The organism is Enterobacter sp. RIT637 (genome assembly GCF_019718755.1).
Taxonomy (GTDB): Bacteria; Pseudomonadota; Gammaproteobacteria; order Enterobacterales; family Enterobacteriaceae; genus Enterobacter.
In genome coordinates, this window is sequence record NZ_JAIHAZ010000004.1 from 1 (window position 1) to 57,671 (window position 57,671).

General features: G+C 56.0%; 57 protein-coding genes (1 of these 57 running past the window's edge). 12 read left to right on the top strand and 45 right to left on the bottom strand.

The window, feature by feature from the left end; translation table 11 throughout:
* The coding region (locus K5E19_RS24230; protein WP_240516136.1) for a hypothetical protein at nt 1-67 on the top strand (67 nt) is incomplete at its 5' end.
* Between the two features lie 115 nt (nt 68-182).
* On the opposite strand, the gene nuoN is transcribed toward K5E19_RS24230, so the two are convergent.
* The 14 genes from nuoN to lrhA form a co-directional block, all read right to left on the bottom strand.
* Nucleotides 183-1,640, bottom strand: coding sequence for an NADH-quinone oxidoreductase subunit NuoN (nuoN, locus tag K5E19_RS08680; protein ID WP_126544372.1), 1,458 nt, complete (start codon nt 1,638-1,640; stop codon nt 183-185).
* A 6-nt stretch (nt 1,641-1,646) separates the two neighbouring features.
* The gene (gene nuoM, locus K5E19_RS08685; protein ID WP_089597916.1) at nt 1,647-3,176 is read right to left on the bottom strand and encodes an NADH-quinone oxidoreductase subunit M; all 1,530 of its coding nucleotides are present in this window, start codon (nt 3,174-3,176) and stop codon (nt 1,647-1,649) included.
* A 76-nt stretch (nt 3,177-3,252) separates the two neighbouring features.
* The gene (gene nuoL, locus K5E19_RS08690; RefSeq protein ID WP_221550858.1) at nt 3,253-5,094 is read right to left on the bottom strand and encodes an NADH-quinone oxidoreductase subunit L; all 1,842 of its coding nucleotides are present in this window, start codon (nt 5,092-5,094) and stop codon (nt 3,253-3,255) included.
* A complete protein-coding gene (gene nuoK / locus K5E19_RS08695; protein ID WP_006176506.1) occupies nt 5,091-5,393 on the bottom strand; it encodes an NADH-quinone oxidoreductase subunit NuoK in 303 nt (100 codons plus the stop codon). Before nuoK ends, nuoL begins: the two co-directional genes overlap by 4 nt.
* On the bottom strand, nt 5,390-5,944 hold the full coding sequence (gene nuoJ / locus K5E19_RS08700) for an NADH-quinone oxidoreductase subunit J (RefSeq protein WP_126544369.1): 555 nt from the start codon (nt 5,942-5,944) through the stop codon (nt 5,390-5,392). Before nuoJ ends, nuoK begins: the two co-directional genes overlap by 4 nt.
* Nucleotides 5,945-5,954: 10 nt before the next feature.
* The gene (gene nuoI, locus K5E19_RS08705) at nt 5,955-6,497 is read right to left on the bottom strand and encodes an NADH-quinone oxidoreductase subunit NuoI (RefSeq protein WP_010433353.1); all 543 of its coding nucleotides are present in this window, start codon (nt 6,495-6,497) and stop codon (nt 5,955-5,957) included.
* A 13-nt stretch (nt 6,498-6,510) separates the two neighbouring features.
* Nucleotides 6,511-7,488, bottom strand: coding sequence for an NADH-quinone oxidoreductase subunit NuoH (gene nuoH / locus K5E19_RS08710; protein WP_010433351.1), 978 nt, complete (start codon nt 7,486-7,488; stop codon nt 6,511-6,513).
* The gene (gene nuoG, locus K5E19_RS08715; RefSeq protein WP_221550859.1) at nt 7,485-10,208 is read right to left on the bottom strand and encodes an NADH-quinone oxidoreductase subunit NuoG; all 2,724 of its coding nucleotides are present in this window, start codon (nt 10,206-10,208) and stop codon (nt 7,485-7,487) included. Before nuoG ends, nuoH begins: the two co-directional genes overlap by 4 nt.
* Nucleotides 10,209-10,262: 54 nt before the next feature.
* Entirely contained in the window at nt 10,263-11,600 is a 1,338-nt protein-coding gene (gene nuoF, locus K5E19_RS08720; protein ID WP_221550860.1) for an NADH-quinone oxidoreductase subunit NuoF, read from the bottom strand.
* Nucleotides 11,597-12,097 carry an NADH-quinone oxidoreductase subunit NuoE gene (gene nuoE / locus K5E19_RS08725; RefSeq protein ID WP_119937089.1) on the bottom strand — a complete coding sequence of 167 codons (501 nt, stop codon included), beginning with the start codon at nt 12,095-12,097 and terminating at the stop codon, nt 11,597-11,599. Before nuoE ends, nuoF begins: the two co-directional genes overlap by 4 nt.
* A 2-nt stretch (nt 12,098-12,099) precedes the next feature.
* Nucleotides 12,100-13,902 (bottom strand): NADH-quinone oxidoreductase subunit C/D, encoded by a 1,803-nt coding sequence (gene nuoC, locus K5E19_RS08730; protein WP_089597912.1) that lies wholly within the window; start codon nt 13,900-13,902, stop codon nt 12,100-12,102.
* An 89-nt stretch (nt 13,903-13,991) separates the two neighbouring features.
* Complete coding sequence (gene nuoB / locus K5E19_RS08735) at nt 13,992-14,666, bottom strand: NADH-quinone oxidoreductase subunit NuoB (protein ID WP_003861482.1); 675 nt, start codon at nt 14,664-14,666, stop codon at nt 13,992-13,994.
* 15 nt (nt 14,667-14,681) lie between these two features.
* Nucleotides 14,682-15,122 carry an NADH-quinone oxidoreductase subunit NuoA gene (gene nuoA / locus K5E19_RS08740; RefSeq protein WP_010433335.1) on the bottom strand — a complete coding sequence of 147 codons (441 nt, stop codon included), beginning with the start codon at nt 15,120-15,122 and terminating at the stop codon, nt 14,682-14,684.
* 631 nt (nt 15,123-15,753) lie between these two features.
* Nucleotides 15,754-16,692: a transcriptional regulator LrhA gene (gene lrhA, locus K5E19_RS08745; RefSeq protein ID WP_221550861.1), complete on the bottom strand. Its 939-nt coding sequence runs from the start codon at nt 16,690-16,692 to the stop codon at nt 15,754-15,756.
* A gap of 938 nt (nt 16,693-17,630) precedes the next feature.
* Between lrhA and alaA the strand changes: the two genes are divergently transcribed.
* On the top strand, nt 17,631-18,845 hold the full coding sequence (gene alaA, locus K5E19_RS08750) for an alanine transaminase AlaA (protein WP_008500204.1): 1,215 nt from the start codon (nt 17,631-17,633) through the stop codon (nt 18,843-18,845).
* A 118-nt stretch (nt 18,846-18,963) separates the two neighbouring features.
* Nucleotides 18,964-19,563 (top strand): 5'-deoxynucleotidase, encoded by a 600-nt coding sequence (gene yfbR, locus K5E19_RS08755; protein ID WP_023312539.1) that lies wholly within the window; start codon nt 18,964-18,966, stop codon nt 19,561-19,563.
* Between the two features lie 79 nt (nt 19,564-19,642).
* On the opposite strand, the gene K5E19_RS08760 is transcribed toward yfbR, so the two are convergent.
* From K5E19_RS08760 to yfbV, 4 genes are all read right to left on the bottom strand, one after another.
* Nucleotides 19,643-21,475: an SLC13 family permease gene (locus K5E19_RS08760; RefSeq protein ID WP_221550862.1), complete on the bottom strand. Its 1,833-nt coding sequence runs from the start codon at nt 21,473-21,475 to the stop codon at nt 19,643-19,645.
* A gap of 75 nt (nt 21,476-21,550) precedes the next feature.
* Complete coding sequence (locus tag K5E19_RS08765) at nt 21,551-22,210, bottom strand: sugar phosphatase (RefSeq protein WP_221550863.1); 660 nt, start codon at nt 22,208-22,210, stop codon at nt 21,551-21,553.
* An 11-nt stretch (nt 22,211-22,221) separates the two neighbouring features.
* A complete protein-coding gene (locus K5E19_RS08770) occupies nt 22,222-22,716 on the bottom strand; it encodes a YfbU family protein (protein WP_221550864.1) in 495 nt (164 codons plus the stop codon).
* Between the two features lie 93 nt (nt 22,717-22,809).
* Entirely contained in the window at nt 22,810-23,265 is a 456-nt protein-coding gene (gene yfbV / locus K5E19_RS08775; RefSeq protein ID WP_221550865.1) for a terminus macrodomain insulation protein YfbV, read from the bottom strand.
* Nucleotides 23,266-23,602: 337 nt separating this feature from the next.
* Between yfbV and ackA the strand changes: the two genes are divergently transcribed.
* Together ackA and pta are read left to right on the top strand one after the other, a co-directional pair.
* Entirely contained in the window at nt 23,603-24,805 is a 1,203-nt protein-coding gene (gene ackA, locus K5E19_RS08780; RefSeq protein WP_221550866.1) for an acetate kinase, read from the top strand.
* Between the two features lie 76 nt (nt 24,806-24,881).
* Entirely contained in the window at nt 24,882-27,023 is a 2,142-nt protein-coding gene (pta, locus tag K5E19_RS08785; RefSeq protein WP_121931907.1) for a phosphate acetyltransferase, read from the top strand.
* A gap of 115 nt (nt 27,024-27,138) precedes the next feature.
* Here the strand turns inward: pta and K5E19_RS08790 are convergent, their stop codons facing one another.
* From K5E19_RS08790 to K5E19_RS08810, 5 genes are all read right to left on the bottom strand, one after another.
* Entirely contained in the window at nt 27,139-28,092 is a 954-nt protein-coding gene (locus K5E19_RS08790) for a transketolase family protein (RefSeq protein WP_221550868.1), read from the bottom strand.
* On the bottom strand, nt 28,085-28,915 hold the full coding sequence (locus K5E19_RS08795) for a transketolase (RefSeq protein ID WP_221550870.1): 831 nt from the start codon (nt 28,913-28,915) through the stop codon (nt 28,085-28,087). The genes K5E19_RS08790 and K5E19_RS08795 overlap by 8 nt, the downstream gene beginning before the upstream one ends.
* The gene (locus tag K5E19_RS08800) at nt 28,912-30,303 is read right to left on the bottom strand and encodes a PTS ascorbate transporter subunit IIC (RefSeq protein WP_221550871.1); all 1,392 of its coding nucleotides are present in this window, start codon (nt 30,301-30,303) and stop codon (nt 28,912-28,914) included. Before K5E19_RS08800 ends, K5E19_RS08795 begins: the two co-directional genes overlap by 4 nt.
* Before the next feature lie 21 nt (nt 30,304-30,324).
* Nucleotides 30,325-30,597 (bottom strand): PTS sugar transporter subunit IIB, encoded by a 273-nt coding sequence (locus K5E19_RS08805; protein ID WP_003861447.1) that lies wholly within the window; start codon nt 30,595-30,597, stop codon nt 30,325-30,327.
* 80 nt (nt 30,598-30,677) lie between these two features.
* Nucleotides 30,678-31,121 (bottom strand): PTS sugar transporter subunit IIA, encoded by a 444-nt coding sequence (locus K5E19_RS08810; RefSeq protein WP_221550872.1) that lies wholly within the window; start codon nt 31,119-31,121, stop codon nt 30,678-30,680.
* A 236-nt stretch (nt 31,122-31,357) separates the two neighbouring features.
* Between K5E19_RS08810 and K5E19_RS08815 the strand changes: the two genes are divergently transcribed.
* Nucleotides 31,358-32,377, top strand: a complete 1,020-nt coding sequence (locus K5E19_RS08815) for a LacI family DNA-binding transcriptional regulator (RefSeq protein WP_221550873.1) — start codon at nt 31,358-31,360, stop codon at nt 32,375-32,377.
* 3 nt (nt 32,378-32,380) lie between these two features.
* Here K5E19_RS08815 and yfcD read toward each other — a convergent pair whose 3' ends face one another.
* From yfcD to yfcF, 3 genes are read right to left on the bottom strand one after another with little or no spacing between them, the layout of a single operon-like run.
* Nucleotides 32,381-32,947: an NUDIX hydrolase YfcD gene (gene yfcD / locus K5E19_RS08820; RefSeq protein ID WP_010433290.1), complete on the bottom strand. Its 567-nt coding sequence runs from the start codon at nt 32,945-32,947 to the stop codon at nt 32,381-32,383.
* A gap of 55 nt (nt 32,948-33,002) precedes the next feature.
* Nucleotides 33,003-33,554 (bottom strand): phosphodiesterase, encoded by a 552-nt coding sequence (yfcE, locus tag K5E19_RS08825; protein ID WP_221550874.1) that lies wholly within the window; start codon nt 33,552-33,554, stop codon nt 33,003-33,005.
* A gap of 56 nt (nt 33,555-33,610) precedes the next feature.
* Nucleotides 33,611-34,255, bottom strand: coding sequence for a glutathione transferase (gene yfcF, locus K5E19_RS08830; protein ID WP_221550875.1), 645 nt, complete (start codon nt 34,253-34,255; stop codon nt 33,611-33,613).
* Nucleotides 34,256-34,394: 139 nt separating this feature from the next.
* Here yfcF and yfcG point away from each other — a divergent pair, with 139 nt between their 5' ends.
* The 4 genes from yfcG to K5E19_RS08850 all read left to right on the top strand — a co-directional run bounded on the left by yfcG (nt 34,395) and on the right by K5E19_RS08850 (nt 36,932).
* Nucleotides 34,395-35,024 (top strand): GSH-dependent disulfide bond oxidoreductase, encoded by a 630-nt coding sequence (gene yfcG, locus K5E19_RS08835; RefSeq protein ID WP_100165823.1) that lies wholly within the window; start codon nt 34,395-34,397, stop codon nt 35,022-35,024.
* A gap of 75 nt (nt 35,025-35,099) precedes the next feature.
* Complete coding sequence (folX, locus tag K5E19_RS08840; RefSeq protein ID WP_010433280.1) at nt 35,100-35,468, top strand: dihydroneopterin triphosphate 2'-epimerase; 369 nt, start codon at nt 35,100-35,102, stop codon at nt 35,466-35,468.
* A gap of 13 nt (nt 35,469-35,481) precedes the next feature.
* Nucleotides 35,482-36,375, top strand: coding sequence for a TIGR01777 family oxidoreductase (locus K5E19_RS08845; RefSeq protein ID WP_221550876.1), 894 nt, complete (start codon nt 35,482-35,484; stop codon nt 36,373-36,375).
* A 44-nt stretch (nt 36,376-36,419) separates the two neighbouring features.
* Complete coding sequence (locus K5E19_RS08850; protein ID WP_221550877.1) at nt 36,420-36,932, top strand: GNAT family N-acetyltransferase; 513 nt, start codon at nt 36,420-36,422, stop codon at nt 36,930-36,932.
* A gap of 106 nt (nt 36,933-37,038) precedes the next feature.
* Here the strand turns inward: K5E19_RS08850 and hisP are convergent, their stop codons facing one another.
* The 15 genes from hisP to pdxB form a co-directional block, all read right to left on the bottom strand.
* Nucleotides 37,039-37,812 carry a histidine ABC transporter ATP-binding protein HisP gene (gene hisP / locus K5E19_RS08855; protein ID WP_010433274.1) on the bottom strand — a complete coding sequence of 258 codons (774 nt, stop codon included), beginning with the start codon at nt 37,810-37,812 and terminating at the stop codon, nt 37,039-37,041.
* A gap of 8 nt (nt 37,813-37,820) precedes the next feature.
* Nucleotides 37,821-38,534, bottom strand: coding sequence for an ABC transporter permease (locus K5E19_RS08860; RefSeq protein WP_010433272.1), 714 nt, complete (start codon nt 38,532-38,534; stop codon nt 37,821-37,823).
* Nucleotides 38,531-39,217 (bottom strand): histidine ABC transporter permease HisQ, encoded by a 687-nt coding sequence (locus K5E19_RS08865; protein ID WP_089597903.1) that lies wholly within the window; start codon nt 39,215-39,217, stop codon nt 38,531-38,533. Before K5E19_RS08865 ends, K5E19_RS08860 begins: the two co-directional genes overlap by 4 nt.
* A gap of 88 nt (nt 39,218-39,305) precedes the next feature.
* Complete coding sequence (gene hisJ / locus K5E19_RS08870) at nt 39,306-40,088, bottom strand: histidine ABC transporter substrate-binding protein HisJ (RefSeq protein WP_010433264.1); 783 nt, start codon at nt 40,086-40,088, stop codon at nt 39,306-39,308.
* A 225-nt stretch (nt 40,089-40,313) separates the two neighbouring features.
* Nucleotides 40,314-41,096 (bottom strand): lysine/arginine/ornithine ABC transporter substrate-binding protein ArgT, encoded by a 783-nt coding sequence (gene argT, locus K5E19_RS08875; RefSeq protein ID WP_221550878.1) that lies wholly within the window; start codon nt 41,094-41,096, stop codon nt 40,314-40,316.
* Nucleotides 41,097-41,386: 290 nt separating this feature from the next.
* Entirely contained in the window at nt 41,387-41,956 is a 570-nt protein-coding gene (locus tag K5E19_RS08880) for a UbiX family flavin prenyltransferase (protein ID WP_221550880.1), read from the bottom strand.
* 88 nt (nt 41,957-42,044) lie between these two features.
* Nucleotides 42,045-43,562: an amidophosphoribosyltransferase gene (gene purF / locus K5E19_RS08885; protein WP_010433256.1), complete on the bottom strand. Its 1,518-nt coding sequence runs from the start codon at nt 43,560-43,562 to the stop codon at nt 42,045-42,047.
* A 33-nt stretch (nt 43,563-43,595) separates the two neighbouring features.
* Nucleotides 43,596-44,084 (bottom strand): colicin V production protein, encoded by a 489-nt coding sequence (cvpA, locus tag K5E19_RS08890; protein ID WP_221550881.1) that lies wholly within the window; start codon nt 44,082-44,084, stop codon nt 43,596-43,598.
* 208 nt (nt 44,085-44,292) lie between these two features.
* On the bottom strand, nt 44,293-44,985 hold the full coding sequence (gene dedD, locus K5E19_RS08895) for a cell division protein DedD (RefSeq protein ID WP_221550882.1): 693 nt from the start codon (nt 44,983-44,985) through the stop codon (nt 44,293-44,295).
* A complete protein-coding gene (gene folC, locus K5E19_RS08900; RefSeq protein ID WP_221550883.1) occupies nt 44,975-46,243 on the bottom strand; it encodes a bifunctional tetrahydrofolate synthase/dihydrofolate synthase in 1,269 nt (422 codons plus the stop codon). Before folC ends, dedD begins: the two co-directional genes overlap by 11 nt.
* 70 nt (nt 46,244-46,313) lie before the next feature.
* Nucleotides 46,314-47,219 (bottom strand): acetyl-CoA carboxylase, carboxyltransferase subunit beta, encoded by a 906-nt coding sequence (accD, locus tag K5E19_RS08905; RefSeq protein ID WP_010433245.1) that lies wholly within the window; start codon nt 47,217-47,219, stop codon nt 46,314-46,316.
* A gap of 154 nt (nt 47,220-47,373) precedes the next feature.
* Nucleotides 47,374-48,033: a DedA family protein gene (locus K5E19_RS08910; RefSeq protein WP_221550884.1), complete on the bottom strand. Its 660-nt coding sequence runs from the start codon at nt 48,031-48,033 to the stop codon at nt 47,374-47,376.
* A gap of 28 nt (nt 48,034-48,061) precedes the next feature.
* Nucleotides 48,062-48,874 (bottom strand): tRNA pseudouridine(38-40) synthase TruA, encoded by an 813-nt coding sequence (truA, locus tag K5E19_RS08915; protein WP_042716992.1) that lies wholly within the window; start codon nt 48,872-48,874, stop codon nt 48,062-48,064.
* A complete protein-coding gene (locus K5E19_RS08920; RefSeq protein WP_221550885.1) occupies nt 48,874-49,887 on the bottom strand; it encodes an aspartate-semialdehyde dehydrogenase in 1,014 nt (337 codons plus the stop codon). Before K5E19_RS08920 ends, truA begins: the two co-directional genes overlap by 1 nt.
* A gap of 67 nt (nt 49,888-49,954) precedes the next feature.
* Entirely contained in the window at nt 49,955-51,091 is a 1,137-nt protein-coding gene (gene pdxB, locus K5E19_RS08925) for a 4-phosphoerythronate dehydrogenase PdxB (RefSeq protein WP_221550886.1), read from the bottom strand.
* A 112-nt stretch (nt 51,092-51,203) separates the two neighbouring features.
* On the opposite strand from pdxB, the gene flk reads away from it, so the two are divergent.
* Nucleotides 51,204-52,211 (top strand): flagella biosynthesis regulator Flk, encoded by a 1,008-nt coding sequence (gene flk / locus K5E19_RS08930; protein WP_221550887.1) that lies wholly within the window; start codon nt 51,204-51,206, stop codon nt 52,209-52,211.
* Between the two features lie 90 nt (nt 52,212-52,301).
* Here the strand turns inward: flk and K5E19_RS08935 are convergent, their stop codons facing one another.
* Complete coding sequence (locus tag K5E19_RS08935) at nt 52,302-53,480, bottom strand: MFS transporter (RefSeq protein WP_221550889.1); 1,179 nt, start codon at nt 53,478-53,480, stop codon at nt 52,302-52,304.
* 68 nt (nt 53,481-53,548) lie between these two features.
* A complete protein-coding gene (gene fabB, locus K5E19_RS08940; RefSeq protein ID WP_221550891.1) occupies nt 53,549-54,766 on the bottom strand; it encodes a beta-ketoacyl-ACP synthase I in 1,218 nt (405 codons plus the stop codon).
* A 158-nt stretch (nt 54,767-54,924) separates the two neighbouring features.
* Here fabB and mnmC point away from each other — a divergent pair, with 158 nt between their 5' ends.
* Entirely contained in the window at nt 54,925-56,922 is a 1,998-nt protein-coding gene (gene mnmC, locus K5E19_RS08945; RefSeq protein ID WP_221550893.1) for a bifunctional tRNA (5-methylaminomethyl-2-thiouridine)(34)-methyltransferase MnmD/FAD-dependent 5-carboxymethylaminomethyl-2-thiouridine(34) oxidoreductase MnmC, read from the top strand.
* Between the two features lie 58 nt (nt 56,923-56,980).
* On the opposite strand, the gene K5E19_RS08950 is transcribed toward mnmC, so the two are convergent.
* A complete protein-coding gene (locus K5E19_RS08950; RefSeq protein WP_048029667.1) occupies nt 56,981-57,259 on the bottom strand; it encodes a YfcL family protein in 279 nt (92 codons plus the stop codon).
* Nucleotides 57,260-57,272: 13 nt separating this feature from the next.
* Nucleotides 57,273-57,671: the 3' portion of an elongation factor P hydroxylase gene (locus tag K5E19_RS08955; protein ID WP_221550895.1), read on the bottom strand. 147 nt of this gene lie beyond the right edge of the window; 399 of the gene's 546 nt are visible here — the last part of the coding sequence; the start codon falls outside the window, past its right edge; it ends in the stop codon at nt 57,273-57,275.

Here is a 57,671-nt window from a genome sequence, read left to right on the forward strand (position 1 = left end):
GTACAGCACGAAAGTGGGGGTGATCGACCTGAAGAAAAAGTCGATCACCATGGGTAAAGGATGTTAAAAAGTGTTCACCATGTCCCCGAACACCTGTCTACCATGTCCCCGGACTGTACACTCCCACGGGAGAGGGCGCAAACATTAAAAAAGGCAACTTTCGTTGCCTTTTTGCTTTTACCTTACATCAGCGGTATCGCACGCTGCACGATATCAATCAGCGGCTGCGGATAGATACCGAAGATCAGCACCAGCAGCGCAGAGATAAGCACCACAATACCACCGGCGCTGTACTGCCAGTTGGTCGGTGCATCGCGGTTGAGCTGCTGAGGTGCGCTCAGGTACAGGCTCACCGCCACGCGCAGGTAGTAGTAGAGACCAATCGCGGAGCCGATAACGACACCCGCCGTCAGCCACCACAGACCCGCATGAACACCGACTGCCAGCACGTAGAACTTACCGATAAAGCCCAGCGTCATCGGGATACCCGCCAGCGAGAGCATCATCACGGTCATCACCGCAGACAGAATCGGACGGTGCCAGAACAGACCACGGTAGGAGAACAGTGAATCCGCATCCGGGCCGCGGTATGGGCTGGACATCAGGCTCACCACGCCGAACGCGCCGAGGCTGCTGAACAGGTAACCCGCCAGATACACGCCCACGGCTTCCATCGACATCTCGCCGCTCTGCAGCGCAATCAGCGCCACCAGCAGGTAGCCCAGGTGGGAGATAGACGAGTAGCCCAGCAGACGCTTGATGTTGGTCTGGCTCAGCGCCATCAGGTTACCGAAGATGATGGAGACGAACGCGATAATGCCCAGCACCACGCGAACCGCTTCGCTGTCACCTACCGGTGCGTACAGGAACAGACGCATGACCACACCGAAGATAGCGATTTTGCTCGCCGTCGCCAGGAAGGTCGACACCGGAGCAGGCGCGCCCTGGTATACGTCTGGCGTCCACAGGTGGAACGGCACCAGAGAGAGCTTGAAGCCGAGGCCAACAATCATCATGCCCAGACCCGCCAGCAGCAGCGGCTCGTGCAGCATGCCGTCGCCGAGGCTCTTGCCGATGGCCAGGAAGGAGAGATTACCCGTCTGTGCGTACAGCAGCGCGATACCGAACAGCAGGAACGACGAGGCAGCAGCGGACAAGATGGTGTACTTGATCGCCGCTTCCAGAGAGCGTTTCTGGCGGAAGGCGTAACCAATCAGGCCGAACAGCGGCAGTGAGATCAGCTCAATACCGAGGAACAGCGCGGCCAGGTGGTTCGCGTTCGCCAGCAGAATGCCGCCCAGTGCGGCAATCAGTACCAGCAGGTAAAACTCTTCTTTGTTGTCGTTGTAGCCTTCAAGCCACGGGTACGCAAAGGTGCAGGTTGCCAGGCTCGCCAGCAGCACCAGACCGGTGTACAGCATGGCGTAACCGTCAACGCGCATCAGCGGCGTGACGTCCATCGCGCCCGCCTGGCCAACAAACCAGAGGGAGACTAACGCAGCGTTCAGACCCAAAACGGACAGGGTCGCATTCAGGAAGTGATTGCGTCGCCACGCAATGGAGAGCATCACAACCACCACCGTCAATCCGACGATCAGCAGCGGTAGCAGCGCGATCAGTTGTTGTGGAGTTATTGTCATGGCGAATTACGGCCTTGTAGTAGAAGCAGAATTAACAAACCACTGCTGGATGTTGCCCATCGCGCTATGCGAGGTATCCAGAATCGGCTGCGGATAGAAGCCCAACAGCACCAGCAGTACGACCAGCAGCAGGATGATGAACAGCTCGCGCAGCGACATCCCCGGCAGTTCTTGTGCAGCAATTTCGCTCTTCGCTTTACCGAAGTAAGCGCGGTGCAGCATCGCCAGCGAGTACACGGAAGCGAACACCAGGCCAAAGGTGGAGATGACGGTAATCATCGGAACCACTTTGAAGCTGCCGAACAGAATCATAAATTCGCCGACGAAATTACCGGTGCCCGGCATACCCAGGGTGGCAACCGCGAAGAACATGGAAAGCGCTGGCAGCCATTTCATTTTGCCCCACAGGCCGCCCATCATACGCATGTCGCGGGTGTGCAGACGTTCGTACAGCTGACCGCACAGGATGAAGAGACCCGCGGCGGACAGGCCGTGCGCAATCATCTGAATGACCGCGCCCTGGTACGCCAGCTGGCTGCCGGTGTAGATCGCAATCAGCACGAAGCCCATGTGGGAAACGGAGGTGTAGGCAATCAGACGCTTGATGTCGTACTGCGTGAAGGCCATCCACGCGCCGTAGAAGATACCGATCACGCCGAGCCACATGGCAATCGGTGCGAACTCTGCGGAGGCATTCGGGAACAGCGGCAGCGCGAAACGCAGCAGACCGTAGGCCGCCGTTTTCAGCAAGATGCCCGCCAGGTCAACGGAACCTGCCGTTGGTGCCTGAGAGTGCGCGTCTGGCAGCCAGCCGTGCAGCGGAACTACCGGCATTTTCACCGCAAACGCGATGAAGAAGCCCAGCATCAGCAGGTATTCAACGCCGTGAGACATCGGGGTCTTCAGCAGCTCTTCATAGTTGAAGGTCCAGACACCGGTCGCGTTGTAATGCACGAACACCAGCGCCAGAATCGCAATCAACATCACCAGACCGCTCGCCTGGGTGTAGATGAAGAACTTGGTTGCCGCCGTGATGCGCGTTTTACCGTCGGACGCCTTATGGCCCCACAGCGCGATCAGGAAGTACATCGGCACCAGCATCATCTCCCAGAAGAAGAAGAACAGGAACATGTCGATGGCAAGGAACACGCCGATCACGCCGCCCAGGATCCACATCAGGTTCAGGTGGAAAAAGCCCTGGTATTTTTCGATTTCTCGCCAGGAGCAGAGTACCGCCAGAACGCCGAGCAGGCCGGTCAGCACCACCATCAGCAGCGACAGACCGTCAATCGCGAGGTGGATCGTAATGCCGAAACGCGGGATCCACGGCAGGATGAACTCAGACTGCCACTGCGGAATGCCCGCAGACTGGGTCAGTGAGTAACCGCCCTGCAACCAGAGTTGCAGGCCAAGCGCGAGCGTCAATCCCATGGTAATCAGCGCGATCCAGCGCGGCATCTTCACGCCAAAGCGTTCAGTCTGCCAGCACAGGAAGCCGCCGATGAAGGGAATTAATATTAGCCAGGGTAGTAACATGGCGATTTACATTCCTTTTTAAGGCCCCCTACAGGGGCCTGATTTTCAACGAATTCGAATAAAATTCACTTAACGATCAACGCAATACCATCAGCAGCGCCAGCACGACAACCGCACCGATGCTCATGGATGCCACATACCAGCGCAGATAACCGTTCTCGCTGTACAGCAGGCCTTTACCTGCAAAGCGGGAGAGGATCGCCGGGATGTTCATCAGGCTGTTCAGTGGGTCGCGCTTAACCAGCCACGCAATGCCCAGGAACGGCTTAACGAAGATCATGTCGTACAGCCAGTCGAAGCCCCACGCGTTGTACCACCAGGTGCCCAGCAGACGGCCTGGCGCACTGTTGGCAACGGCAGTCACCAGCGTACGTTTACCCAGCCACAGCCATGCAGCGATGAGGATGCCCGCAATAGCGACCACACCGGAGGTGATTTCAAGCGTCAGAACGCGACCGTGCTCAAGCTCGGTTGTCGCCGGGAGTACGCCCTGCAGCGGTGGCACAATCATTGCGCCAACGAAGGTGGAGAGTACCAGCAGCACAATCAGCGGCAGGTGGTGGGTGATCCCCTTCCCTGCGTGAGCGTGAATTTGTTCTTTACCGTGGAATACGATGAAAATCATACGGAAGGTATACAGGGAGGTCATGAACGCACCGACCAGACCCGCAACCATCAGATTGATATGACCATTCGCCATGGCACCCGCAAGGATTTCGTCCTTACTGAAGAAGCCCGCGGTGATCAGCGGCAGTGCCGCCAGCGCCGCGCCGCCCACCAGGAAGCAGACATACACCAGCGGGATGGACTTACGCAGTCCGCCCATTTTGAAGATGTTCTGCTCATGGTGGCAGGCCAGGATCACCGAACCGGATGAGAGGAACAGCAGCGCTTTAAAGAACGCGTGCGTCATCAGGTGGAAAATGGCTGCGTCCCATGCCTGAACGCCCAGCGCCAGGAACATATAGCCAATCTGGCTCATGGTGGAGTACGCGAGAACGCGTTTGATGTCGGTCTGCACCAGCGCGGCAAAGCCTGCCAGCACCAGCGTGACCGCACCGACGATACCCACCAGATGCAGAATTTCCGGGGTCATCAGGAACAGGCCATGGGTACGCGCAATCAGGTAGACACCGGCGGTTACCATGGTCGCGGCGTGGATCAGCGCGGAGACCGGGGTTGGACCCGCCATCGCGTCGGCCAGCCACGTCTGCAGCGGCAGCTGCGCGGATTTACCCACGGCGCCACCCAGCAGCATCAGCGTTGCCCACCACAGCATGTTGTTGCCTGCTGCGAAGTGCGCCGGCGCCAGTTCCACCATTTCGCGGAAGTTCAGCGTGCCCAGTTCGTTGTAAAGAATGAACAGCGCGAAAGCGAGGAACACGTCACCCACGCGGGTCACGACGAACGCTTTCATGGCCGCTGCGCCATTCTTCGGATCGGTGTAGTAGAAACCGATCAGCAGGTAAGAACACAGACCCACGCCTTCCCAGCCCAGGTACATCAACAGCAGGTTATCGGCCAGCACCAGAACAACCATGCTGGCGATAAACAGGTTGGTGTAGGCGAAGAAGCGGGAGAAACCTTCTTCACCGCGCATATACCAGGAGGCGAACATGTGGATCAGGAAGCCCACGCCGGTGACCACGGAGAGCATGGTCAGCGAGAGGCCGTCCAGCACCAGGTTGAAACCGATGTTGAAATCACCGACCGACATCCAGGTCCACAGCGGCACGCTAAAAGGCTGGCGGCCGTTGTTAAAGAAGTCGATACCCGCATACGCTGTGACCAGCGCAGCCAGACCGATTGAGCCGATACCCACGGTCGCAGACAGATTCTCAGACCAGCGGCCGCGAGAAAACGCCAGCAGCACGAAGCCAATCAGCGGAAAAATAATGGTTAAGGCAAGCATGTTCATCCACGCAACTCACTTACTGAATCGATGTTCAGGTTCTGGCGGCGACGATGGAGCTGCAGCAACAGCGCCAGGCCAATACTCGCTTCGGCAGCCGCGAGGCTGATGGCGAGAATGTACATCACCTGACCGTCGGCCTGGCCCCAGTAGCTCCCGGCGACCACGAAGGCCAGCGCGGAGGCGTTAATCATGATTTCCAGACCAATCAGCATAAACAGCAGATTGCGGCGGATAACCAGACCGGTTAAGCCCAGAACGAACAAAATCGCAGCGAGGATCAGTCCATGTGTTAAGGGGATCATGCGCGCTCCTCCGTTTTTCTTTTCGCGCGGTCATCAGTGCGGTTGCTCAGCACCTCGCCAGCACGCTCTTCGCGGCCAACGTGGAAGGCAACAACCAGACCTGCCAGCAGCAGCATTGACGCCAGTTCAACCGCCAGAACGTAAGGGCCAAACAGAGCAATACCCACTGTCTTAGCGCTGATAGGCGTACCGTCGATGCCCTGATCGTTCACGCCCAGAATGGCGTAAACAATCACCACCAGCATGATGGCCGACAGAATTGCCGGACCAATCCACACCTGCGGTTTTAACCACTGACGTTCCTGCTCAATTTCAGAGCCGCCCAGGTTCAGCATCATCACCACGAACACGAACAGCACCATGATGGCACCCGCGTAGACGATGATTTCCAGCGCACCGGCGAAGTGCGCGCCCAGCGCAAAGAACACCCCGGAAATGGCCAGCAGCGAGATGATTAAGTACAGCAGCGCATGCACCGGATTGGTGTGCGTGATCACTCGCAGCGTAGCCAGGATGGCGATAAGGCCACAGATATAAAAAGCGAATTCCATTGCCCTCTCCTTACGGTAACAGGCTCTTGACGTCGATAGGCTTAGCTTCGTTCTCTGCTTCGCCCTTATCTTTGCCGTCGATTGCCATACCCGCCATCCGGTAGAAGTTATATTCCGGGTATTTGCCCGGACCGGAAATCAGCAGATCCTCTTTCTCGTACACCAGGTCCTGACGCTTGTACTCACCCAGCTCGAAGTCTGGAGTCAGCTGAATCGCCGTGGTTGGGCACGCTTCTTCACACAGACCGCAGAAGATGCAGCGTGAGAAGTTGATGCGGAAGAACTCAGGGTACCAGCGGCCGTCTACCGTCTCGGCTTTCTGCAGAGAGATACAGCCTACCGGACACGCTACCGCACACAGGTTACAGGCAACGCAGCGCTCGGAACCGTCCGGGTCGCGCGTCAGCACGATACGGCCACGGTAGCGCGGCGGCAGATATACCGGCTCTTCCGGGTACATCTGGGTTTCGCGTTTGGCAAACGCGTGCAGGCCGATCATCCAGATACTGCGTACCTGGGTGCCGAAACCTACTAATAATTCTTTTAAGGTCATGGTCTAAAGCCCCTTATGGCTGCTGCCAGAGAATGACAGCCGCCGTTACCAACAAGTTGACGAGCGTCAGCGGCAGGCACACTTTCCAGCCGAAGGACATTACCTGGTCATAACGCGGACGCGGTAAGGACGCACGAATCAAAATGAACATCATCATGAAGAACGCGGTTTTCAGCGCGAACCAGATGAACGGCGGTAAGAACGGGCCATGCCAGCCACCAAAGAACAGCGTTACCATCAACGCGGAAATGGTGACGATACCGATGTACTCGCCCACGAAGAACAGACCGAATTTCATACCGGAATATTCAATGTGGTAACCGTCGGCCAGTTCCTGTTCGGCTTCTGGCTGGTCAAACGGGTGACGGTGACACACCGCCACGCCCGCGATAGCAAAGGTAATAAACCCAAAGAACTGCGGGATAACGTTCCAGATGTCGGCCTGGTTGTTGACGATGTCGGTCATGTTAAATGAACCGGCCTGCGCCACCACGCCCATCAGGGAGAGACCCAGGAACACTTCGTAGCTCAGCGTCTGCGCGGAAGCACGCATCGCACCCAGCAGCGAGTATTTGTTGTTACTGGACCAGCCTGCGAACAGCACCGCGTAAACCGCGAGGCCTGCCATCATCAGGAAGAACAGAATGCCGATGTTCAGGTCAGCAACCACCCAGGTCGGGCTGACCGGAACGATAGCAAACGCCAGCAGCAGCGAGGTGAAGGCGATCATGGGTGCCAGAGTAAAGATCACGCGGTCCGAGAAGCGTGGGATCCAGTCCTCTTTAAAGAACATCTTGATCATGTCCGCGACCAGCTGGAGTGAACCACCCCAGCCCACGCGGTTCGGTCCGTAACGGTTCTGGAACAGACCGAGCAGACGACGTTCACCAAAGCTCATGAACGCGCCGCAGGTGACCACCACCAGCAGAATCACAACCGCTTTCAGAATGCTCAGCAGGATGTCGATAAGATCCGGCGTTAACCAACTCATGCTTTTGCCTCCTGCAGGTTATCAAGACGCGCACCCGCCAGTACCGGCGCGATGCCAGGCATACCCATTGGCAGACCCACCTGCCCTGCTGTCAGACCTTCGGAGATGATCAGCGGCAGGCTGATTGTCTGGCCGTCATAGCTAAAGGCAATGATTGCGCCCGCGTTAACGCCAAGCTTCGCGGCATCCGCCGGGTTGAGCTTGATGTACGGCTGCGGCATACGGGTCTGGAAGACCGGTGAACGCTGGGACAGCTCGTCGCTACCGAACAGATGGTAGTACGGCGCGATACGCCAGTTGCCATCCTGCGCCTGGAAGCTCGCCGGTACGGTGGTGAAGAAGTCCAGACCGGTTTCGGAGGCTTCAATCAAACGCACGCCCGGATCGCCGTGGCGCAGGGACCCACCCACTTCAGCCTGGAACTTGTTCCATGCCTGCGGGGAGTTCCAGCCCGGTGCCCATGCGAATGGGATTTGCGAACGCGGCGCAGACGGCTGGTTGTTCCCTTCCATGGAGAAGGCGAACATGGTGTCTTTATCCTGCGGCTGGCGCGGTTCGTGCACGCTGATGTTAGCGCGCATCGCGGTACGGCCGCTGTAACGGTGCGGTTCACGCGCCAGTTTCTGGCCGCGAATGCGGAAGCTTGCTTCAGGCGCGGCATCTTTAATGCCGGCCAGCTGAGGCAGTTTTTCGACTACCGCGTCGATAACGTGGTCGAGCTGCGTCCAGTCCACTTCACGGCTCTGCACGGTGCTGTGCAGGGAGTGAAGCCAGCGCCAGCTTTCCAGCATCACGGTGTTGCTGTCGTAGTACGCCGGGTCATAAACCTGGAAGAAACGCTGCGCGCGGCCTTCGTTGTTGATAACCGTACCGTCGCTTTCTGCGAAGCTTGCCGCAGAGAGCACCAGGTGCGCTTTGTCCATGATCGCGGTGCGCTGATGGTCAATCACCATCACCAGCGGCGCTTTCGAGAGCGCGGCGTCAACGCGAGCAGCGGAGGCGTGGCGATGCAGGTCGTTTTCCAGCACCACAACGGCATCAGCTGAACCGGATTCCAGTTCGCTTAACGCTTCTTCCAGCGAGCCGCCACCGATCATGCCCAGACCGATGCTGTTCACCGCACGGGCAATCATGGTCACACCGACGTCCGCACCGCGGCCTTTCAGGGCTTTGGCAACGTTGGCTGCCGCCTGTATGATCTCGGCGCTACCGGCGTTGGTCCCGGAAATAATCAGCGGTTTTTTCGCACCCGCCAGGGCCTGAACAATCACGTCGACCTTGTTCTGCAGGTCGCGATCCAGCTCAACAGCCGGTGAGCTGCTGTCCAGCGCGTGGGCAATCGCAAAGCCAAGGCGCGCCTGATCTTCAACCGGTGCGCAGTAGGTCCACGCCGCGATGTCGTCCAGACGGGTATTGTCAACGTTGGTTACAAACAGAGGATGCTTCGCGCGCTGGCCGATGTTCAGGATCGCCGCAATCTGCCAGTCGGCCACTTTCTGCGCCGCTGCCATTTCACGTGCTTTACCCTTCACCGCCTGACGAACCGCCAGAGCCGCGCGTGCGCCGGTCTGCGTCAGGTCTTCACCCAGCACCAGGACCGCATCATAAGATTCAATTTCGCGCAGCGCAGGGGTATGAATACCGCCTTCACGCAGCACTTTCAGTACCAGCTGCAGACGTTCCTGCTCGCCCTGGGCGATACCGGTATAGAAGTTTTCCGCCCCAACCAGCTCGCGCAACGCGAAGTTGCTTTCGATGCTGGCGCGCGGGGAGCCGATACCGATCACTTTCTTCGACTGGCGCAGAATATCTGCCGCGCCCTGCATCGCCTGTTCAGCGTTCAGGGTAATGAAGTCGTCGCCACGGCGCTGAACCGGCTGACGCGGACGGTCTTTCAGGTTCACATAGCCATAGCCGAAACGACCGCGGTCGCACAGGAAGTAGTGGTTAACGGTACCGTTGTAACGGTTTTCGATACGGCGCAGTTCGCCGTAACGCTCACCCGGGCTGGTGTTACAGCCGAGGGAACACTGCTGGCAGATGCTTGGCGCAAACTGCATGTCCCATTTACGGTTGTAACGCTCGGAGTGGGTTTTATCCGTGAATACGCCGGTCGGGCAGATTTCTACCAGGTTACCGGAGAATTCGCTTTCAAGCGTACCGTCTTCCGGACGACCGAAGTAGACGTTGTCATGTGCGCCATACACGCCCAGATCCTGACCGTCTGCGTAGTCTTTGTAGTAACGCACGCAGCGGTAGCAGGCGATGCAACGGTTCATTTCGTGAGAGATGAACGGCCCCAGGTCCTGGTTACGGTGGGTACGCTTGGTAAAGCGATAGCGACGGAAGCTGTGGCCGGTCATCACGGTCATATCCTGAAGGTGGCAGTTACCGCCCTCTTCACAGACCGGACAGTCGTGCGGGTGGTTGGTCATCAACCACTCCACTACGCTTTCGCGGAACTGTTTCGCTTCTTCGTCATCAATCGAAATAAAGGTGCCTTCGGTGGCTGGCGTCATACAGGACATCACCAGGCGACCACGCGTGTCTTCCGCGTTTTGATATTGCTTCACCGCACACTGGCGGCAAGCACCGACGCTGCCCAGCGCCGGATGCCAGCAAAAGTACGGAATATCGAGGCCAAGAGACAGACAAGCTTCCAGCAGGTTGTCCGCCCCGTTGACTTCGTATTCTTTGCCGTCTACATGAATCGTAGCCATTAGCATGCTTCCAGTTGTCTCGGTCGAAACCGAGCGTTAATCAAAATTCTGTTTTTACCAGCGCGCTTTCAGCAGGTTCGGCTGAATCCCATTGATTGAATGGGTATTGCTGAACGGCTGCTTGATGCCTGCTTCGAATTCGTCGCGGAAATATTTAATCGCGCTCTGCAGCGGCTCGACGGCACCCGGTGCGTGGGCGCAGAAGGTTTTACCCGGACCTAAGAATCGACACAGTTGCTCAAGCGTCTCGATATCGCCAGGCTGACCTTCGCCACGCTCGATGGCGCGCAGGATCTTCACGCTCCACGGCAGACCGTCACGGCACGGTGTACACCAGCCGCAGGACTCACGGGCGAAGAACTCTTCCAGGTTACGCACCAGCGAAACCATGCCGATCTCGTGGTCGACGGCCATCGCCAGCGCCGTACCCAGACGGCTGCCTGCTTTACCAATGCTTTCGAACTCCATTGGCAGGTCAAGGTGGGCTTCGGTCAGGAAGTCTGTCCCTGCCCCACCCGGCTGCCAGGCTTTGAATTTCAGGCCATCGCGCATGCCGCCCGCGTAGTCTTCAAGAATTTCGCGTGCGGTCGTACCGAACGGCAGTTCCCAGACGCCAGGATTTTTAACGCGACCAGAGAAGCCCATCAGCTTGGTACCGGCATCTTTGCTTGAAGAGATGCCCTGATACCACTCCACGCCGTTGGCGAGGATAGCCGGAACGTTACACAGGGTTTCAACGTTGTTTACGCAGGTCGGTTTACCCCATACGCCGGAGCTTGCCGGGAACGGTGGCTTGGAACGCGGGTTCGCGCGGCGGCCTTCCAGAGAGTTAATCAGCGCGGTTTCTTCACCGCAGATATAACGCCCTGCACCGGTGTGCACGAACAGTTCGAAGTCAAACCCGGTGCCCAGGATGTTTTTGCCCAGCAGACCCGCTTCGGTGGCTTCGTCAATCGCGCGACGCAGGTTTTCTGCCGCTTCGATGTACTCACCGCGCAGGAAGATGTAGCCACGGTACGCTTTCAGCGCAAACGCGGAAATCAGCATGCCTTCCACCAGCAGGTGCGGCAGCTGTTCCATCAGCAGGCGGTCTTTATAGGTGCCCGGCTCCATTTCATCGGCGTTACACAGCAGGTAACGGATGTTCATGGATTCGTCTTTCGGCATCAGGCTCCACTTCAGACCGGTGGAGAAGCCCGCACCGCCGCGCCCTTTCAGGCCGGAGTCTTTTACCGCGTTAACGATGTCATCCGGCGCCATGCCGCCGAGGGCTTTACGCGCACCGGCATAGCCGTTTTTGCTTTCGTATTCTTCAAGCCATACCGGCTGTTTGTCATCGCGCAGACGCCAGGTCAGCGGATGCGTCTCAGCAGTACGAATTACAGTTTTCATTTGTACTGCTCCAGCAGGTCAGGAATCGCTTCCGGCGTCAGATGGCTGTGAGTGTCCTCATCAATCATCATGGTCGGCCCCTTGTCGCAGTTACCCAGGCAGCAGGTTGGCAGCAGAGTAAAGCGTCCATCGAACGTGGTCTGGCCCGGCTTGATATTGAGCTTCTGCTCAATCGCAGCCTGAATGCCCTGATAGCCGGTAATGTGGCAGACAACGCTGTCACAGTAGCGGATCACATGGCGGCCAACCGGCTGACGGAAGATCTGGCTGTAGAACGTGGCTACGCCTTCTACGTCACTTGCCGGAATACCCAGCACTTTTGCGATCTCGTAGATCGCCCCATCCGGCACCCAGCCACGCTGTTTCTGTACGATTTTCAGCGCTTCAATGGACGCCGCACGCGGGTCTTCGTAGTGGTGCATCTCGTGCTCAATGGCGGCACGTTCTGCTTCACTCAGCTCAAAAGCCTCGGTCTGTGGTTGTTGATTCTCGTGCATAATTAGCGGTCCACATCTGACATAACAAAATCGATACTACCCAGATACACAATCAGGTCGGAGACCAGACTGCCGCGAATGGCCGCCGGGATCTGCTGCAGGTGCGCGAAGCTTGGCGTACGCACGCGGGTACGGTAGCTCATGGTGCTGCCGTCGCTGGTCAGGTAGTAACTGTTGATACCCTTGGTCGCTTCAATCATCTGGAAGGATTCTTGCGCCGGCATGACCGGACCCCAGGAAACCTGCAGGAAGTGGGTGATCAGGGTTTCGATATGTTGCAGCGTGCGCTCTTTCGGCGGCGGCGTCGTCAGCGGGTGATCCGCCTTGAACGGGCCTTCCGGCATGTTGTTGAGGCACTGCTCGAGGATGCGCAGACTCTGGCGCAGCTCTTCTACTTTCAGCATCACGCGGGTGTAGCAGTCGGAAACACCGCCGCCCACCGGGACTTCAAAGTCGAAGTTCTCGTAGCCAGAGTAAGGACGGGCTTTACGCACGTCGAAATCAATACCGGTCGCACGCAGACCTGCACCTGTCGTACCCCACTCCAGCGCTTCTTTCGCGCCGTAGGCGGCAACGCCCTGGGAACGGCCTTTCAGGATGGTGTTACGCAGCGCGGCTTTCTCGTAAGACGCCAGACGTTTTGGCATCCAGTCGAGGAACTCACGCAGCAGGCGGTCCCAGCCGCGCGGCAGATCGTGTGCCACACCGCCGATACGGAACCAGGCCGGGTGCATACGGAAACCGGTAATCGCTTCCACCAGATCGTAGATTTTCTGACGGTCGGTAAAGGCAAAGAAGACCGGGGTCATCGCGCCGACGTCCTGAATGAACGTGGAGATGTACAACAGGTGGCTGTTGATACGGAACAGCTCTGACAGCATGACACGAATCACGTTAACGCGATCCGGCGTGGTGATACCCGCCAGTTTCTCAACGGCCAGCACGTATGGCATTTCGTTTACGCAGCCGCCGAGGTACTCGATACGGTCGGTATACGGAATGTAGCTGTGCCAGGACTGACGCTCGCCCATCTTCTCAGCACCACGGTGGTGGTAGCCGATGTCAGGCACGCAGTCGACAATCTCTTCGCCATCAAGCTGAAGAATAATACGGAATGCACCGTGCGCAGACGGGTGGTTTGGACCGAGGTTGAGGAACATGAAGTCCTCGTTTTCGGTACCGCGCTTCATGCCCCAGTCTTCCGGCTTGAAGGTCAGCGCTTCCATCTCCAGATCCTGCTTGGCTTTGGTCAGCTCAAACGGATCGAATTCAGTTGCACGTGCCGGGTAGTCTTTACGCAGCGGGTGGCCGGTCCAGGTCTGCGGCATCATGATGCGCGTCAGGTGTGGGTGGCCGTCGAAGGTCATGCCGAACATTTCCCAGGTTTCACGCTCGTACCAGTTGGCGTTCGGGAAAAGTTTGGTGATCGTCGGCAGATGCATGTCGTTTTCAGACAATGCCACCTTGAGCATGATATCCGTGTTGCGGTCTATTGAGATCAGGTGGTAGAAAACGGAAAAATCCGCAGCAGGGAGGCCCTGGCGGTGGGTACGCAAACGTTCATCCATGCCGTGTAAGTCAAACAGCATGACGTAAGGTTTTGGCAATTTCTTGAGGAAATCGACCACTTCCAGTAATTGTTCACGCTTCACCCAAACAACGGGTACCCCGGTGCGGGTGGCCTGAACAGTAAAGGCATCCGGCCCAAAACGGTTGCGCAGTTCGCCAACGACTGGGTCATCCAGGTGATCCCGTGTCTGCCAGGCGGCTTCTTGCGCGGTTAAGTCGGTCATATTGTTCACCATTGCAAATGGTCCGTGGTGACTGTTAAGCCTGGCTTCGCGCTATTTGAGTAGTGATATGCGAAGGTATTCTCCAGACCCACAGGCGCAAATTAAATTTCGTCAGGCGTACGCAGGTTGGTGACGGCAATACGTTCACCACGTTTACGCTCGCGCTCAGACTGCATGTTCGCGCGATACACACCCTGATCGCCAACAACCCACGACAGTGGGCGACGTTCTTTACCGATAGACTCCTGCAGCAGCATCAGCGCCTGCATGTAAGCTTCCGGACGCGGCGGGCAGCCCGGGATGTAGACATCCACCGGGATAAACTTATCTACGCCCTGCACGACGGAATAAATGTCGTACATACCGCCGGAGTTTGCACATGCGCCCATGGAGATAACCCATTTTGGCTCCAGCATCTGATCATAAAGACGCTGGATAACCGGGGCCATTTTGGTAAAGCACGTACCGGCAACCACCATCAGGTCAGCCTGACGCGGGGAAGCACGCAGTACCTCTGCCCCAAAACGCGCAACGTCATGCACCGCAGTGAATGACGTCACCATTTCAACGTAGCAGCAAGAAAGGCCAAAGTTGTAAGGCCAGATGGAGTTCTTACGACCCCAGTTGACCATATCGTGCATGGCATGTTCGAGCTTGCCCATATACACGCTTTTATTGACTTCTTGCTCCAGGGGGTCGGTTACGATCTCCTGTTTTTGCAGGGGGTAACGGTCATTCTCACCGTTAGGATCTATGCGGGTGAGCGTATAATCCATCTTATTGCCTCGCTGTTACTGCTGACGATTAGAGATACTGTTTTCCGGGTTGATCTGCTCACGGCGTGAACGCGCAGGCGTCCAGTCCAGCGCGCCAATACGCACCAGATAAACCAGACCGGCCAGTAACACTAAAATGAAAATTGCGGCCTCGACAAAGCCCACCCAACCACTTTCGCGAATGGAGGTCGACCATGCGAAAAGGTAAAGCGCTTCCACGTCGAAGATGACGAAGAACATGGCTACCAGGTAGAACTTGGCAGACAGGCGTAAGCGAGCGGTACCTACTGAATCAATACCTGATTCGAAAGGTGTGTTTTTGTGCCTTGCGCGGGCGCGACCGCCCAGGAACCAGCCGCCGACTAACATCAGGCAGCACAGGCCAATGGCTACAATAAGAAAGATTGCGAATGCCCAGTGATGAGCGATGACTTCTGTGGATGTTGACATACTCATTGCTTACTCATCAAAAGTGATACCGACGACACTGCTCTTGCTGGCAGATGGGCATCACATCGATTCATGGGGAGGAACAAATAACCTTACACTAACTGTCAGAAATGAGACATAGACAGCAAAATGATGGGGTTTTTTACTCCTTTCTATAACCTTTTGTCAACTTTAACAAAGGTTTCTTCACATTAAATGACATCAAGCGATTCTCATTAACATTTCATGCCCTTTTAACCCTGGTGGGTACCTGACTTTACGTCAAATGCATGTTGTTGAATCGTGTCCGTTTTGGAAGTAAAAAAAATAACCCTCCTATTTTGACAGGATTTGCCAACGATTCCTCCCCCCAAATAGGAGTATTTTCTTGATCTGAGACACGCTTTTGTTAATTCAATCAAGAAACCAGCAACATATTTCCTGTTTTTTTAACATTGAACGGAGAAGCGGCAAGATAGAACGGAAAACGAACGCGATTTAACCAAAAGCATTTAGCTCATTGATATCTAGAGTTTATCTGATGAAACCCTTTATTCGGAAAGGGTATTTTTACCAAAAAAAAACCACTTCACGCGAAAATCGCGCGAGTGGCTCTTTTTTACACTTACAATTTGTTACGAGAATTTTGAGTGTTTGATCACTCAAAGTCCCCTTCAACGATCAGGGAGTCATCCCCCCCTTCCGGAGTAACGTGCTCGTATTGCCAGGGATTATGGTAGTTTTCCATCGCCTCAAATACGACTTTCGCCAGCTCGTTATTGCTGGATGCGTTGTGGCACAACAGATACTCCGTATCCGGCAGCGCAGGAAGACCATCACTTTTACCCAACACGCGGAGATCCGGGCTCATCATTTCCACCGGTCGCGCTGTTACGCCGAGCCCCGCTTTCACAGCAGCCCGAACAGCGGGTAGCGTTGAGGCCACATAGGCCAAACGCCACGGAATATTGGCCTCATTGAGCGCCGACAGCACCATATCCCGGAACGGGCTTGGATCATCCAGTAAGACCAATGGAATGGGCTCACCTTGTTGCAGTACATATTCAGCCGCGCAATACCAATGCGTTGGAGAAGTTCGCAGCGTCAGGCAATCAAATTGCCCGGGACGATGCGTTGTGACCACAAGATCCACTTCATTCTCTTTAAGCATCTCAATCATAAAGGCATTACGCTTTACGCTTACATCCAGCGCAAGCTTCGGATAAACCGAACTGATACGATTGAGAAGAAACGGCAATATCGTATCGGCTGACTCATCAGATGCGCCTAATGTTAACACCCCCTGGAGGTTGCTAAACATTAAAGACATACATGCTTCATCATTAAAGCGAAGTATTTTCCTGGCATAACCCAGTAGCTGGATACCGTGTTCCGTTAAAAGCTTATTACGTCCATGACGCGCAAAAAGCTCTTTACCGACCAGTTGCTCAAGCCGCTGCATTTGCTGGCTAACGGCAGACTGGGTTCGGCAAACTGCGGCAGCAGCTGCTGCAAAAGTGTTGAGATCGGCGACCGCAACAAACGTTCTCAGCAGATCGAGGTCGAGATTCATTATCGGACGATTTGCATTTATCATATCTATTCACTTTCAGGTTGCTCGTGCGGAGCTGCCCGGGTTGAAGCTGTGTGTAACAGTTAAGCAATTCCCTCTGAAGGTTTCCCTCGCATCCCGGCCCGGCAGACTGCCTGACAGATAGTTATTGTGCTGCTGTATATCAACAGTCAGAAAGCACGTTTCATGACGTTATTTTTATTCTCTTAAACGTTCAGAATATTTAGATGTTCGCAGGTTTCTGTAAATTACATTAAAGGTATGACACCTTTACGGCCATCTTTATCGCAGCGCGGTTAACGTAGCAGGATGTGTTCGGCACACACCAGCCAGAGATAAATCCAACAATAACAATCAATTAATTTAGAAGAGCAGATCCAGATATACAAAACATAGGGCTCTGGCCCCTGCTTTCCTGAAAGACATCTTAACCCAAATCCACTTTATTTATAAGTCTTATTGCAATATTAAGGATTAAGAGGGACTGTTAAGCCTCTCAACTAATTTTATTAAAATTAACTAAAGTTGCATTTTGTTGGTTAATAATAAATAAATTTTAATTTAGATTAAGACCATTCATTAATAACACTTAACATTAATTTTACATGAGTAACTTTTAACCTAAGCATACTATTCCAACAGTCTATCTCGAAGCCTCTGATTTTACGAAAAGTCACCCAGGGGAACTTCTTACTGCGTATTGGGCATGCTTTTTATTTTTAGCAGCAGAATATGAAATTTAAATCAAAATATACAGCACAATCAACTTAAGAACATACTCATTACATTACTTTAGCACAAGAGAACCCACCAAAAGCAGTGAAATAGATTCCACAGGAATTGACGCATTGTACAAAATCTTCTCCTGTACACCCTTCAAAACGAAGCGAGGGGGGAGTACATTGTTCCGTGCTGACTTCCACGGCAGGGAGTGGCAATAATAGCGAAAAGGTTAAAGGTTCATGTCCCCTATCGAAAAATCCAGCAAATTAGATAACGTCTGTTACGACATCCGCGGCCCGGTTCTGAAAGAGGCCAAACGCCTTGAAGAAGAAGGCAATAAGGTTCTGAAACTCAACATTGGTAATCCTGCGCCATTTGGTTTTGAAGCGCCAGACGAGATCCTGGTGGATGTGATCCGTAACCTGCCCACGGCACAAGGCTACTGCGATTCAAAAGGACTCTATTCCGCACGTAAAGCCATCATGCAGCACTATCAGGCGCGCGGCATGCGTGACGTTACCGTTGAAGATATTTATATCGGCAACGGCGTCTCTGAACTGATCGTGCAGGCGATGCAGGCGCTGCTGAACAGCGGTGACGAAATGCTGGTACCTGCGCCAGACTACCCGCTGTGGACGGCGGCTGTGTCGCTGTCGAGCGGCAAAGCCGTTCATTATCTCTGCGACGAGTCCTCTGACTGGTTCCCGGACCTCGATGATATTCGCGCGAAAATTACGCCTCGCACGCGCGGCATCGTGATCATTAACCCGAACAACCCGACGGGCGCGGTCTATTCGAAAGAGCTGCTGATGGAGATCGTCGAGCTCGCCCGCCAGCACAACCTGATCATTTTTGCCGACGAAATCTACGACAAGATCCTGTACGACGCGGCGCAGCACCACTCGATCGCCGCGCTGGCCCCGGATCTGCTGACCGTCACCTTTAACGGCCTGTCTAAAACCTACCGCGTGGCCGGTTTCCGTCAGGGCTGGATGGTACTGAACGGTCCGAAAAAGCACGCTAAAGGCTACATTGAAGGGCTGGAAATGTTGGCTTCCATGCGTTTATGCGCCAACGTGCCTGCACAGCACGCGATCCAGACGGCGCTCGGCGGCTATCAGAGCATTAGCGAGTTCATCGTTCCCGGCGGTCGTCTGTACGAACAACGCAACCGCGCGTGGGAATTGATCAACGATATTCCGGGCGTCTCCTGCGTGAAGCCTAACGGCGCGCTCTATATGTTCCCGAAAATTGACGCGAAGCGCTTCAATATTCACGACGACCAGAAGATGGTGCTCGACTTCCTGCTTCAGGAAAAAGTGCTGCTGGTTCAGGGGACGGCGTTTAACTGGCCGTGGCCTGACCACGTGCGCATTGTGACCCTGCCGCGCGAAGATGACCTGGAAATGGCCATCAGCCGCTTCGGGCGCTTCCTCTCTGGATACCATCAGTAACGTTGCCTTTCTGCCGGGTGGCGCTGCGCTTACCCGGCCTACAAAATCCGCAAATTTGCATCTTGCCTCCCCTCCCCGCACAATGAACGCCTGTCGCAGTAAAGACAAAAGGTAACCTATGAGTCAGAGTCATTTCTTTGCCCACCTCTCACGCCTGAAGCTGATCAACCGCTGGCCGCTGATGCGCAACGTCCGCACGGAAAATGTGTCAGAGCACAGTCTACAGGTTGCCATGGTTGCTCACGCGCTGGCCGCCATTAAAAACCGCAAATTCAACGGTCAGGTCAATCCAGAGCGCATTGCTCTGCTGGCAATGTACCACGATGCTTCGGAAGTGCTGACCGGCGATCTGCCGACACCGGTGAAATATTTCAACTCGCAGATTGCGCAGGAATATAAGGCGATCGAGAAGATTGCCCAGCAGAAGCTGATCGACATGGTGCCGGACGAATTACGCGATATCTTTGAGCCGCTCATCGATGAGCATCAGTACACGGAAGATGAAAAGTCGCTGGTGAAGCAGGCCGACGCGCTGTGCGCCTACCTTAAGTGTCTGGAAGAGCTGTCTGCGGGGAATAACGAGTTTTTACTGGCGAAAACGCGTCTGGAAAAAACGCTGGAGTCCCGCCGCAGCGAAGAGATGGATTATTTTATGCAGGTGTTTGTGCCGAGCTTCCATCTGTCGCTGGATGAGATTAGCCAGGATTCTCCCCTCTGACTGTCGCCCAGCGGCACTGCGCTTGCAGGGCCTACGGTTTGTAGGCCGGGTAAGGCGCAGCCGCCACCCGGCAATATTCTCAGAACGGGAACAGGACCGGAATTAACACAACGCATACCATCATCACCAGCACGGTGAACGGCACGCCAATCTTTACGAAATCGCTGAATCTATAATTCCCGGGCCCCAGCACCAGCGTGTTCACCGGTGAAGATACCGGCGTCATAAATGCCGCGGAGGCCGCCATCGCCACCATCATCGCGAACGGATACGGCGACACGCCCATGGATTTCGCCATCGCCAGCGCAATCGGCGCCATCAGTACTGCCGTCGCGGTATTGGAGATAAACAGCCCGATGGAGGCACACATGATAAACAGACAGACCATCATCATGTACGGCCCATACCCGCCGCCAGCGTCCATTAAGCCTTTAACGATCAAATCCACCCCACCAGTTTTTTGCAGGGCCAGCGCAAAGGGCATCATCCCGACGATGAGAATAATGCTCGGCCAGTGAATGGCTTTATAGGCGCTTTCAGCGTCAATGCAGCGGAATTTCCCCATCAGCAGGCAGGCGATAATGGCCGCAACAGGGTTGGGGATTTCATCGGTCAGCATGAGTGCGACCATCAGCACCAGACAAAAAATCGCGTGGGGCGCCTGGCTGTGCGCCGGGGAGGCATCGCTCTCTTCAACCGGCATATTGAGCACCACAAAATCACGCCCTTTTTGCCCGAGCTGGCTAATCAGCTTCCAGTTACCGACGACGAGAAAGATGTCACCCAGCAGGATTGGCTCATCGACTACAGCCCCTTCCATCGCCACACCGTCGCGTTTTAATCCCACCACGTTCAAACCATAGCGGGTGCGGAAGCCGACTTCGCGCACGGTTTTACCCAACAGCTCCGATTCCGGGATCAGCGACACTTCGGCCATACCGACATCCAGCGCCTGGTCGGAGAAATACTCGCCGCGCAGCACCATCGGCTCCAGCAACTGTTCGCTGCAAAACTCACGCAGGTCTACCTCTGCGGTGGACATATCAATCAGCAGAACGTCCCGCGCGCGGAATTCCGACACCCCGTTAACGTTGACGATCACCCGGCGGAAACGACGCCAGCGCTCCACGCCGATGACGTTCGCACCGTAGCGTTCACGGAGCTTAAGGTCGTCCAGCCGCTGGCCAATCATCGGTGAGCCGGGACGAATCGCCAGACGTCGCGCACGCCCGGTGAGACGGTATTCTTTAATCAGATCGCGAAAGGTGCGTCGCTTCCAGCTCTCTTTGCTTCTATCCTGATTTTCGCCTTTCAGGGCAAAACGGGTCAGCAGCATGTAGACCACGCCCATCACCAGAACGACCAGCCCAAGCGGCGTCACGCTGAAAAAACTGAAGCCCTGAAATCCTTCCCGGATCAGTTCACTGTTGACGACCAGGTTTGGCGGCGTCGCCACCAGCGTCATCATGCCGCTGATCAAACCGGCAAAGCTCAGGGGCATCATCAGGCGCGACGGCGAGATTTGCATCCGCATGGAGACGCTCAGCACCACCGGAATGAAGATTGCCACCACGCCCGTTGAGCTCATAAACGCCCCCAGTCCGGCTACCGTCACCATCAGGTAGATCAGCATTTTGGTTTCGCTGCTGCCCGCCACCTTCACCAGCCACGTTCCCATGATGGTTGCCACGCCGGTACGCACCAGCCCGTCACCAATGATAAACAGGGCGGCAATAAGAATAACGTTAGGGTCGCTAAACCCGGAGAAGGCTTCAGGTAAGGTGAGTGTGCCGCTCAGTACAAACGCGACGATGACAAACAGGGCGACGGCATCCATGCGCACCTTGCCTGTGGCGAAAAGAATGATGGCGATTAGCAGCAGGCTCAGGACCCAAATCAGTTCACCGTTCACAACATATCCTTGTCAGTGGAAGATAAGGAATTCTGCCATAAAAAAGCCCCAGCAATGTGGGGCTATATCATGGGATTACATTTTTAGCGAGACGGTTACAACTTCGTCGGGTCCCTTCGCGACGTTAATCGCGGTCAATGTATTCAGCACAAAATCCGCCTCACTCAGGCGGGGAGAATCCGCCGGGACGTTAACGGCGATAACGTGGCTCCCTGCGTTAAGCCCGGCCAGTACGCCGGCTGCTGCATCTTCCACCACCACGCAGTCCGCCGGTGCAAGGCCCAGCAGTTCAGCCCCAAGCAAGAACGCATCCGGCTCTGGCTTACCGCGCTTAACGCGCTCCGCAGTGATAAACACTTCCGGCTTCGGTAAACCTGCCGCCTTATGACGGGCATGGGCGACGGGAATGGAGCCGGAGGTGACGATAGCCCACGGGATCTGCGCTTCGTTCAGATGCTCAAGCAGCTCGCGCGCGCCCGGCAGCGCGGTAATGCCTTCCGTATCGGTAGCCTCAATGTTCTCGAGGTATTTGAACTCTGCCTGAATCTCTTCCTCAGTACGTCCCGCCAGGAAGTGTCGCAAGGAGGTAATGGCCTGTTTGCCATGGATGAAATTCAGTACGTCCTGATGGTCGATGCCATGCCTGTCGGCCCAATGGCACCATGAACGCTCCACTACCGGCAGCGAATCCACAAGCGTACCGTCCAGATCAAACAGAAAACCTTTACACTGCACACGCACCTCCGTCAGGCATTAATGATTTGTTGAATTTCGTTGCTGCTTAAATGGTACTGGCGCGGGCAGGAGTGCCATACGCCCAGCATGCGCTGGTATTTATCCCACATTGGGGTCTGCGCGTTAAAGCCGTGGGTGCCCGCATCAAAATGGGTATAGCGCCCTTCGGTGTTCACCATAAAGCGAACGTAGCTCAGATAGCGCGCTTCCGTCGCGGCGTCAAAGCCTAAGAACGTCACGCGGCGCTCGTCAATGGACTGGCGATCTTTGAGATTCGTCCAGGACACATGCAGCGCATGATACATCTCCATGATGTCGATCACGATGCGGCAGGTCTCTTCTTTCAGTTCACCAAACTCGCGATCCAGTTCGCGCATCTGTAAACCAAACCCGCGTTCGACGATCGTTTGCAAGCGGCTGTAGCGTTCTGCGTTATCGGGATCAAGCATAGTCATCATCTTGTACTGGTTAGACAAAATCAGACGTTGGGCATGGGTCATTTCCATCTTTCGACTCCTGTAGCGCATTGCACTTTAAAAAAAAAGACACGGTAACTGTTTGTTACTGTGCCTTCTTTTATTAGTCGTTTCGATGATCAATCACAAGTCATCAAGGAATGTTTTATCAAGTTGCTTAAAAGCGCGCTTGAGCGTGTCAGCCAGCGCCTGGTAATCCGGCTTGCCTTCGACAGGAGCCAACGCCTGACCGGCTTCCTCAAGTTTTCCACGGACTTCATAAAACCAGTGTAAAATTGTAGGCGGCAGCGGCGTAATTGAGCGTTTCCCCAGCCACCATAGCCCCTGCATCGGCAGACTCAGCGCAAAGAGCGCGGTGGCGACGGCCGGTCCAAGCTGGCCGCCGAGGGCAATTTGCCAGCACAGGGTAAAGATGGCAACAGGAGGCATAAAGCGAATCGCATAGCGCGTGGCGCGGATAGTGCGGTTCTCGATAAACATCGGCGCGAGGCGCTTTTCCAGTGGCCACGTCTTCGCGTAATGCTGCCCCCGACGAAACAGACTAAAGAAATTCACGGATGGGTTTTCGGGTGTCGACATGGCTGTACCTCAACTTCACATATAAAAATTAAAATTTTTGTGCAAAACCACAACAGGCTATGACAACGTTCAAAATATTTTGTCATCGCTACCCCGTATCGGGTATCCTGTGCCAGCCTCATAGGGCCGTAGACGAGAACCGTTAACTCGTCAAATTATCGCATATTATGCCATTGTCTGAAAAATGTTCAAAATGGCATAAAATCATAGGTATTTCTTTCATCATGCCGGAATGTTCGCCTGGCATGATGTTAATCATAAATGTCTGGGTCATCATGCGTTACGCTTTTAGACTCACTGACGTTTTTTTAGCCACGTATCAATAATAGGTACTTCCATGTCGAGTAAGTTAGTACTGGTTCTGAACTGCGGTAGCTCCTCACTGAAATTCGCCATCATCGATGCGCTCAACGGTGACGAGTACCTCTCTGGTTTGGCCGAATGTTTCCATCTGCCTGAAGCACGTATCAAGTGGAAGATGGACGGCAGCAAACAAGAAGCGGCTTTAGGTGCAGGCGCCGCTCACAGTGAAGCGCTGAACTTTATCGTTAACACTATTCTGGCACAAAAACCAGAACTGTCTGCTCAGCTGACTGCGATTGGTCACCGTATCGTCCACGGCGGCGAAAAATACACCAGCTCCGTCGTGATCGACGAATCTGTGATTCAGGGCATCAAAGACTCCGCATCCTTCGCGCCGCTGCACAACCCAGCTCACCTGATCGGTATCGCTGAAGCGCTGAAATCCTTCCCGAATCTGAAAGACAAAAACGTGGCCGTGTTTGACACCGCGTTCCATCAGACCATGCCGGAAGAGTCTTACCTGTATGCCCTGCCGTACAGCCTGTACAAAGATCATGGCGTTCGTCGTTACGGCGCACACGGCACCAGCCACTTCTATGTGACTCAGGAAGCCGCAAAAGTTCTGAACAAGCCGGTTGAAGAAGTGAACATCATCACCTGCCACCTGGGCAACGGTGGTTCTGTTTCTGCTATCCGCAACGGTAAATGTGTTGATACCTCTATGGGTCTGACCCCGCTGGAAGGTCTGGTGATGGGTACCCGTTCCGGTGACATCGACCCGGCGATCATCTTCCACCTGCACGACACCCTGGGCATGAGCGTTGACGACATCAACAAAATGCTGACCAAAGAGTCTGGCCTGCTGGGTCTGACCGAAGTGACCAGCGACTGCCGTTACGTTGAAGACAACTACGCAGAGAAAGCTGACGCTAAACGTGCAATGGACGTTTACTGCCACCGTCTGGCGAAATACATCGGTTCTTACACTGCACTGATGGACGGCCGTCTGGATGCGGTTATCTTCACCGGTGGTATCGGTGAGAACGCGGCAATGGTTCGTGAACTGTCCCTGGGCAAACTGGGCGTTCTGGGCTTCGAGGTTGATCACGAGCGTAACCTGGCTGCCCGTTTCGGCAAGTCTGGCTTCATCAACAAAGAAGGTACCCGCCCTGCTATCGTTATTCCAACTAACGAAGAGCTGGTCATCGCGCAAGACGCGAACCGTCTGACTGCCTGATTCCACACCGCCAGCAATGCTGGCGGTGCTGTTTTGTAACCCGCCCAATCGCGGCGGTAACGAAAGAGGATAAACCGTGTCCCGTACTATTATGCTGATCCCTACCGGAACCAGCGTCGGCCTGACCAGCGTCAGCCTTGGCGTGATCCGTGCTATGGAACGCAAAGGCGTTCGTCTGAGCGTCTTTAAGCCAATCGCCCAGCCACGTGCAGGTGGCGATGCGCCAGACCAGACCACCACCATTGTTCGCAAGAACTCCAATCTGCCAGCGGCTGAACCGCTGAAGATGAGCCACGTTGAATCTCTGCTCTCCAGCAACCAGAAAGACGTGCTGATGGAAGAGATCATCGCCAACTACCACGCTAACGCGCAAGATGCGGAAGTGGTGCTGGTTGAAGGCCTGGTCCCGACGCGCAAACACCAGTTTGCCCAGTCTCTGAACTTTGAAATCGCGAAAACCCTGAACGCAGAGATCGTTTTCGTGATGTCTCAGGGCACCGACACCCCAGAGCAGCTGAACGAGCGTATCGAACTGACGCGCAGCAGCTTCGGTGGTGCGAAAAACACCAGCATCACCGGCGTGATCGTGAACAAACTGAACGCACCGGTGGATGAGCAGGGCCGTACTCGCCCTGACCTGTCCGAGATCTTCGACGACTCTTCCAAAGCGAAAGTTGTCAAAGTTGATCCGGCTAAGCTGCAGGAATCCAGCCCGCTGCCAGTACTGGGCGCGGTGCCATGGAGCTTCGATCTGATTGCCACCCGTGCAATCGATATGGCGCGTCACCTGAACGCCACCATCGTTAACGAAGGCGACATCAATACCCGCCGCGTGAAATCCGTGACCTTCTGTGCGCGCAGCATTCCGCACATGCTGGAACACTTCCGCGCAGGTTCCCTGCTGGTGACCTCCGCAGACCGTCCTGACGTGCTGGTTGCAGCCTGCCTGGCCGCGATGAACGGCGTGGAAATCGGTGCGATCCTGCTGACCGGTGCCTACGAGATGGACCCACGCGTCAGCAAGCTGTGTGAACGCGCGTTCGCCACTGGCCTGCCGGTCTTCATGGTGAACACCAACACCTGGCAGACCTCCCTGAGCCTGCAGAGCTTCAACCTGGAAGTGCCGGTTGATGACCACGAGCGTATCGAGAAAGTTCAGGAATACGTTGCGGGCTACATCAACGCAGACTGGATCGAATCCCTGACGGCGACCTCCGAGCGCAGCCGCCGTCTGTCTCCTCCAGCATTCCGTTACCAGCTGACCGAGCTGGCGCGTAAAGCGGGCAAACGCGTTGTTCTGCCTGAAGGTGACGAACCACGTACCGTTAAAGCGGCTGCTATCTGTGCAGAGCGCGGCATCGCGACCTGTGTGCTGCTGGGTAACCCTGATGAGATCACCCGCGTTGCGGCGTCTCAGGGCGTTGAGCTGGGCGCTGGCATCGAAATCGTTGACCCTGAAGTGGTTCGCGAAAGCTACGTTGCCCGCCTGGTTGAGCTGCGTAAGAGCAAGGGCATGACCGAAGCCGTTGCGCGCGAACAGCTGGAAGACAACGTGGTGCTGGGCACGCTGATGCTGGAGCAGGACGAAGTTGACGGTCTGGTTTCCGGTGCGGTTCACACCACGGCGAACACCATCCGTCCACCGCTGCAGCTGATCAAAACCGCACCGGGCAGCTCTCTGGTTTCTTCCGTGTTCTTCATGCTGTTGCCTGAACAGGTTTACGTTTACGGCGACTGCGCGATCAACCCGGATCCAACCGCAGAACAGCTGGCAGAAATCGCTATCCAGTCCGCAGACTCTGCGATTGCCTTCGGTATCGAACCGCGCGTGGCAATGCTCTCCTACTCCACCGGTACCTCTGGTGCAGGTAGCGACGTAGAGAAAGTACGTGAAGCGACGCGTCTGGCGCAGGAAAAACGTCCTGACCTGATGATCGACGGCCCGCTGCAGTACGACGCCGCCGTGATGGCCGACGTTGCGAAATCCAAAGCGCCGAACTCGCCGGTTGCAGGTCGCGCTACCGTGTTCATCTTCCCGGATCTGAACACCGGTAACACCACCTACAAAGCGGTACAGCGTTCTGCTGACCTGATCTCCATCGGGCCAATGCTGCAGGGCATGCGCAAACCTGTGAACGACCTGTCCCGTGGCGCGCTGGTTGACGATATCGTCTACACCATCGCACTGACCGCGATCCAGTCTTCGCAGCAGCAGTAATTGTAAGGTCTTGCCGGATGGCGCTTCGCTTATCCGGCCTACAGGACCGTAGGCCCGGTAAGCGTGAGCGCCACCGGGCAACAAAAAGGCGACCACAAAGGGTCGCCTTTTTTATTTACAGCAGCTCTCGCGCCGCCGACACAATGTCATGTGCAGTCAGGCCATACTCCTTCTGCAGGAAATCCTGCGTCCCTACCTGACCGTAACGCTCTTTGACGCCCACTCGCCGCATCGGTACCGGGCAGGTTTCCACCAGCACTTCCGCCACCGCCGACCCGAGGCCGTTGTGAATGCTGTGGTTTTCACAGGTGACGATGCGACCGGTTTTCTCGGCGTAGTTTTTCACCAGCATCCGGTCGATGGGCTTCAGAGTAAACATGTCGATGACCGCCGCGCTTACCCCCTCCTGCTCCAGCTGGCGCGCCGCTTCCAGCGCTTCCGCCACCATGATGCCGTTGGCAATCAGGGTAATATCGCTTCCTTCGCGCAGCACGTTGCCTTTGCCAATGGTGAAGGTTGAGCCAGGGGCATACACGCTCGGCGCCTGCTTACGGATGGTCCGCACCCAGTAGAAGCCTTCGAGGTCGATAAGCTGGCGCAGCACATCCTCGAACATCACCGCATCGGTCACCTCCAGCACCACCGAATGCGCCAGACCGCGCACAATACCCATATCCTCAAACGACATATGGGTGCCGCCGTTGTGGCAGGCCGTCACGCCCGCATCCGACGCTATCACCTTCACGTTGTTGCGCTGGTAGTCCAGGGACATAAACAGCTGGTCGAAGCAGCGACGGCTGGCAAACGCGGTGAAGGTGTGCACGAACGGCTTACGCCCGGTGAGCGACAGCCCCGCTGCGGTGCCGATGACATTGGCCTCCATAATGCCACAGTTAATCACGTGCTGCGGATAATCGCGCGCCACGCCGTCCATCGCCATCGAGCTCATCAGATCCGCTTCCAGAGCGATAATCTCACTCCCGGACTCAATCTGCTTTGCCACGAAGCCCGCGTAGACCTTACGCATCTCAACGGCGTCTTTCTCTCCTGCCGGTGCAACCTTAATCATGTGAAGCCTCCAGTTGGCGAATCGTCTCGTTAAGCGCCGCTTTGCTCTCCGCGGTCAACCGCAGGTGGTGCGAGTTGCTGAGCTGCTCCAGGTACGGCACCCCCTGCCCTTTGATGCTGTCAAGAATGACGACTAACGGACGCGCATCGGTAGCCGGGACTCGCGACGTTACCGCCAGCAGACCCGGAAAGTCGTCGCCCTTCACCGTCGCCACGTCAAAGCCAAAGGCGCGGAATTTCCCCTCCAGGTCGAACGCGCTGATGATCTCGTCCAGCTCGCCGTCGAGCTGCTGTTTGTTCCAGTCCACGAACACCGTCAGGTTGTTCAGGCGATGGTGGGCGATAAACTGGAAGGCTTCCCAGCACTGCCCTTCGTTCAGCTCGCCGTCACCGACGATGCAGAAGACCCGATTCGATCGTCCCGCCAGCCTGTGCGAGAGCGCCATACCGCCGGCAATGGAGATCCCCTGCCCGAGCGAGCCGGTAGTGGCATCCACGCCGCGCGTTTTCAGGCGGTCCGGGTGGCTTGGCAGGCGCGTGCCGTTCTGGTTGAGCGTGCTCAGCTCTTCAACGGGGAAGTAGCCCTTGATCGCCAGCGTGCTGTAGAGCGCCGGGCCCGCGTGTCCTTTCGACAGGACAAAATAGTCTCGCTCCGGCCAGTCCGGATCCGCCGGGTCGATTTTCATCACCGCGCCGTACAGCACGGCCAGGGTTTCAACCACCGACATGCTGCCGCCGTAGTGGCCAAAGCCCAGCTGCGTCAGGGATTTCAGCGTCTCAAGACGGATCTGACGCGCGAGTTCGGTTATCTCTTTCTCATTCATGATTTGGCTCCGGTGTTTTCCTGCGCGTTACCGCCCGCAGGTTTGTTTTTCGCGAAGACGTTGTACGCCACCAGCAGCGCGAACAGCGCCACAACCAGTCCGGTGATGGCAAGCGGCGACATGAAGCGCGCCAGGTTGCCGAGGACAATCCCGACCGCGCCGAAGTCGGCGTCCGAGAAGGTGGTGTTGGCAAAGCCAATGGCACCCAGCACCGGCAGCAGCAGGACCGGCAGGAAGGTGATCAGCAGGCCGTTAGCAAAGGCGCCAATCATTGCCCCGCGGCGTCCGCCGGTGGCGTTACCGAACACGCCCGCCGTTGCGCCGGTGAAGAAGTGCGGCACGACGCCCGGGAGGATCAGCACCCAGCTAAACTGGCCGCAGATGAACAACCCTACAATCCCGCCGAGGAAGCTGAACAGGAAGCCAATCAGCACCGCGTTCGGCGCATACGGATACACCACCGGGCAGTCCAGTGCGGGGCGCGCGTTCGGCACCAGTTTTTCCGAGAAGCCGGTAAAGGCCGGGACGATTTCCGCCAGAATCAGACGCACGCCCTGCAGGATGATGAACACGCCCGCCGCGAAGGTGATCGCCATGATGATGGCGTACACCAGGTAGTTCTGGCCGCCGCTGAAGGTCGCCTCCACGTACTCGCGCCCGGCGCTCACCGCCAGGATGAGGTAGATAATCATCATGGTCAGGGAGATGGAGATCGAACTGTCGCGCAGGAAGCTCAGGTTCTTCGGCAGGTTCATCTCTTCGGTTGAGCGTGAGCCCTTGCCGACCTTGCTGCCAATCCAGCCGGACAGCACGTATCCCAGCGTGCCGAAGTGGCCGAAGGCAATCTCATCGTTGCCGGTAATGCGCTTCATGTAGCGCTGGGCAATTGCCGGGAAGAAGGCCATGATCAGGCCGAGAATCAGCGAGCCGGTGAAGACCAGACCCACGCCCTCAAAGCCCGCCACCGTCAGGATCACGCCAATCATGCACGCCATATAAAACGTGTGGTGTCCGGTGAGGAAGATGTATTTCAGTCGGGTAAAGCGCGCGACGATAATATTCGCCACCATCCCAAAAGCCATAATCAGCGCGGTTGAGGCACCGTATTTTTCCAGCGCAATCGACACAATGGCTTCATTGTTTGGAATAATGCCCTGGATAGTAAAGGCGTGCTCAAACATTCCGCCCAAAGGATTTAACGACCCCACCAGCACCGTGGCACCGCCGCCCAGCACAATAAAACCGAGAATAGTTTTAATTGTTCCTTTCACCACGTCCGAAAACGCTTTTTTCTGCGCAACCAGACCGATTAAGGCAATTAATCCCACCAGCACCGAAGGGACTTTTAATATATCAACAACGAAATTCAGCGTTTCAAGGATAAACATATCCACCTCGCCTAATCAGGATTATTGTCTTTCGAACCAGGCGCGCAGCTGCGCTTCGAGTTCGTTGATGTCGATGATGTTGTTAATCACCACCAGCTGGCTTTCCGGCACGCTGGCGCTGGCCGCGATGTCTTTTGCCATCACGAACAGGTCTGCTGCGCCAGGCGTTGCAGACGAGAGATCGGAGTGTTCAACCTCTGCCTCAATCTCCAGCTTTTTAAGCACCTTTTTGATATTCATTTCGACCATAAAACTGCTGCCCAGGCCGGACCCGCAAATAGCCATGATTTTCATTGTTGTTCCCTTATTTTGAGTAGAGTACGCCCCATCACGCTGGCGCGTAATGTTGTGAATAATCGGATTAAAGAATTAAATCAGAAGCGGTCAATAATCGTTTTAATTTCCTCCAGGGTATTCGCCTGATGCAGCTCAGCCATATCCGCATCGCTGGAAAATAAATCAGCCAGCGATGAGATCATTTCGATATGGCTATTTTTGTCGGGTGCGGCGAGCATGATAATAACATCGACAGGGTCAAACTCACCGGCACCAAAAGAGACGCCTTTTTTCAGTTTTAATAATGACAGGCCGAGTCCTTTCGCCCCTTCTTCCGGCCGCGCATGCGGCATCGCCAGCCCTGGTGCCAGCACGTAATACGGACCTAAAGCATGATGCTGCTCGATGATGGCCGTGATGTATTCCGGCGAAATCACCTGCAACTCCAGAAGCGGCTTCGCGCACAGCTCCAGCGCCTGCGGCCAGTCCTCTACGCTGTCCTGCAGCGTGATGGTTGTATCATATATCCATTTTTTGAGCACTTTGCCCTCCGACTACGACGCTAAAGATGAGCAAACTTTATTCAACACCTCAATGATTGACTGCGATCAGGATCACAAAGATAGCGCTACCAACAGTTAACATGCAGAAATGTGATAGCGCTATCAAATTGCAATCGCGGTGCTAAATCACAGCAAAAAAAGGGATTTAAAGCGTATACTGCGTTTCACGTGAAGCGAAGGATGAAAGTAGTCGCGTCCTGTTAGCAGGAAGGTGTATGTCTCTAACCCGAAAACGACGCAGTACCGGTAAGGTGACGCTGGCCGATGTCGCACAGCTTGCTGGTGTGGGCACAATGACCGTGTCCCGTGCGCTCCGCACGCCCGAACAGGTTTCCGATAAACTGCGAGAAAAAATAGACGCTGCGGTGCAGGAGCTGGGCTATATGCCTAATCTTGCCGCAAGCGCGCTGGCATCAGCCTCTTCCTGGACGATCGCAATGGTTGTTCCTAACCTCTCTGAAGCCGGCTGCTCGGAGATGTTCGCCGGGCTACAGCAGGTGCTACAGCCCGCCGGATATCAGATCATGCTGGCAGAATCCCAGCATCGTCTTGAGCAGGAAGAGAAATTACTGGAAACGCTGCTGGCGTCAAATATTGCCGCCGCGATTTTGCTCAGCGTCGAGCACTCAGACACCGTCCGGCACTGGCTGAAAAATGCCTCCATTCCGGTGATGGAGATGGGTGCGATGCGCGCCGACCCGATTGATATGAATATCGGCATTGATAACGTCGCCGCCATGTATGAACTCACGGAAATGGTGATTAAGCGCGGCTACCAAAATATTGGCCTGCTGTGCGCCAACCAGGAGCAGTGGATTTTCCAGCAGCATTTGCAGGGCTGGTACAAGGCCATGCTTCGTCACCATCTGTCGCCGAACAGAGTGATTAACGCCGCCATGCCGCCAAATTTCTCCACGGGCGCGGCACAGTTGCCGGAATTCCTGCTGGCGTGGCCGGAGCTGGATGCGCTGGTATGCGTCTCGGACGAACTGGCCTGCGGGGCACTCTATGAATGCCAGCGTCGGCGCATAAAAGTGCCGGACGATTTAGCCGTGGTGGGCTTTGGCGATAGCGATGTCAGCCGCGTCTGTCAGCCGCCGCTGACGACCATGGCGGTACCGCATCGTAAGATTGGAATTGAAGCCGGGAAAGCGTTGCTGGAACGTCTGAATGATGGAGACTGGCGCGACCATAAACCAATCGCGTCCAGCCTCTGCCTGCGGGAAAGCTGTTAAGGCTTACTCAGCCTCTTCCTCTTTTTCCGCTTTGCTTTCTGGCTTAGCGGATTCGTTTTTGGCGTTGCGGGTCATCCACAGCGCCAGTGCTTTTAAGGAGTCAGGGGTAAATTCGTCGCAGCGCGCGGTGATCTCTTCCGGCGTCATCCAGCAGACTTCGCTCACTTCCTCTTCCTGCAGGGCGAATGGCCCATGGGAGACACAGCTAAACAGCCCGCCCCAGACGCGGCAGTTTTCGTCCTCGAAATAGAACTGGCCGTGCTCGGCAAACGGCACGCCGGCGATGCCTAACTCTTCTTCTGCTTCGCGACGCGCGGAATCCAGCAGCACTTCATCTGCCTGCACAACGCCGCCCGCCGTGGCATCCAGCATACCGGGGAGAAAATCTTTGGTGTCCGTGCGGCGCTGGACCAGGATCTTGCCCATGCCGTCATGCACGACGATGTACGTTGCGCGGTGACGCAGTCGCTCCGCGCGCATTTGTTCGCGGCTGGCCTGCGCGATCACTTCATTCTCTTCGCTGACAATGTCAACCCACTCAGTACTTGCCAAATGATTCTGCTCCACCATCGGGAAACCTTCTCGTCTAAGCGCTCTTTCGGCGCGTTTGCAGTTGAGGTGTAACTTACGGATTAATCGCTATCTGCGCAATAACTTGCTGATCATTAAGTGCGATAACGCTCAGGGTATTTCCATCCAGCATGCCATAGCTCGCCGGATTACCGCCTTTCGGAATGCTGACCGAACCGGGGTTAAAGTGATAAATCTCACCACGTTTTACCGCTACCGGAATATGAGTATGACCATAAACCAGGACATCGCCAGCGGCGAGCGCCGGGAGGTTTTCCGGGCTAAAAAGATGACCGTGAGTCAAAAAAAGACGGCTCTTTTCCAGCAGGACATGCTGCCAGGGCGCAGTGATGGGGAAATGCAGCAGCATCTGGTCAACTTCACTGTCGCAGTTACCGCGCACCGCGATAATTCGCGAGGCATGCTCATTCAGTTTTTCCGCCACCTGCGCGGGTGCATAACCTTCAGGCAGCGCATTTCGCGGACCATGGTTTAACACATCGCCCAGCACCACCAGCCACCGTGCCCCGCTTTCGGCAAACAGGGAAAGAACGCGCTCGGTAGCGGGCAGCGATCCATGGATATCCGACGCAAACATCAGTTTCATCAGTCACTCCTCAGGAAAACAGACTGCCCCCATCATACCTGAAGCGCCAGAGCTTATCAGCCCGCGCGCTTAGCGGAGAGTGCCACATAGCGCTGCACGGAGGCGCGCTGCCACTGGAATGCAGCATAATCCACCAGCAGCTGAGGAACCTCGTCGCCGTTGAGGATCAAACGGTTTAACATCAGCGCCAGATCGGTGTCAGCAATGCACCACTCGCCGAAGAGATTCGGGTTGCCGTGCGCCAGCAACGCAGACGCTGTCTCAATCAACTTTTGCGCACTGGCGCTTCCCTCTTCACTCAACGCGGGCTTTTTCACTCCGGCGAAAACCACGTCAGTAGAACGTTCAACGCGAATTGGCACCAGATCGCTACGCAGCCACGCCTGGATCTGCCGCGCCCGCGCGCGCTTCTGCAGATCGTGAGGATAAATGCGCTCCCACTCCGGCGGTGCAAAGCGATCTTCAAGGTATTCATCGATCGCCGAGGATTCGCTCAATGCAAAACCGTCAATCTCCAGCACCGGCACGCGTCGGGTCAGGTCGTAACCCTGCCACTGCGGTTTCAGGTGTTCACCCCTGTCCAGATCGATGGTCTTCAGGGTGAAAGACAATCCTTTTTCCGCCAGAGCGACGTAAACGCTCATCACATACGGTGAAAAGTAACAGGCATCGGACCACAACGTTATCGCAGGCTGGTTCATAACTTCCTCATTGGCTGAACGGTTTTCACTCAAAATATAATCTCTTTGGCTCGCTGTCACTTGATGAAAACTCACGATTTACAACAGGCACCTATACTGATTTTTATGGCATCACTTTTCACACTGACAGGAGTTGAGAATGATCGACCTTTACTATGCCCCTACCCCAAACGGCCATAAGATCACCCTTTTTCTGGAGGAAGCCGAACTGGAGTACCGGATCATTCGCGTGGATATCAGCAAAGGCGATCAGTTCAGGCCGGTCTTTCTGGCGATATCGCCCAACAATAAAATCCCGGCCATTATTGATAATCTGCCCGCCGATGGAGGCAGGCCGTTGAGTCTGTTTGAATCCGGGGAGATTTTGCTCTATCTGGCGGAGAAATCCGGCAAGCTGCTGAGCGGTGAACTGCGCGAGCGTCACCATACCCTGCAATGGCTTTTCTGGCAGTCGAGCGGTCTCGGGCCGATGCTCGGGCAAAATCATCACTTTACTGCCTACGCCCCGCAGCCCATTCCTTACGCAATAGAACGCTATCAGGTTGAAACCCAGCGATTATATGGCGTGCTAAATCGTCGACTGGAGAAAACGCCGTGGCTTGGCGGCGATCATTACAGCATTGCCGATATCGCCTGCTGGCCGTGGATCAACACCCATGAGAAACACCGTATTGACCTGGCGGCATACCCTGCCGTGAATAACTGGTTTGAACGGATTCGGACCCGTCCTGCGACCGAGCGCGCCATGCAAATTATTCAGCAGATTTAGACCCCTGCCCCGCTGGGTGCATGACTCGCTCTCATGTATTATGGGCAGCAAATACTGACACGGAGAAGACCTGCAATGTCACAGCATGACGCGATTATACGTATAAAAAATTTACGCTTACGCACGTTCATCGGTATCAAAGAGGAAGAGATTGCCAACCGACAGGATATTGTCATCAATGTGGTTATTCACTACCCCGCAGACAAAGCGCGGGCCAGCGAAGATATCAATGATGCGCTGAACTATCGCACAATCACCAAAAACATTATCCAGTACGTGGAAAACAACCGCTTCTCTCTGCTGGAAAAATTAACTCAGGATGTGCTCGACATCGCACGCGAACATCACTGGGTCACTTATGCTGAAGTCGAGATCGATAAACTTCACGCCCTGCGTTACGCCGACTCCGTCTCCATGACGTTAAGCTGGCGACGCCAGGCATAAACCTGGAGGTTGTATGAAGATTCTGCTGACCGGCGGTACGGGCCTGATTGGCCGTCATCTCATTCCCCGTCTGCACGCTCTGCATCACGAGATTACCGTGGTGACGCGCAGCCCGGAGAAAGCACGTCAGGTGCTGGGGGCAGGTGTCGACATCTGGAAAGGTCTGGCTGAGCAGCAGAATCTGGACGGTTTTGACGCCGTCATCAACCTCGCGGGTGAACCCATCGCCGACAAGCGCTGGACCGAAGAGCAGAAGCAGCGGTTGTGCAGCAGCCGCTGGAATATCACCGAGAAGCTGGTCGAACTGATTCGCAACAGCCATACGCCGCCATCGGTGCTCATTTCAGGCTCTGCGACGGGCTATTACGGCGATCTCGGCGAAGTGGTGGTGACCGAAGAGGAGCCGCCGCACAACGAATTTACCCATAAACTCTGCGCCCAGTGGGAGCGTATCGCCAGCGCGGCACAGAGCGATCGTACCCGCGTCTGCCTGCTGCGTACCGGCGTGGTGCTTGCGCCGAAAGGCGGCATTCTGGGTAAAATGCTTCCTCCCTTCAGGCTGGGCCTCGGCGGACCAATTGGCAACGGGCGTCAGTATCTGGCGTGGATCCACATCGACGATATGGTGAACGGCATTATCTGGCTGCTGGATAACGATCTGCGCGGGCCGTTTAACATGGTTGCGCCCTATCCGGTGCGTAATGAACAGTTTGCCCACGCGCTGGGGCATGCCCTGCATCGCCCGGCGATTTTACGCGTGCCTGCGACGGTCATTCGCCTGATGATGGGTGAAGCCTCTGTGCTGGTATTAGGCGGGCAGCGCGCGCTGCCAAAGCGTCTGGAAGCGGCCGGGTTTGCCTTCCGCTGGTATGATTTAGAAGAGGCACTGGGGGATGTGGTGCGCTGAATATGTTACAGTGATACGCCATGTTCCGATGAAATGGCGTAACAATGGCAACCATCACCACTCCCCGGCTTCATCTCACCCCTTTCGAACCCTCTGACTGGGCGTTTTTCCGCTCGCTGCGCGAAAACCGCGACGTCATGCGCTATATGGCCGCGACTGCACCCGAAAAAGAGACCCGACGCGTGTTTGCCGCGCGCCTGATGGCGGAGCATGTTTTCGTGATCCGCTTTCGGGATGACGATGCGCCGCTGGGCGATATCGGCCTGCAAATCAGCCCTGAGAACCGTGAAGAGGCGGATATCGGCTACACGGTTGTGCCTGCCGCGCAGGGAAAAGGGATTGCCAGCGAGGCGCTGCGCGCGGTGTGTGACTACGCGTTTAACCAGACAGGGGTGAGAGCGATTAACGCGTACGTACTGGCGGATAACGGCGGGTCGGTGCGCGTGCTGGAGAAAGCCGGGTTTGTGCGTACGCAGGTGCTGGAAAAGGCGTATGAAATTGACGGCGTACGGTATGACGACTGGGTGTATCGGCTGGAATGTGCCGAACGGCAATAGAATTTGTAGGCCCGGTAAGCGAAGCGCCACCGGGCGATTGGGCTGCACTGCGGTCTGATGCCCTCACCCCGACCCTCTCCCACAGGGAGAGGGAGAAGGGCAAAACCTACTTCAAAGATCCCTTCAGGAACTGCTGCAAACGCGGGCTTTGCGGGTTCGCCAGCACTTCGTCCGGGTGCCCCTGCTCTTCAATTTTTCCCTGATGCAGGAAGATAACGTGGTTCGAGACGTTACGGGCGAAGCCCATCTCGTGCGTTACCACCACCATCGTTTTGCCCTCTTCGGCCAGCTTCTGCATGATGCGCAGCACTTCGCCCACGAGTTCAGGATCGAGCGCGGAGGTCGGTTCGTCGAACAACAGTACCTCAGGCTCCATCGCCAGCGCACGGGCGATGGAAACACGCTGCTGCTGACCGCCGGAGAGATGCACCGGGTATTTCATCTGCTGGCGCTCGTCGATACCCACTTTCGCCAGGTATTTTACCGCGCGCTCGCGGGCTTCCTGCTTGCTCAGCCCCAGCACCTGAACCGGCGCTTCCATCACGTTCTCCAGCACCGTCATGTGGCTCCAGAGGTTGAAGTGCTGGAACACCATCGTCAGGCGCGTACGCAGCAGGCGCAGCTGATGCTTATCTGCCACCTTCAGTTGGCCGTCTTTGTCACGGACCAGGTTAATATTCTGCCCGCTCACCACAATCGAGCCTTCGCTCGGCTTTTCGAGGAAGTTAATGCAACGCAGGAAGGTACTTTTACCCGAGCCGGATGAGCCGATAATACTGATCACATCGCCTGCGTTAGCCTGCAGCGACACCCCTTTCAGCACTTCATGTTCGCCGTAGCGTTTGTGCAAATCAATAACGTTTAATTTGTTCTCAGCCATCATCTTTCTCAGTGCGTCGAAGGTTTTATATGCTGCAACCAGCGTTTTTCAGCCTTACGGAACAGGCTAATCAGAACATAAGAGATAATTAAATAGAGCACTGCCGCAATGCCAAACGCAGTAAACGGCTGATAGGTCGCGGAGTTAATATCGCGCGCGATTTTGAGCAGATCCGGCACCGTCGCGGTAAAGGCGAGCGCGGTGGAGTGCAGCATCAAAATCACTTCGTTACTGTACGCCGGGAGCGCAATGCGCAGCGCCGATGGCAGAATGATGCAGCGATAGAGCTTCACCGACGAAAAGCCGTACGCCCGCGCCGCTTCAATTTCACCGTAAGGGACAGAGCGGATCGCCCCCGCAAAGATCTCGGTGGTATAGGCGCAGGTGTTGAGCGTCAACGCCAGCACCGTACAGTTCAGACCGCTGCGGAAGAACGCATTCAGCATCTCAGTGCCTTTCACGATCTCCAGCGTGTACATTCCCGAATAGAACACCAGCAGCTGCACGTACAGGGGCGTACCGCGAAACACATAGGTGAACAGCCAGATCGGGAACTGGATAAATTTGTTGTTCGACACGCGGCCAATAGCGAGAAACACCGCCAGAATGCCGCCCATCACCACGGAAGAAATCAGCAGCCAGAGCGTAATCGCCACGCCGGTAAAGCGGTAGCCGTCCGTCCACAGCAGCGATTTCCAGTATTCCTGAATAATCTCAATCACAGGTCAGCCCTCTTCACACCCACGGAGTAGCGACGCTCGAGCAGAAGCAACACACCATTGGAGACGGTCGTAAAGACCAGATAGATCACGCCACAGACCACCGCAAAGTAGAACGGCTCCCAGGTGCTCTTGCCCGCCAGCTGAGTCGCTTTCACGACGTCTTCCAGGCCAAGCAGCGAGACCAGCGCTGTCGCTTTGAGGATAACCTGCCAGTTGTTACCGATGCCCGGAAGCGCATAGCGCATCATGGCCGGGAACATGATCCGGCGAAACGTTTGTGAGGAGGTAAACCCGAACGCGGTTGCCGCTTCAATGTGCCCTCTCGGGACGGCCATGTAAGCACCACGGAAGGTTTCCGTGAAGTAAGCACCGTAGATAAAACCGAGGGTAATAATACCGGCTACCATCGGGTCGATATCGATCTGTTCCATGCCGACGGCGTCGGTAATGCCATTCAGCGCGATCTGCAGACCGTAAAAGATCAGCAGCATCAGCACCAGATCGGGTACGCCGCGAATAAGCGTGGTATAGCCTTCGAATATAAGCGCCAGGGGTTTATTCGCCGACAGCTTTGCCCCTGCACCCGCCAGACCTATCAGCACCGCCAGTACCACGGAGCTGATAGCCAGCTCAAGGGTGACAAGCGCGCCTTGTAAAATAACGCCAGAAAATCCGTACAGCATACCGCGTGCCCTGTCGTGTCGTGAGTGGTGGAACCGTGTCTTTTCCCCTCCCTGAGTGGGAGGGGCCGCACGTTATTTGACGGGGCGATTAGCCGCCGTAAACATTAAAATCAAAGTACTTTTTCGCCAGCTTGTCGTAGGTGCCGTCAGCACGCATTTCGGCAAAGGCTTTGTTCAGCGCTTCACGCAGCTCGTTGTCTTCTTTGCGCAGGCCCATACCAGTGCCCACACCAAACAGCTTCACGTCCTTAATGGACGGGCCGCCAAATTTGTAATCTTTACCCACCGGCGTTTTCAGGAAGCCTTCGCTTGCCGCGACTTCATCCTGGAATGCCGCATCTATTCGGCCTGCCGTCAGGTCAGCGTAGATATTTTCCTGGCCCTGATAAGAGACGATTTCGATCCCCTTCGGCGCCCAGTGTTCGTTGCCGTAGGTTTCCTGCGTGGTGCCCTGCAGCACGCCGACGCGTTTGCCTTTCAGCGACTCAAGGGTAGGTTGAATGTCTGAAGACTTAGCCACCACCAGACGAGAATCGGCCGCGTAGAGTTTGTCGGTGAAGGCAATCTCCTGCTGGCGTTTTTCAGTGATGGAAAGAGAGGACATGATGACGTCGATTTTTTTCGCTTTCAGCGACGGGATCAGGGCATCCAGCGGGTTCTCAACGTAGGTACATTGCGCTTTAATACGTTTGCACAGCTCATTGGCCAGATCGATGTCAAAACCCACCAGTTCACCCTTCGCATTCTTCGATTCAAAGGGGGCATAGGTCGGATCGGTACCAATACGAATTTTTTGCGGAACGGCTGCGAATGCCGCGGTGGCGCTGGAAAAGGCCAGTACCAGAGAGAGTGACAACACGAGTTTTTTCATATCTATCCTCAACAAACTGTCTTCATACGGTTTTTTACGACGACGGGGTGCGGTTAATGTGCCATTAATCCACGCAGTCAGGCAAAGAATAATGCCTCTCGGGCGGGATTTTTTGCATTATAAATGCTTAAGTATGCACACAGCGACCCAATATGGTGCACAGCCTGCACCATATTGAATCACCCACGCCAGCGACGCACCAGGTCGGTGCATCACCGCCATGCGTTAGTCACCGTAGACGTTGAAGTCGAAGTATTTCTTCGCCAGTTTGTCGTAGGTACCGTCTTTACGCAGCTCAGCGAAGGCTTTGTCAAAGGCGGCTTTCAGCTCGGTATCGTCCTTACGCAGGCCGATGCCGGTGCCGTCACCAAAGTATTTTTTGTCTTTCACGGACGGGCCCGCGAAGGCGAACTCTTTACCGGCCGGCTGCTTCAGGAAGCCTTCGCTTGCGGCGACTTCATCCTGGAATGCGGCATCCAGACGGCCTGCTGACAGGTCAGAATAAATCAGATCCTGGTTCTGGTAAGCCACCACGTCTACGCCCTTCTCACGCCAGTTAGCATTGGCAAACCCTTCCTGCGTCGAGCCCTGAAGCACGCCGACATGCTTGCCTTTCAGCGAGTCGATGGTCGGTTGGATCGGAGAGCCTTTGGCGGCAATCAGGCGAGAGTCCGCAGCGTAGAGCTTGTCAGAGAAGGCGATCTCCTGCTGACGTTTTTCCGTGATGGAGAGAGAAGAGATAATGGCGTCGATTTTTTTGGCTTTCAGCGACGGGATTAACGCGTCAAAGTCGCTGCCCACCCATGTGCATTTCACCGCAATGCGTTTGCACATTTCATTTCCCAGATCGATATCAAACCCTACGAAATCGCCTTTTGCATCCTTGGAAGAGAATGGCGCGTAGGTTGCGTCTGTACCGATACGAACCGTCTGTGGCAGTGCTGCGTAGCTACCTGCTGCTGCACTTAACCCCACGAGCAAAGACAGAGCCAGAACCGTCTTCTTCATACATTTACCCTCAAGTACCGTGATTTTATTATGTATTGTGTAGTGTGTTGTGTTGCAGGCTTCTCTTGCAGGTCTTATGCCACATTCCCGTCTGGTCAAAAAATCGACGTTAAATATGTTAATAAAACGTTGCGATATTGCCTTAATGGTGAAAGATAGCAGGTCTGCCGAACGAACCGGAGAGGGAAGAAGGGAAAAAACGAATTAAATGTCGAGGATATGATCGCCGTTGCATAATTGCCCTGAAACAGGGCAACTTGTCTTTTCATGCACCTTGTTTGTGCACAAATTCAGGCTCCCTGCCAGCGGGTGAAGAGGTCTTCCGGCAGTTCAATATCAAACTGGTCCAGCACGCGGTTAACGGTCTGGTTGATGATGTCGTCCAGCGTTTGCGGGCGGTGGTAGAATGCGGGGACCGGCGGCATGATGACAGCCCCAAGTTCAGCCGCCTGCGTCATTAAACGCAGATGCCCCAGATGCAGCGGTGTTTCTCGCACGCAGAGCACCAGAGGACGACGCTCTTTCAGCACCACATCCGCGGCGCGCGTCACCAGGGTATCGGTATAGCTGTTCACAATGCCGGAGAGCGTTTTTATTGAACAGGGCAGGATAACCATGCCCGCCGTTTTAAACGAGCCTGAAGAGATACTGGCAGCGATATCGCGGGCATCGTGGACGACATCCGCGAGCGCCTGAACGTCACGCAGGGAAAGGTCGGTTTCAAGGGAGAGGGTCTGGCGTGCTGCCTGGCTCATCACCAGATGGGTTTCGACCTCTGCTACGTCACGCAGCACCTGCAACAGACGTACGCCGTAAATCGCACCGCTGGCACCGCTGATCCCAATAATGAGTCGTTTCATGATTTTTGCCCTTACTGATTCAGGGCAGACTGTGCAGGATTTTGCGGGGAGTTGCAAGTGAGGGCGTATGCCCTCACCTGCAGAAGCATCAACCTTCGTTGTGCATCTCTAAGCTTTCAAGATCGTTCTGCAGCTGGACGGCTTTCGCATCGTCGTTACGCAGGGAATCCAGGTAGTCGAGATACTGCTGGTCAACGTCTTTGGTCACGTACACACCGTTAAACACGGAGCATTCGAACTGCTGAATGTCCGGGTTCTCGGCACGCACCGCATCGATCAGATCGTTCAGATCCTGGAAAATCAGGCCGTCAGCACCGATGATCTGGCGAATTTCGTCCACTTCACGACCGTGAGCGATCAGCTCCGTCGCGGTTGGCATATCGATGCCATACACGTTCGGGAAGCGAATTTCTGGCGCCGCAGATGCCAGATACACTTTCTTCGCACCGGCTTCGCGCGCCATTTCGATAATCTGCTCAGACGTCGTACCACGAACGATGGAGTCGTCCACCAGCAGTACATTCTTGTCGCGGAACTCGGCGCGGTTGGCGTTCAGCTTGCGGCGCACGGACTTACGGCGCAGGTGCTGGCCCGGCATGATAAAGGTGCGGCCAACGTAGCGGTTCTTCACGAAGCCCTGGCGGTAAGGCTTGTCCAGAATACGCGCGATTTCCAGCGCGATATCGCAGGAGGTTTCCGGAATAGGAATAACCACGTCGATGTCGAGATCGTCCCACTCGCGGGCAATCTTCTCGCCGAGCTTCGTACCCATGTTCACACGCGCGCTGTACACGGAAATCTTGTCGATGAAGGAATCCGGACGGGCGAAGTAAACATATTCGAACAGGCACGGGTTGCTGACCGGATTGTCGGCACACTGGCGGGTGAACAACTGGCCCTTCTCGGTGATGTAGACCGCTTCACCCGGCGCAACGTCACGCAGGAATTCAAAGCCCAGCGTGTCCAGCGCCACGCTTTCAGAGGCGACCATATACTCCGTACGACCATCGCCGAGCTCACGTTTGCCGAGCACCAGAGGACGAATGCCGTTTGGATCGCGGAAGGCGACCATGCCGTGACCGATAATCATCGCCACGCAGGCATACGCGCCGCGGATCTGACGATTTGTTGCGGCAATGGCAGCAAAAATGTTGTCTGCTTCCAGCGGGTAGTGACGGAAGTTATCCAGCTCGCTGGCGAACACATTGAGCAGGATTTCAGAATCAGAAGTGGTGTTAATGTGGCGACGTTTCTCTTCGAACAGCTTTTTACGCAGCTCGTGCGCGTTGGTCAGGTTGCCGTTATGAGCAAGGGTGATGCCATACGGTGAGTTGACGTAGAAAGGCTGTGCCTCAGAGGCGCTGGAACTGCCAGCAGTAGGATAACGAACGTGACCGATCCCCATATTACCTTGCAGACGCTGCATATGGCGGGCTTCAAACACATCGTTTACCAGGCCATTCGCCTTGCGTAAACGGAAGCAGTTGTTTGCATCAATGGTGATGATACCCGCAGCATCCTGCCCACGGTGCTGGAGCACCGTTAACGCGTCATAAATCGACTGGTTTACCGGCATGAAACCGGCGATACCGACAATACCGCACATTCGTCTTTTCCTCGTTAAGCCACATCTCAGGGTTTATGCCCTGGGCAAAAAACTCGACGAGCTTTGCAGATAGTCAAAGAACCATCTGATGATGAAGCTGAACTCTGGAATGAGCTGCGATTTCAGCCAGTCTTCGCTTTTGGAGAACCCGGTAAAGGTATCCAGGAAGAACAGTATCGCGGCCACAATCAACACGCCTCGCAACGCGCCGAAACAGATCCCGAGCACCCTGTCCGTTCCTGACAGACCGGTTTTCTCGACCAGCTGACCTATCACGTAATTGACGATAGCGCCGACAATCAGCGTCGCGATAAACAGCACCGCGATGGCGATTCCGTTTCGGACCAGTTCATCTTCAAAGCCCGTGAACCAGACAGACAGGTAAGTGTAGTAATGACTGGCAACAAAGAAAGCACAACCCCATGTCACCAGCGATAACGCTTCACGAACAAAGCCACGGATCAGGCTAACCAGACAGGAAAAACCAATCACCGCAATGATGGCGTAATCAATCCAGACCATATGTGTCCCACGATTTAACGCCCTGTCATCCAGTTCGGGGCGAATTCTAACAGAAAAAGAAAACGTTTGCGTAGGGATTTCCTTCCCGCGCGTAAATAAAAAAGGCGCTGAAAAAATGTTCAACGCCGTTGGCTCATTACGTCTCTTTGGACGTCTGCCCTTCCCCCTCCCCCTCTGGGGAGAGGGTTAAGGTGAGGGGTAGATCTGATCAGTTCGCGCTGTAGTTCATCACCACACCGCTCAGCCCGGAGATCTGCTTCAGCTCGCCCAGCGATCCTTTCAGCTTATCTTTCGACGCTTCTGGCCCCACCAGGATGCGGGTAATTTTACCCTGCACCGGCGTGGAAGGTGAAGTGTAAACACGGTATCCCGCGCCGCGCAGTTTACTCACCACCTCGTTGACTTTATCGGCGTTTTTCAATGCGCCAAGCTGAACAACGTAGGCTTTACCGGTCGGCGCCGCGTCTTGTTTCGCCGGTGGTGGGGTTTCTGAGGCCGCAGCCAGCTGCTCTGCCGCTTTATCTCGCTGCGGCTTCGGCTGCGGTTGCGGTTTCTCGACAGGCTTCGGTTTTTCAACAGCCTTAGGCTGCTCTACCGGAACCGGATCGATTTCGATGTTGTTATTCGCTGCCAGGCGAGAAGGATCGAGCGACGGTGCGGCAGCATCGCCCGCGCGCACCTCTTCTGCAGCGCCCTCCGGCGGCTGGGCAGGCAGCGCCTGCGTCGCGGCGGGCAGCATGTCTGGCTCATCGCGATCGCCCGGTTTCGGCACCAGCGGAATGGCCGCAAATTCGTCCTGATAATGCTTTTTCTGCCCGTCGAGCAGTCCCGGAAGAATAATCACTCCGAGCGCGACCAGCACAATGGTTCCTGTTAAACGGTTCTGAAACTTACTCGCCACCGGTTCTCCCCGCGTCCATCACTTCCATGACATGTGCCACCGTGTGGAATGAACCACACACCAGCACGGTATCTTCTGGTTTAGCATCCGCCATCGCAGCATGCCAGGCCTGAGCCACGCTACAATAGATTGCGCCTGTGCCGAGATGTTCCATCAGCTGCTCAGCCGTCGCGCCGCGCGGCCCCTCCAGAGGAGCACAATACCAGCTATCGACCACACTCTCCATGCAGGCCAGCGTCCCGCCGATATCTTTATCATGAAGCATACCGATAACCGCCAGCACACGCCCGGTTTTTGGTAACGATTTGAGACGTCCTGCCAGATACGCCGCCGCGTGCGGGTTGTGGGCCACGTCCAGAATAAGACGCGGCGACTCGCTGACGATCTGGAAACGCCCCGGCAGAATCGCGTTCTGGATACCGTCGCGGATCGCCTGCTCGCTCACCGTCAATCCACTGGCACGCAGTGCCGCCAGCGCGGTGGCGGCGTTCGGCTGAGGCACCTGCGGCAGCGGCAGGTCGTCCAGCACGCCCTGCGCATCGCTAAAGCGCCAGCCGTTGTCCTGAACCTCATACTGCCAGTCGGTGCCACGGCGCAATAAATGAGCGCCCTTCTCATTCGCCACGTCAGCGATGGTGTGCGGCATGTCCGGCTCGCCGACCACGGCGGGCTTATTCGCCCGGAAGATACCGGCCTTTTCCCGACCAATGCTTTCACGGTCTGGTCCCAGCCAGTCGGTATGATCCAGCGCGATGCTGGTGACGACGGCGACATCCGCATCCACCATATTGGTGGCGTCAAGACGACCACCGAGGCCGACTTCCAGAATCACCACGTCAAGCTGCGCCTGTTTGAACAGCCACAGCGCTGAAAGCGTACCGTATTCGAAATAGGTTAATGAAATCTCACCGCGAGCGGCTTCAATTTCCGCGAATGACGCCGTATGGGCAGATTCCGGCAGTTCGCGGTTCTGCACACGCACCCGCTCTGTGTAGCGCACCAAGTGTGGAGAGCTGTATACGCCTACCTTATACCCCGCCGCCATCAGGACAGATTCCAGCGTGCGGCAGGTCGTGCCTTTCCCGTTGGTGCCCGCGACGGTGAACACGAACGGGGCCGGTTTGAGCACATCAAGACGCGCGGCGACCTGGCTTACGCGTTCAAGCCCCATATCGATGGTTTTACTGTGCAGGTTTTCCAGATAAGAAAGCCACGCGGCCAGGGGCGACGTGGCTTGGGGAATGCTTTTATTTTCCATAATGCCCGGTTGTCATTAACAGATTAGAAAGCAAAAGGGCAGCGCCAACCGGCCCTGCCCTTTTCAGTTATCAGGCCTCGGGTTCCTGATCCGGTACGATCACGCCTTCGCGCGGCTCATCCGGGTTCGGCGCCGGCAGATTCATCAGCTTCGCCAGGACGCTTGCCAGTTTCAGGCGCATTTCCGGGCGGCGAACGATCATGTCGATAGCGCCTTTCTCGATGAGGAACTCACTGCGCTGGAAGCCCGGCGGCAGTTTTTCACGTACGGTTTGTTCGATAACGCGAGGACCGGCAAAGCCAATCAGCGCTTTTGGCTCAGCGATGTTCAGGTCGCCCAGCATCGCGAAGCTTGCAGAGACGCCGCCCATGGTTGGGTCGGTCAGTACAGAAATGTACGGCAGACCGCGCTCCTGCATTTTCGCCAGCGCTGCAGAGGTTTTCGCCATCTGCATCAGGGACATCAGCGCTTCCTGCATACGCGCACCGCCTGAAGCGGAGAAGCAGATCAGCGGGCAGTTGTCTTCCAGCGCCTGCTCAACGGCACGCACGAAGCGCGCACCGACCACTGAGCCCATAGAGCCACCCATAAAGGAGAACTCAAACGCGGCGGCAACAACCGGCATCTCATGCAGGGTGCCTTTCATGACGATCAGCGCGTCTTTCTCGCCGGTCTCTTTCTGTGCAGAGGCCAGACGATCTTTGTATTTTTTGGAGTCGCGAAACTTCAGCACGTCTTTTGGCTCGAGTTCGCTGCCCAGCTCTACCAGAGAGCCTTCGTCCAGCAGGCTATGCAGGCGGTTGCGCGCCGACATACGCATGTGGTGGTCACATTTTGGACACACTTCAAGATTGCGTTCCAGCTCTGCACGATACAGAACCTGGCCGCAGCTATCACACTTCGTCCATACCCCTTCAGGAATGCTCGCTTTACGCGTTGGGGTAATGTTGCTTTTAATTCGTTCAATCCAGCTCATTGATAACCTTTCTGCCTGAACCTGGTCGTATGCCAGTTTTGCTATAAGAGGCGAATAATGCCATTTTTGCCTCCAACAGACCATGAATGTTGCACATTAAAACATAACAGCCCGAAACTTTGGATAAAAAAGTGGTCGAACCGCCAGCGTGCATTTACTTCGCTTGTTTAGCTGCCGCCCGTTTGTGACGGATGATTTCGATAACCCCCGGCAGTACGGAAAGCACAATAATCGCTACAATCAGCAACTTAAGGTTTTCCTGAACCACGGGCAGATCGCCAAACAGGTAGCCTGCGTAAGTAAAGAGCAGTACCCACAGCAGCGCACCGACAACGTTATACATCGCAAAATGACGATAGGACATATGCCCCATTCCTGCCACAAACGGTGCAAAGGTACGAACGATGGGGACAAAACGGGCAAGAATAATGGTTTTGCCGCCGTGACGCTCGTAGAAGGCATGCGTTTTGTCTAAATAGCTGCGGCGGAAAATTTTCGAATTCGGGTTACTGAACAGCCGTTCACCGAACACCCGCCCAATTGTATAGTTGACCGCATCACCGATAATCGCGGCGACGATCATCAATACCACCATCAAATGCACGTTCAGGTCATTGGTTGGCAGCGCGGAAAGCGCACCCGCCACAAACAGGAGTGAATCACCCGGCAGAAACGGCGTAACAACCAGACCCGTTTCACAGAACAGGATCAGGAACAGAATGGCATATACCCAGACGCCATACTGCGCGACCAGCTCCGCCAGGTGAACATCAATATGCAAAATGAAATCAATCAGAAAACGTATTACGTCCATATTGTCTAAGCCTTAATTGCACCTTTGTTTAGTCCGCTAAAAACAGCGGGCCCATTGGCGGTTTTGGCAGGTCAAACCGATCCGGATAATCTACCGAGACCAGATACAGCCCTTCCGCTTTCGCCGTTGCTGCCGCAAGCGTTCTGTCCTTCGCTGCCAGCAGTTCTGCAATCCAGCTCTCCGGCTGGTGTCCGGCGCCCACTTCCATCAGGCTGCCAACAATATTCCGCACCATATGATGTACAAAGGCATTGGCTTTGATATCTACCACCACATACGCGCCATAACGACTGACGTTAATGTGCATGACGTTACGCCACGGCGTGCGGGACTGACACTGCACCGCACGAAACGACGTAAAGTCATTCTCTCCAATCAAACACTGCGCCGCACGCTGCATACGTTCTGCATCAAGCGGTTCATAAAAATGCGTCACGCCCTGGCTTAACACTGCCGGACGCAGACGCTGGTTGTAGATGACGTAGCGGTAACGGCGCGCGGTGGCGCTGAAACGCGCATGAAAATCATCCGGCACAGCTTTCACCCAACGCACGGCAATGTCACCAGGTAAATTCGCATTTACACCCAGCGTCCAGGCAGCATCCTTGCGCACGGCGGTGGTTTCAAAGTGCACCACCTGCCCTGTGCCGTGAACACCGGCGTCGGTTCGGCCTGCGCATAAGACGTTAATCGGCTCATTCGCTACCTGAGAAAGCGCTTTCTCCAGCTTTTCCTGAACGCTGCGCACTTCGTTCTGACGCTGCCAGCCATAATATTTACTGCCATCGTACTCAATGCCGAGGGCAATTCTGTGGACCGGCTTTTGTTCCACTTCTGACATCAGTACAGGTACTCCTGCACCAGCTTCTCGGCGATTTTGACTGCCATCAGCGCGCCGCCAAAACGTACGTTATCGGCAACGGACCAGAACTGAACCTGCTCGGGCATGCCGTAATCGTTGCGCACGCAGCCAACGGATAGATGCGCACTACCGGTGGCATCGCCCACCTGGGTCGGGAATTCACTCTCTTCAGAAAGCACGATATCTTCACCGCGGCCAAACGCATCGCGCGCTTCTTCTGCCGCCAGTGGACGCAGGGCTTCAAAACCAACCATCTGCGCGTGCCCGTAGAAGACCGGGGACTGCACAACGTTGGCGGAGATCATCAGCCCTTCATCCTGCAGCACTTTGCGCACTTCATCGACGATACGACGCTCTTCGCGCACGGAACCTTCACGATCCGGCAGCAGCGGCAGCATGTTAAACGCCAGCTGGCGACCAAAGAAATCGTCTTCGTCAATCGGGATACCGTTCAGCAGCTTCGCGCTCTGCCCGGCCAGCGCATCGACCGCTTTTTTACCGTTAGCGGAGGCCGACAGCAGGCTGGTCACAGTAATACGAGACAGGCCGCCGTCGTCGATCAGCGGTTTCAGGGCGGTCAGCAGCTGGCTGGTCAGGCTGTTCGGTACCGCGATGACGTTACGGTTGCGGTAGTCAGCCAGCACGAACGGGTTCACGTCCGGCACCACCAGCGGCACATCCGGCTCCATGGCGAACAGGCCGCTCAGGTCGATCACCAGGCAGCCTGCGTTGGTCGCCTCTTCAACGTACGCAGCAGTCGCTTCAGCGCCCGCGGCGAAAAACGCCAGCTGCGCCTGCGTCCAGTCGAACGCTGCCGCGTCCTGGACCATGACGGATTTACCGCTGAAACGCAGGTGTTCACCCGCGCTGTCGGTACGCGCCAGCGCATAGATGTCACCCACCGGGAACTGACGCTCAGCAAGGGTTTCGAGCAGGGCTTCGCCCACGGCACCCGTGGCACCTAAAATGGCAATGTTCCAGCCTTCAGACATGGTGGTTTACTCCAGAAATAAAAAAGCGTCCCTGTCGGAGTATCCGACAGGGAGCATTAAGAAGACATTAATGTGCCGGATGATGAACGGCGTTAAAACCAAGTTTATGCAGCAGCGTCGCCGCCGACGCGTCGTCGCATATCACATACAGGGAAGACCACTCGCGGCGCTCAACGTAGTTCTTACGCAGCTTATCAAACTCACCCGGGATCCCCGCCACTTTACGCAGCAGCGCATCATCGCGGCGCACATCATACACCAAATGCACCAGCCTTTTCAGCGTTGCCTGATCGAGCGGGCCGTGCAGGGTAATGCGGCCAAATTCAGGCGCGGGGAGTAAGGTATCCAGCGCTACCTGCTGCGGATGACCGATAAAGGCGCTGTAGGCTTCAAACACCTGCGTCGTGCCGCGCGCTTTGCCTTCAAGCGTGTAGCCAGCGATATGCGCGGTGCCAACATCCACCTTGTTGAGTAGCTCAACGTTGAGATCCGGCTCCGGCTCCCAGACGTCCAGCACCACGCTGAGGTCTTGTCCTTCATTCAGACATGTCAGCAGCGCGGCGTTGTCCACGACCGGACCACGGCAGGCATTTATCAGAATAGTGCCAGCCTTCAGACGGCGGATCAGCGCTTCGTCAGCAAGATGCAGCGACTTATACGGCCCCTCTTTAAACAGCGGCGTATGGAAAGTCAGCACGTCACACTGTTCAACCAGCTCATCCAGCGAGCGGAAATCCCCTTCATCGCCGTTGTCTTTGCGCGGCGGGTCGCATAGCAGGGTGCGGATCCCTAACGCTTCAAAACGCTTTTGCAGGCGACCGCCGACATTACCCACGCCGACAATCCCCACGGTGCGGTCTTTCAGCGCAAAACCGTCGCGCTCGGCCAGCATCAGCAGCGAGGAGAAAACGTATTCCACAACGGCAATGGCATTACAGCCCGGCGCGGCAGAGAAGCCTATCCCCGCCTGCTTAAGCCACTTGTCATCCACATGATCGGTCCCCGCCGTTGCGGTCCCGACAAATTTCACCGTTTTGCCGGAGAGCAACGTCTCATTTACTTTGGTCACCGAGCGCACCATCAGGGCGTCTGCATCATCCAGTTCGTTGACCGGAATCGGGCGACCAGGGACAGCCTTAACCTCGCCAAGGCGGCTAAACAGCTCGCGGGCATAAGGCATATTTTCATCAACGAGGATTTTCACGTCTGAGTACCTGTTTGAGAGGAAGAAAACCTGCCAAGTGTGCCATAATCTCGCCGCCAGGCATATATGTCCGCCGGGTTAACGCTGAGTTTTGACTTTAAGGATTCCGACGATGCAGCCTATTTCAGGTACGCCGCCGCGCCCTCCGGGTGAAGGCCCCTTAACGCCGCCGAGTGTTGCAGGCGAACAGCCGCTCTCCACGCAACAGCGCACCGTGCTGGAGCGACTGATCACGCGCCTGATTGCGCTGACGTCGCAACAAAACGCGGAAGTCTGGGCCGGGGTTAAGCACGATTTAGGTGTGAAGAACGACGCTCCGCTGCAGTCGCGCCATTTCCCTGCTGCCGAGCAGAACCTGAACCAGCGAATCAACGCCGCGCAGCAGCATCACACCACGCGCCAGATTGTGTCGCAGTTGACCGAGCTGCTGGGCCAGGGGAACAATCGCCAGGCGGTCAGTGATTTTATTCGCCAACAGTATGGTCAGACTGCCCTGAGCCAGCTCACGCCCGATCAGCTCAAAACGGTACTGACGCTGCTGCAAACCAATCAGCTGTCAATTCCACAGCCTCAGCAGCGCCCGGCGACCGAACGCCCGCTGCTGCCTGCTGAGCACAACACGCTTAATCAGATGGTGACCAAACTGGCCGCCGCTACCGGCGAGTCGACAAAGCTCATCTGGCAATCCATGCTGGAGCTGTCCGACGTGAAAAGCGGCGAGTTGATCCCAGCCAGACAGTTTACGCATCTGGTCACCTGGCTCCAGGCCCGCCAGACCCTCAGCACCCAGAATGCCCCTACCCTGCACACGGTGCAGGCAGCGCTGAAACAACCGCTCGAACCGCACGAGTTTGAGGCGGTGCGGGATTATGCCCAGCAGACCTGGCAGGCCACGCCGCAAACGGTGCTGACCACCGCGCAGGTGCAGGATATATTGAATCAGATCTTTGTTCGTCGCGCCGAGCGCGAAGGCGGCATTCCTGAAGCGCGGAACATTCAGCCCATTTACAGCCCACTGTTTGCGCCTGTCGTGGATACCTTCAAAACGCTGTCCGCCCGTCCGGGGCTGATGTTTATTGCGTTGCTGATTGCGCTGGCGATTTTCTGGCTGGTTGCCTGAGGTTTTGCCCGGTGGCGCTCCGCTTACCGGGCCTACAACGGCTCGAACCGTAGGCCGGGTAAGGCGCAGCCGCCACCCGGCAACAACGGCTCAAGTTCTGCGAAACGCCACCAGCGTCACCACGATCCCCACAACCGCTGAAACGGCCCCGGCAAGAAATACGGACGGATAGCCAAAGGATGTTGCCACCAGCCCCGCCAGCGGTGCGGTGACCCCGTAGGAGATATCCTGAAACGCGGCATACCCACCGAGCGCGGTGCCGCGCACCTGCGGAGCCACGCGTTTCACCACCTCAACGCCCAGCGCCGGGAAGATCAGCGAGCAACCGCTGCCGGTCAACGCCGCCCCCAGCAGCGCAACGTAGGCGTTGGGCGCCTGCCAGAGCAGCAGCAGACCGATGGTCTCAATGACCAGCGAGGCCACCGCCACCTTCACGCCGCCAAAGCGATCCGGCATCCAGCCAAAGAGTACGCGCATCAGCACAAACGCGCCGCCAAACGCGGTGAGCGTAAAGCCCGCCATCGCCCAGCCACGGCTCATAAAGTACAGGGAGACGAAGGTACCAATCACCGCAAAACCCACGCCCTGTAGCGCCAGGCCGAGACCCGGCTGCCAGATTTGGCCGACCACGCTCCACAGGGATGGGCGTTCGCCTTTATGGGCCGGGACTTTTCGCACCGAACCATTAAATGCCCACGCCAGCAGCGGCAGCACCATGGTGGTTCCCGCCAGTGCCGCAAAACCAAACTGGCTGTGGATCAGCAGACCCAGCGGAGCACCTGCTGCCAGGGCACCGTAGATGGCCATCCCGTTCCAGGACATGACCTTGCCCGAACGCGCTGGGCCAACCAGCCCCATCCCCCAGGTCAGGGTTCCGGTCAGCAGCTGGCTTTCACCGAATCCGAGGATTAAGCGCCCCACCACCAACAGCGCAAATTTATACGCGGCGTCTACCGGCAGGAGCGCGGCCAGCAGCCATGCCCCTCCGGCCAGACCGCAGGCAAACATGCCCTGTAAAGCTGACCGTTTTGCACCGTGCTGATCTGCGAGGCGTCCGGCGTAGCCACGCGTTAACACCGTGGCTAAAAACTGAATGCCCACCGCAATGCCGACCATAGTGTTGCCATAGCCCAACTCCTGGTGAACAAACAGCGGGATCACCGGCAGCGGCAGGCCAACGGTCATGTAGGTCAGAAATACCGCAAAAGCGATGCGGAACAGCGAGGTGTTCCCGGACGTGGCGTTTATATCTGATGTAGCGGCCGTCATGCATAACTCCGAATTCAGGCATAAAAAAAGGGAGCCACCAGGCTCCCTTCTACTATACATTCAAACGCTTATGCTTTCAGCTTACGCATTACCAGCGTGGCGTTGGTGCCGCCGAAACCGAAGCTGTTGGACATAACTGTCGTCAGCGTCGCATCCGTTGGTTTGGTGACGATGTTCAGACCAGCAGCCTGCTCATCCATCTCATCAATGTTGATGCTTGGAGCGATAAAGCCGTGTTCGAGCATCAGCAGAGAGTAGATCGCTTCCTGCACGCCAGCCGCACCCAGAGAGTGACCGGTCATGGCTTTGGTTGCAGAGATCGCCGGGCTCTTATCCGCGAAGACTTCGCGAATCGCACCCAGCTCTTTCACGTCGCCTACTGGAGTAGAGGTACCGTGGGAGTTCAGGTAGTCGATTGGGGTATCAACGCCGTGCATCGCCATCTTCATGCAGCGCACTGCGCCTTCGCCGGATGGTGCAACCATGTCAGCACCGTCGGAGGTTGCGCCGTAGCCAACGATCTCAGCATAGATGTGAGCGCCGCGAGCCAGAGCGTGTTCCAGCTCTTCAACCACAACCATACCGCCGCCGCCCGCGATAACGAAACCGTCGCGGTGTGCGTCATAGGTACGGGACGCTTTATCTGGCGTCTCGTTGTATTTGGTGGACAGTGCGCCCATTGCGTCGAACTCACAGGCCATTTCCCAGCCCAGCTCTTCGCCGCCGCCTGCAAACACGATGTCCTGTTTGCCCAGCTGGATTTGCTCAACCGCGTTACCGATACAGTGCGCAGAAGTCGCACAGGCGGAGCTGATGGAGTAGTTCACGCCGTGAATTTTGAATGGGGTCGCCAGGCAGGCAGAAACGGCTGAACCCATGGCTTTGGTCACAACGTATGGACCTACCGCTTTCAGGCCGCGCGGGCTACGCATTGCGTCCGCACCGAATACCTGCGCTTTAGACGAACCGCCGGAACCGGCAATCAGACCCACGCGCGGGTTGTTCTGATAAACGTCTTCGCTCAGGCCAGCATCAGCAATCGCTTCCTGCATGGAAAGATAGGCGTAAATAGAGGCATCGTTCATGAAACGAACCACTTTACGGTCAATCAAACCGGTGGTGTCCAGTTTGACGTTACCCCATACGTGGCTACGCATTCCCGAATCTTTAAACTCTTCAGAGAAAGTGATCCCGGAGCGTCCTTCACGCAGAGATGCCAGGACTTCCTGCTGGTTATTACCGATGCTGGAAACGATGCCCAGGCCAGTAATCACTGCACGTTTCATTCAATACCTCTGTAAGTCGCACTATAGTAAGTTTCGAGTCGCACAATAGCGTACACTTGTACGCCGAACAAGTCCGATCAGACAATTTCTGAGGAAATTTGCACCGATGGGCTCACATCGTTAAGATCGTGCCACTGCCTGTCGGACGAGTAACTTACGTGAAACAAAACGCTATACAACCCGCCAACCTCGAATTCAACGCTGAGGGTACACCTGTTTCCCGAGATTTTGATGACGTCTATTTTTCTAATGATAACGGACTTGAAGAGACACGTTATGTTTTTCTCGACGGAAACCAACTCGGCGCCCGATTCCCCACGCATCCGCGCAGCCTGTTCGTGGTGGCGGAAAGCGGATTCGGCACCGGGCTCAATTTTCTGACCCTCTGGCAGGCGTTTGATCGGTTTCACGCTGCCCACCCCGAGGCTACGCTCCAAAGATTACATTTCGTCAGTTTTGAAAAATTCCCGCTCACTTTGCATGATTTGCAGCTGGCGCATCAGCACTGGCCGGAACTGGCAACCTGGGCAGAACAGCTTCAGGCGCAATGGCCACCGGCCGTGGGTGGGTGCCATCGTCTGATTCTGGACGGTGGACGCGTCACCCTGGATTTATGGCTGGGCGACATTAACGAGCTTACCGATAAGCTCGACGATTCGATGAATCAGAAAGTGGACGCCTGGTTCCTGGACGGTTTTGCCCCTGCCAAAAACCCGGACATGTGGATCCAGCATCTGTTTACCGCGATGGCGCGTCTGGCCCGCCCGGGCGCTACGCTCGCCACCTTTACCTCGGCAGGTTTTGTCCGCCGCGGATTGCAGGAGGCGGGCTTTACCATGCGTAAAACCAAGGGGTTTGGCCGCAAGCGCGACATGCTGGTCGGGACGATGGAACAGACGTTGAATGTTCCCGCTCAGGCACCCTGGTTTTCCCGTCCCGCCAGCGCATCACGCGAGGCGGCGATAGTCGGCGGGGGGATCGCCAGCGCCCTGCTGTCCCTCGCACTTCTCCACCGTGGCTGGCAGGTCACGCTCTATTGCGCCGATGAGGCACCGGCAACGGATGCTTCAGGCAACCGTCAGGGCGCGCTTTACCCTCTGCTGAGCGCGCACGACCCGGCGCTGTTCCAGTTTTTCCCAGCGGCGTTTACGTTTGCTCGTCGCCTGTACGATCTTCTGCCTGTTGATTTTGACCACGACTGGTGCGGCGTGACGCAGCTCGGCTGGGATGAGAAGAGCCAGCAAAAAATCGCGCAAATGCTGTCGCTGGGCCTGCCGGAGGCGATCGCCCGCGCAGTCACTGCGCAGCAGGTTGCTGAAACTGCGGGCATCGACGCGGGCTGCGGCGGCATACAGTATCCGCTCGGCGGCTGGCTGTGCCCGGCTGAACTGACTGCGGCGGTCATTGCCCTGGCCCAGTCACGCGGGTTGACGGTCCACTATGCCCACAAGGTTGAATCGCTTAGCCGGACAGAACGCTGGAATCTGCGTTTTGCTGATGGCAAAGCGGCGCAGCACGCATGCGTTGTGCTGGCAAACGGACATAACATCAGCCAGTTTATCCAGACAGAAACATTGCCGGTTTATCCGGTCGGCGGCCAGGTAAGCCATATCCCGACCGCGCCCGAACTGAGCAAGTTGCGTCAGGTGCTGTGCTATGACGGCTATCTGACGCCACAAAATCCGTCTAACGGCCATCACTGCATCGGGGCGAGCTATCATCGAGGCGAAACGGAGATGCGCTACAGCGACGCGGACCAGCAGCAGAATCGCCAGCGTCTGATTGACTGTTTCCCGGACGCTGCGTGGGCGAAAGAGGTGGACGTCAGCGAGGGTCAAGCCCGCTGCGGCGTACGCTGCGCCACGCGTGACCATCTGCCGATGGCGGGGAGCGTGCCGGACTATGAGGCAACGCTTGCGGCCTATCAGGATCTGGCTGAAAACCGGGACACGGCGGTAAGCGCGCCGGTTTATCCGGAGCTGTTTCTGCTCGGCGGGCTGGGATCGAGGGGATTGTGCTCTGCGCCGCTGCTGGCAGAAGTGTTAGCCGCGCAGATGAGCGATGAGCCGGTTCCGCTGGACAGAATCACGCTTGCGGGACTCAACCCAAATCGACTATGGGTACGGAAACTGCTGAAGGGGAAGAAGGTTAAGTAGGGTGCGGTCTGGTGCCCTCACCCCGTCCCTCTCCCACCGGGAGAGGGTGGTGAAACACTTACTTCGCTTTCGCCTGCTGGAACAAATTGTCCCACATACCCAGCACCAGTGACTGGTCGCGCGGAGAGAGTTCTCCGGCCTGAATGGCTTTTTCCAGGCTGCGGGTCACTTCTTCGTGAACGGCGTCGGCAGAGTGATCGTCACCCGCTTCCAGCTCGGCTACCGCGAGCGTCAGGTGACCACGCAGATAACCGCTGGCGAACAGCTCATCATCACTGGCGTGTTCCACCATGTCATCAATTAACGCCAGAATGCGTGATTCAAATTCTGCGATCATCTTCTTTCCTCTGTTAAATATCTTCCGGCCACGGGAAGCATTCCGCCGTGATCTCCGGCGTGTGGTAGTAATCCTGTAACGCCTTGATAAAACGCGCCGGACGTTCCGGGATGCCTTTTTCAAGGTATTCCATCACCTGCGCATGCACGCGGCGCTGGAAAACAATGCGGTCTGGCTCGAAGTCGCCTTCGAGATTGTCACAGCTGACGTTGAACGGATAACCCGCCGCCACGCAGAACAGCCAGTCGAACGCCTGGGGTTTTACTTCCACATCTTCGAACTGGCCCTGGGTTGCGGCGTCACGTCCGTCCGGGCAGTACCAGTAACCGAAGTCCACCAGCTCGCGGCGTGCTTTTCCCGCGATGCACCAGTGCGAAATCTCGTGCAAACCGCTGGCATAAAAGCCGTGGGC

Excerpts from the sequence above, each read along its gene's own strand:
- nuoN (WP_126544372.1), bottom strand. The coding sequence starts at position 1,640 with ATGACAATAACTCCACAACAACTGATCGCGCTGCTACCGCTGCTGATC.
- nuoM (WP_089597916.1), bottom strand. The coding sequence starts at position 3,176 with ATGTTACTACCCTGGCTAATATTAATTCCCTTCATCGGCGGCTTCCTG.
- nuoL (WP_221550858.1), bottom strand. The coding sequence starts at position 5,094 with ATGAACATGCTTGCCTTAACCATTATTTTTCCGCTGATTGGCTTCGTG.
- nuoK (WP_006176506.1), bottom strand. The coding sequence starts at position 5,393 with ATGATCCCCTTAACACATGGACTGATCCTCGCTGCGATTTTGTTCGTT.
- nuoJ (WP_126544369.1), bottom strand. The coding sequence starts at position 5,944 with ATGGAATTCGCTTTTTATATCTGTGGCCTTATCGCCATCCTGGCTACG.
- nuoI (WP_010433353.1), bottom strand. The coding sequence starts at position 6,497 with ATGACCTTAAAAGAATTATTAGTAGGTTTCGGCACCCAGGTACGCAGT.
- nuoH (WP_010433351.1), bottom strand. The coding sequence starts at position 7,488 with ATGAGTTGGTTAACGCCGGATCTTATCGACATCCTGCTGAGCATTCTG.
- nuoG (WP_221550859.1), bottom strand. The coding sequence starts at position 10,208 with ATGGCTACGATTCATGTAGACGGCAAAGAATACGAAGTCAACGGGGCG.
- nuoF (WP_221550860.1), bottom strand. The coding sequence starts at position 11,600 with ATGAAAACTGTAATTCGTACTGCTGAGACGCATCCGCTGACCTGGCGT.
- nuoE (WP_119937089.1), bottom strand. The coding sequence starts at position 12,097 with ATGCACGAGAATCAACAACCACAGACCGAGGCTTTTGAGCTGAGTGAA.
- nuoC (WP_089597912.1), bottom strand. The coding sequence starts at position 13,902 with ATGGTGAACAATATGACCGACTTAACCGCGCAAGAAGCCGCCTGGCAG.
- nuoB (WP_003861482.1), bottom strand. The coding sequence starts at position 14,666 with ATGGATTATACGCTCACCCGCATAGATCCTAACGGTGAGAATGACCGT.
- nuoA (WP_010433335.1), bottom strand. The coding sequence starts at position 15,122 with ATGAGTATGTCAACATCCACAGAAGTCATCGCTCATCACTGGGCATTC.
- lrhA (WP_221550861.1), bottom strand. The coding sequence starts at position 16,692 with ATGATAAATGCAAATCGTCCGATAATGAATCTCGACCTCGATCTGCTG.
- alaA (WP_008500204.1), top strand. The coding sequence starts at position 17,631 with ATGTCCCCTATCGAAAAATCCAGCAAATTAGATAACGTCTGTTACGAC.
- yfbR (WP_023312539.1), top strand. The coding sequence starts at position 18,964 with ATGAGTCAGAGTCATTTCTTTGCCCACCTCTCACGCCTGAAGCTGATC.
- K5E19_RS08770 (WP_221550864.1), bottom strand. The coding sequence starts at position 22,716 with ATGGAAATGACCCATGCCCAACGTCTGATTTTGTCTAACCAGTACAAG.
- yfbV (WP_221550865.1), bottom strand. The coding sequence starts at position 23,265 with ATGTCGACACCCGAAAACCCATCCGTGAATTTCTTTAGTCTGTTTCGT.
- ackA (WP_221550866.1), top strand. The coding sequence starts at position 23,603 with ATGTCGAGTAAGTTAGTACTGGTTCTGAACTGCGGTAGCTCCTCACTG.
- K5E19_RS08790 (WP_221550868.1), bottom strand. The coding sequence starts at position 28,092 with ATGATTAAGGTTGCACCGGCAGGAGAGAAAGACGCCGTTGAGATGCGT.
- K5E19_RS08795 (WP_221550870.1), bottom strand. The coding sequence starts at position 28,915 with ATGAATGAGAAAGAGATAACCGAACTCGCGCGTCAGATCCGTCTTGAG.
- K5E19_RS08800 (WP_221550871.1), bottom strand. The coding sequence starts at position 30,303 with ATGTTTATCCTTGAAACGCTGAATTTCGTTGTTGATATATTAAAAGTC.
- K5E19_RS08805 (WP_003861447.1), bottom strand. The coding sequence starts at position 30,597 with ATGAAAATCATGGCTATTTGCGGGTCCGGCCTGGGCAGCAGTTTTATG.
- K5E19_RS08815 (WP_221550873.1), top strand. The coding sequence starts at position 31,358 with ATGTCTCTAACCCGAAAACGACGCAGTACCGGTAAGGTGACGCTGGCC.
- yfcD (WP_010433290.1), bottom strand. The coding sequence starts at position 32,947 with ATGGTGGAGCAGAATCATTTGGCAAGTACTGAGTGGGTTGACATTGTC.
- yfcE (WP_221550874.1), bottom strand. The coding sequence starts at position 33,554 with ATGAAACTGATGTTTGCGTCGGATATCCATGGATCGCTGCCCGCTACC.
- yfcF (WP_221550875.1), bottom strand. The coding sequence starts at position 34,255 with ATGAACCAGCCTGCGATAACGTTGTGGTCCGATGCCTGTTACTTTTCA.
- yfcG (WP_100165823.1), top strand. The coding sequence starts at position 34,395 with ATGATCGACCTTTACTATGCCCCTACCCCAAACGGCCATAAGATCACC.
- folX (WP_010433280.1), top strand. The coding sequence starts at position 35,100 with ATGTCACAGCATGACGCGATTATACGTATAAAAAATTTACGCTTACGC.
- K5E19_RS08845 (WP_221550876.1), top strand. The coding sequence starts at position 35,482 with ATGAAGATTCTGCTGACCGGCGGTACGGGCCTGATTGGCCGTCATCTC.
- K5E19_RS08850 (WP_221550877.1), top strand. The coding sequence starts at position 36,420 with ATGGCAACCATCACCACTCCCCGGCTTCATCTCACCCCTTTCGAACCC.
- hisP (WP_010433274.1), bottom strand. The coding sequence starts at position 37,812 with ATGGCTGAGAACAAATTAAACGTTATTGATTTGCACAAACGCTACGGC.
- K5E19_RS08865 (WP_089597903.1), bottom strand. The coding sequence starts at position 39,217 with ATGCTGTACGGATTTTCTGGCGTTATTTTACAAGGCGCGCTTGTCACC.
- hisJ (WP_010433264.1), bottom strand. The coding sequence starts at position 40,088 with ATGAAAAAACTCGTGTTGTCACTCTCTCTGGTACTGGCCTTTTCCAGC.
- argT (WP_221550878.1), bottom strand. The coding sequence starts at position 41,096 with ATGAAGAAGACGGTTCTGGCTCTGTCTTTGCTCGTGGGGTTAAGTGCA.
- K5E19_RS08880 (WP_221550880.1), bottom strand. The coding sequence starts at position 41,956 with ATGAAACGACTCATTATTGGGATCAGCGGTGCCAGCGGTGCGATTTAC.
- purF (WP_010433256.1), bottom strand. The coding sequence starts at position 43,562 with ATGTGCGGTATTGTCGGTATCGCCGGTTTCATGCCGGTAAACCAGTCG.
- cvpA (WP_221550881.1), bottom strand. The coding sequence starts at position 44,084 with ATGGTCTGGATTGATTACGCCATCATTGCGGTGATTGGTTTTTCCTGT.
- folC (WP_221550883.1), bottom strand. The coding sequence starts at position 46,243 with ATGGAAAATAAAAGCATTCCCCAAGCCACGTCGCCCCTGGCCGCGTGG.
- accD (WP_010433245.1), bottom strand. The coding sequence starts at position 47,219 with ATGAGCTGGATTGAACGAATTAAAAGCAACATTACCCCAACGCGTAAA.
- K5E19_RS08910 (WP_221550884.1), bottom strand. The coding sequence starts at position 48,033 with ATGGACGTAATACGTTTTCTGATTGATTTCATTTTGCATATTGATGTT.
- truA (WP_042716992.1), bottom strand. The coding sequence starts at position 48,874 with ATGTCAGAAGTGGAACAAAAGCCGGTCCACAGAATTGCCCTCGGCATT.
- K5E19_RS08920 (WP_221550885.1), bottom strand. The coding sequence starts at position 49,887 with ATGTCTGAAGGCTGGAACATTGCCATTTTAGGTGCCACGGGTGCCGTG.
- flk (WP_221550887.1), top strand. The coding sequence starts at position 51,204 with ATGCAGCCTATTTCAGGTACGCCGCCGCGCCCTCCGGGTGAAGGCCCC.
- K5E19_RS08935 (WP_221550889.1), bottom strand. The coding sequence starts at position 53,480 with ATGACGGCCGCTACATCAGATATAAACGCCACGTCCGGGAACACCTCG.
- fabB (WP_221550891.1), bottom strand. The coding sequence starts at position 54,766 with ATGAAACGTGCAGTGATTACTGGCCTGGGCATCGTTTCCAGCATCGGT.
- K5E19_RS08950 (WP_048029667.1), bottom strand. The coding sequence starts at position 57,259 with ATGATCGCAGAATTTGAATCACGCATTCTGGCGTTAATTGATGACATG.